Here is a 57,671-nt window from a genome sequence, read left to right on the forward strand (position 1 = left end):
GACAGGTCAAGCGACTCCGTCTAGGTTTTCGTTGAAACTTCAATAGACTGACGCCGTTGGACGTGGTCCGCAGGGGCGGGAAGGTCGCCAGCACCCTGGGCGCCGCCGCCGACGAACAGACCCTCGCCGCCGTCGGCCTGACCGGCACCAGCGTCATGGCCGCCCCCGTTCGTGAGCTTGTCGCTGAGCTCGCTTTGCCCTGCATGCGCCGGCCGCACTGCTGGTGGAACAGCAGGCTTCGAAGCGCGTAGGGATGCTGTGTTCGCGGCGTACCGATGCGTCCTGAGGCCGGGCCACGGGTGCTGAGGCGCTGCTGGGCGGCGAGGAAGGTGCTCTCGTCGATGATTGCCGGGTGCGCGGGGCGCTCCGACCAGACCCACTTGTCCTTCTCGTTCCACTTCAGCTTGGTTTCGTAGCCGAAGGCGACGTCCTCGACGTCGAGTAGCTCCTCATGCTTGCGCTGCTTGTTCCACACCTGGTGGCCGGTGTATCGACGGTTGGCCAAGATCGCCTGCACGGCACTCTTGCACCAGGCAACGCCCTCACGATGGGGGTTGCGGGTTCACCGACCMGTCCCGGGCGCTCTGTCTGAAGCTCGTCGGCACCCCGCACGCCGACCGGCCCCTGGCCGGCATGTGTGACTCCGCGCGCTGCCCGCAAGCCACCGGCTCCTGCGCGGCGAGATCCCGCTCGGCGGCCGCTGCGACATCACAACCCTGGCCGTCGAGTCCGGCGTCGACCGCACCGCCTTCCGCGGCACCCGGCCCTACGCCGATCTCCGCGCCGAGTTCGGACGGCGCCTACGGACCCTCCAGCAGGCTAGCGATCAGCCCGACCCGCGCGACGCGCAGATCACCCGCCTCAAGACCGAGATCACCGGGCTGAAGAACCGTGTGGTCGAGTCAACCAGCACGATCAACGAACTCACCGAGTTCCAGACCCAGGCCCTCGCGCGACTCGCCGCTCAACATGACGAGATCATCCGTCTGCGAGCCGCCGCCACCTCCGCCAGCCGAGTCAGCCGACTTCCGCAACGGGCAGCGACCATTGGCTCATGCAACTGACCGAGCGACCAGGCCGACAGTGAAGCGGCGTCGGTGTTCGGACAAGGGAGGGGGCCGGCCAAGATACGACGGAAACCGGCAACCAGTGATCTTGAGTTGAACTTGCCGCAGGTGAGGTGCTGGGGCGGATCGGCGTCGGCTGCCCGACCAGGGGACAGCGATGCGCAAACGCAGCCGGAGGYCCGATCTTGTGTCACCGTTCGCAGTGGACTTCTTCGCGTACCCGCTCAGATCGGTCAACGGCGTACCCGATAGCGCAGGTGAAGCACCCGGCTGCCCTGAATCACCACGTCAGGACCCTCCAACAGGTGCTGTGCGTGGACCGACCCGAAGTAGCGCTTGCCGGACCCGAACACGACGGGTACGACGTCCATGCGCACCTCGTCGATCAGGCCCGCGGCAAGCACCTGGCCACCGACGTCGCCAGCGGCGACCTCGACCATGCGGTCACCCGCAAGCTCCTGCGCCTTGGCCACGGCTGCCTCGACGCCGTCGACGAAGTGAAACGGCGCCTCGGGGTCCCAGCCCTTGGGCTCCGGCCGGTGCGTCACGACGACCACGTGGTCGACCCCGCTCGGCGGCTTCCCGTCCCAGCCGTCCGTCAGGTCGAAGACGTGGCGGCCGGCGATTGTCACCCCGATCTGGTCCCAGTACGGCCGGGTGTAGTCGTAGGACGTCTGCGACACCTTCACCTCGCCGCTCTCGTCCAACGGGACGTCACCGCTGACCAACCAGTCGAACAGCGGTCCGGGCTGGTCATTCTCGTCCGCGACGAAGCCGTCCACCGACACGGAGCTGTACATGACCACCTTGCCCACGGGGCTCTCCTCTGCTTCGGGGAGCCCCAAATTAGCGCGTCCTCAGCTGTCGCTCTTGTAAGAAATCAATCGGCCGGCAGCGGCCAGCCGTCCAGCGCGTGGCCGGGATGATCGCGCAGGAACCGCCGCCGGACTTCGACGTACCGGGTCGGCGTGAGCCCGGTGAACGCCCGGAACTCGTGGCCGAAGTGGGCCTGGTCGAAGTAGCCTGCGCCACCGGCGAGCTCGCCCCAGTCGATCGGTTCGGCGGGGTTGATCGCGAGCACGGTGGCGGCGAAGCGGCGGGTGCGGGCCAGCCGCTTCGGCGTGACGCCGATGAGCTCCTTGAACCGCTGTGCCAGGTGAGTGTTGCTGACACCGGCTGCCACGCTCAGGTCGCCGATCGCCACCGCCCCGCTGGTCGCCGCGATGACGCTGCTCGTATGGCGGACCAGCCTCAGGCCGGGGGTCTCGCACAGCCGTCGCATCAGCTCCTCTTCGAGCAGCGTCAGCATCTCGTGCGGTCCGTCCGCCGTGGCCAGCCGGTCTCGCAGCTCAGCGGTGGCGGGCCGGCCCCAAACCTGCTCTACCGTCACCGGCCGGTCACACAGCTCGGCCGCGGGCATCGGCAGGAACGGCGCCAGCCCCCACGGCTTGACGTGCACGCCGACGGACCGGGTCGGGAGTGGGTAGCCGAAGTCCCACGCGCGGGTGGGCATGGTGACCACGCAGCCGTCGGCGTACTCGGCCGTCTCGATGTCGGTCCCGGCGCGGATACGGAACGGCGCCCCGAGGTTGACGATGAGCAGCGCCGCCGGCGCCGGCGGCAGCGTCAGCCGGGCGTACGGCGGCGCACCCTCCAGGTAGTAAAGGTCGTCGATCAGCCCGTCCAGCGGCGGTCGCGGCACTCTGGACACGTACTCCACGCGCACAGCATCGCCGACGCCCCGCCGGCATCGCCCGCCGGGATGGTCCAGCCGCGCTGCCGCCAGCATCGAGCCAGCGCCGATCCMGGACGAGCGCCCGGCCGCGGACATTTGCGTGGATACGCGTGCTGCGTGAGAGATGGAGGATTCTCGGCCCCTCCGGTGTCGCCCTGCTTCCCCCTAGCGTGCGAGGCGATCTGGTTTGCCACACCGACCTGTGTCTGGAAAACGCCATGATCCGGTATGTTGCAGTTCCTCGCGGTCTGGGCGACATGTCCACGTACGGCACTGGTCGACGGCCGGGACCGAGGTGGACACCACGTTGGACCGTGTGGCCGTCCCGTCGGCGAGGGAGAGCCGCCATTCGCAACGAGCCCGACGGGCGCTTCACTCCACGCGGCCTAGCGATGTCTTCACTGGCAGATCACTCTTAACGGTTATTCCTAACGCCCGATGCGGGCTGGGTCGCAGGTATTCCGGAATGGTTCATCCGGCAGATACTGGTCCCATTCTTTTTCGGTTAGGCCGCCGCCCGCGCGTTGACAGGACACCTCTACCACATGCGTCCGAAGCTGCTGCAAACTGGCGGCGTCCCACAGTCGTACTGTGGTGTCCCAGCTGGCGGTGGCGAGGATGCCGTCGGGGCCAAATTCCAGTTTGGATATCGAGTCGGTGTGGGCGGTGAGGGGGTCGCCGACTTGGCGTGGATTGATTGGGTCGGATATGTCCCAGAGCTGTATCGTCTTCTCGTCGGCGGTGGCGAGGAGACTGCCGGGTCCGAGCGCCACGTCCGCCTCAGAGTTGGTGTGGCCGGTGAGGGGGTTGCCAAACTGGTGGGCGCTATCTGGACTGGCCACGTCCCACAGTCGTACTGTCCCGTCATCGCTGGCGGATACTAGTATCCCATTTCGTCCGAAGGCCACCGAGGTCACCGAACTGGCGTAGCTGGTGGTAAGAGGCTTACCGCGCTGGTAGGGGTGATCGAGATCAGTGACGTCCCACAGTCGTACTGTGGTGTCCCAGCTGGCGGTGGCGAGGATACCGTTTGGTCCGAATGCCAGCGTGAATATATCGTCGGTGTGGCCGGTCAGACTGCCGCCTCTGCGAGGGTTGGCCGGGTCGGTGACGTCCCAGAGCTGCACCGTCTTCCCRCTGACGGCGGCGAGAACTCCGCCAGGGCCGAAGGCCAGCGTGTCGACGGGGCCGATGAAGGAAGCGTCGAGTTGCTGAGGGTTGGTGGGGTCAGTGACGTCCCAGAGTTGTGCCGTCCCGCTGTCGCTGGTTGTGGCGATGAGCCCATTGACGCTGAATGTCATTGTGGACAAAAGGCCGGCGTCACCCGTGAAGAAGCGACCCGCCGGGTCGGGGTGCGCTGGGTCTGTGACGTTCCATAGCAGTACCGTTCCGTCGTTGCCGGCGGAGGCCAGTGTCTCATTGGGTCCAAAGGCCACTACCCACACCTGGCTGGAGTGGGCGGTGATGGTGGCGCGCAGAGCGGGGGTGTCGCCCAAGAGGCCGAGCAGATTGCCGCGAATGCGGTCTCGGTGATTGCGGGGGGAAAGGTCGTAGGCGGCCACGGCAAGACGAAGTGCTAGGACCGGGTCCTTGGCGCGGATACTGTCGGCGCGGACAAGGAGCTGGTCGGCGGTCCTGACACGGTCTCCTTCTTCCGCAGTACCCCTCATCTGAAGGCCATAGACCACAAGAACGACGAGGGCGACGAGGAGGCCGATAAAAACGGTCCAAATGCGGGCGAGCCTGCGTCGGCCTCGACGACGGCTATCGATCAGAAAATCGCGGGTGACGGACGTGAGGTTGTCTGAGTCGAAAGCAGCGAGTGYTTCAGCCGCTAGGGGAAGGCTCCACAACCGTTTGGGTGGGCGACCGTGATGATCCCAGTCGGCGGCAGCAGTATCGGCCTGACTGCGTAGCCGGAGCTGGTCGGACCTCTGATCGATCGCTTTGGCGAGAGGGCACCAGTCTGCGAAGAGCCGTTCGTGGGCGATGTCAATGGTCGCTGAGCCGCCGGGAGTAGCGTCAACAGTAAGCAGCCGGTGGGCAATGAACGGCGCGAGTGTACTGCGGATGCGATCATTTATGTCGTCGAGGGTAAGACGGTGGCGCGTTGGGCGGCCCTCGGTGTCAACGCTGATCAGTTGCAGCAGGCCAGTCAGCACCTCTTCACGGCTGAGGCCAGTAGCGGTGGCGGCCTTGTCGAGGGCGACGTCGGCATGTTCGATGAGAACGCTACGCACTTCGCCGATAGCTTCGTACAGAACATCGGAGATTATTGTCGTGCCTACCCGGTGCGCTTGGACGCAGAGCCGTTGTAGCGTAAAGGCAAGTAGCGGCAGGGCTTGCCCGTCTCCGGTGTCGGTAACCAGACGAGCAACCAGCTGGTCGTCGATGGTCAGCCCGGCCAGTCGCGCCGGCTCGCTGACCACCAGACGAAGCATTTCTTGGCGCAATGGGAGGATTGCCTCGGTACGTATTGGTAGCCCTACCTGTGTGGTCTCCTCGACGAGCCGTCCAAGATACTCCGAGCGCAGGGTAGCGACCACCCGCACAGGTCCGGCACTTGCCGCGGCGAGCACGGCGAGAAATTCCTTCCTGCTGTCTGGGCTGGCTCGAACCAGCAGCTCCTCCGCTTGGTCGATGATGACCAGCAGCCGCGGYGCGGTCCGAGCTGCCGCGAGAAGTGCTCGCGTAACCTCCACGATCGCATCCGGCTTGGCGAGCTGGCTGGTCAGCTGGCTGCTTTCCCAATTCAACCCGTGATCGCGGGCTAGATCGGCGAGCACCTCTGCCAACGCGACCAGTGGCCGGTCACCGGGGGCGAAGGGAGGTGCCACCAGCCAGTGGTAGGGATCGTCCGTCATCGCCGGGACAAGCCCGGCTGCGACAAGAGACGACTTGCCGCACCCGGACGGGCCAACCACTGCCAGCAGCCCAGCTCTGTCCCCAGCCGGGCTGGTCAAGGTGTCTACGAGCCATCTGATCTCCGCGTCTCGGCCTTTGAACACTGCCGCCAGGCTGGCGTCGAAGGCAGCGAGACCGGGAAATGGTGACCTGCCCGGCGGCCATGCCGCCCCCCGTCCCTGAAACTGACCGGGGAAGTACAGCGCCTTCTGGCCAGTACCAGTACCTGGCCTGCCTGGGAACGCCAGGACATGTTCAGGTCTCTTCGCGCCGCGCACGGCCGCCAGCAGCCGTTCATAGGCGGTTGCTTCATCAACGCCGAACAGGTCGGTAGTGACCCGTTCGGAAAGCAATCCCGGCAAGAGGAAGTCTTCTACCCGCATCGGCAGGAGTTTGCGGAGATCACCCAACGGGTCCTCCGCCAGTGCGGATAGCCATTCCACCGCCTTACGCTTTGACGCAAAATAGGCAGGCGAGGCAACCGCTATGATCCGCTTTGCTTCTATCAGGGCGCGATGCTGCTCCCCGGTCCGGTGCATCCCGACGGAGAGGTCCCATGCCTCAACCCGAACGCTGTACCCGGCTTCCTCCAGCCGACTGGATATCCAGGTCGCCCACTCCTCGTCGGTTTCTATGTAGGACACGAGAAAATCTACGCCGCCGCCAGTTTGCGGGCCAGCGGGCGAGTCCGCTTCGGTCACCACCCATCTAGGGTCCCATATCACCGTCCTGTCAAAGAAGGAGGCCCCCAGCGGTGTCTTCGGTCAGAGCTGCTCGCGCCGGTGAGAAGCGCGCCGAGGTAAGGGGCCAACCCTCGCCGGAGGACAGCCCCGAGGTCACCTGCCTTGTTAGAAAGGCCAAACGCGGCTCCGATCCGGGTCCAGCACTTTCGGCGCTCCGCCGGCGCACCACCTGGCATGCTGCAAGATGTTCGGTGGCCTGCCCAGGGCGGTTCGGATCCGACAGAGGGATGCCGGGCATGCCGCCCTCGGCCCACGAGACGCTGATCGAGCCGGCCCGGCCCGATCCGAAAGCCACCACCGTCACCGACGGCGTTGTTGCGCCCGGCCGAGACACGGCATGGCAGATGCGGTTCCGTGCCCTGGTCACGGCGCCAGAGCGAGCTCGGTGAACGCTGCCGCGAGGCGGCGGTGGGGTTCGGTGTCGGTGGCGAGTTCGTAGTGGCCGCGGCGAAGGTTCTGGACGAAGGCGTGGCCGGAGCTGATGATCTGGGCGGAGCGCAGCCGTTTGAGCCCTCGCATCGGCCGCAGCCGGGCTTTCGACCGGCCATGATCGGCCACTTGCCGGCGATCTTGACGTACGTTTCGTCCGCGAACCATCTGTCGCCGGGGCTGTGGCGACACGGCCGGGCGGCGTCGATCAGCAGCGGGGTGAAGCGGCAGACCCATCGGCAGATCGTGACGTGGTCGACGTCGATGCAGCGCTCGGCGAGCAGCTCCTCGACATCGCGGTAGGACAGAGAGAACCGCAGGTACCACCGCACCGCCAGAACGATCACCTCCTGCGGGAACCGGAACCCGGCGAACTCCGGCACTGGTACCGGCGGACCAGGGCAGCGAGACACCACTCGATCATGCCTCGACCACCGAAGTGGACCACTGCACCAGCCCGTGCAACAGCGCCCCGCCAGCTGATACCGGCCGGCCCGCTCGACGACGATCTCTGCCGCGCTGGCCTGGCCGTGCTCGAGGCCTGCACGCTGTCCGTGACCGCGCCGGTGGCCGCGGTCGGCTGTCATTTCTACGTTCAGTGGCAGTTGCACTCGCCGCCGGCGGCGCAGTGGGCGCAGCCGGTGTGGCAGGCGGCGGGCTCGGGCGGGACGTCGAGCATCGGGTTGCCGTCGAAGAAACCGAACGGCTTCAGGTGGAAGCCGATCTTCGTGACCGGCATGACCGGCCAGTCCTCCGGTCGGACGACGTGGTGGGCGCCGGCCGTGTACCAGAGGACGACGTCCGTGTCCGCCAGCGGACGGTCGGCCTGGACGTACCTGGCCACGCCGTCGCCGCTGATGTTCTGGGCGACGTAGTCGCCGCAGGCGTAGCGCTCAGCCGGGTCATACGCGGTCACCCACAACTGCTTCGTCGCGAAGCCGCCACGCTGGGCCTGCTGGGAACCGTCGACCCACAGCGGCGCGGTGTAGGCGCCGGGCTCGAGCTTGTACGCCGTCGGGGCGCCCAGCTTGGACGTCCGGTCCGCACTGGCGATCAGCCACGCGCGGCCGTTCAGCGGGTTGCCGTCCCTGCCGCTCATGGCCTCGGAGGTAATCGGAGTCTTCACCGTCCGCCAGGCGTTGCCGTGGGGGTTCGCGGGGCTCATCGGGCCGGCCGAGACCGAGTCGACCTCGTAGACGGTGTTCCGGTCGCCGTCGACCCGCATGTCCAACCGAATGCTGAAGTAGTGCTCGTGGTTCGGCGCGTGCAGCCCGGGCGCGATCAGGGTGCCGTACTCCGGCGTCGCACCGACCTCGCAGGCACCGGTCGAGAGGATTCCCGTCAGCTTGATTTCCAGCTCGATCGAGCCGTCGAGATAGAGATTCCAGTAGAAGCCGTACTCGTAGTTGCCGACGGTGGCGTAAAAGGAGACGACGAGGCGGCGGTTGCGGCGGACCTCGCCGCGCAGGGTGCGGAAGTCGGTGTGCTTCCAGCCGACCGACGCGTCCTCCTCGTGCATGCAGACCGCGTTGTCGATCGTGACCGGCTGGCCGTCCTGGTCATTGACGACGCCATCGAAGTAGAAGATCTCGCCGAGGCAGTCGCAGCCGAGGGTGAGCGAGTTCGCCAGCCAGCCCAGGCCGTACTCGCCCTCGTCGAACACGTTCTTGTTCCAATGCGTCGGCGCCGGGTCGCCATACGGGACGTACATCTCGGCCAGCGAGGCCCGGTACAGAACGGGACGTACCTCACCTCTGTCGACATAGCAGACGTCGTGCAGCACCAGACCCTCGCGGGGCGTGAAACCGATCCGCAGCCGCCAGTTCGCCCACTCGACGTAGTGACCCCCGACCGTGAAGCTCGGCCCGTCCGGCTGGATGATCTCGATCGGCTTCATCGGCGGACGTTGCTCGGTGAAACCCGTGACGTTGCCCGCCTGGACCATGAGGTCGGGCTCGTAGTTGCCGCCCAGCGGCGGCAGTGGGACGACGCCATGGTCAGCGACCTCGACGACCTCCATCGTGTCGAGGTCGACCGTGACGATCAGTCCCTCGACCGGGCGCGCGTAGCCGTTGTCGAACTGGGACGAGCGGACGAAGGTGAGCGGGCGGATGATGCGGCGCAGAGCCGGGTCGTCCTCGGGTCCGGTGTAGCCGCTGGCCCACGGGTCGATCATGCAGAGTTCGAAGTCGGTGACCCCACGCTTGCGAACTGCCTCCCGCCAGCGCGGGTCCGCGCGCACGACCGCCTCGCAGGCCATGAACTCCTCGGTCATCATCGGCGCCTGCATCCCGTCGACAGCGCGCCAGGAGACAACATGGCCGCGGGTGAGCGAGACGACGGCCTCGTAGGTGGTCCGCGTCTTCGGGTTGCGCAGCACCATCGCGGCCTGCCGGTCCCACGGCGTTCCGGCCGTCCAGGCGACGACCTGAGCCTTCGGCGGCTCGGCGAGCTCGACGTAGGCGAACCGGGAGCCCTCGACGAACAGGTCGGAGGTCGTCAGGATCGCGGTTGCCGCGCGCACCTCGTCACCGCTGAGCGGCTCGAGCGGGTGCGGCGCGGTGCCGATCGCATCGGCGGTGGTAGTCATCGTGCTCCTTGCCGAGGCGTGGTCCTCACAGTCAGGCGGACCACGCTAGCCGCGCTCCGTACCTGGCAGACGCCACCCACATTTCGCTCAGGAAAAACCGCCAAGCCCAGGGCAGAGCAACCGGCGCCGAGCCGACCACGGTTGGATCAGAACATTGCCGCCTACCGGTTTCACCGAAGGCGTTCCAGCCCGCACCGTGATGGAGCTGCTCGGCTACTCGACAATCCAGCTGATCATGAACACCTGCGCCCACGTCATGCCCGGGACCCAACGGAACGCGGTGGGCCTGTTGCATTCGGAGGGCCGGGGGCGCGCGAAGGCCCTGACAGGCGCGAGGATCAGACCATCGCGGCGAGTTCAGTGAACGCGAGCGATAGCCGCAGCTGTGGCTCGGCGTCGGTGGCGAGTTCGTAGTGGCCGCGGCGGATGTTCTGGATCAGGGCGTGTCCGGTGCTGACCGTCTGGCGGAGCGCAGGCGTTTGAGCCCGTGCATCGGCCGCAGCCGGGCTTTCAGCCGGCCGTGATCAGCTTCGACCTTGTTGTTCGCATACCGGACGTCGAGATGGGGCGCGGCGGGCAGCTGCTCGTCCAGGACCTGCGGGTAGGCCGGGGCCCGGTCGGTGGTCACCTCCACTGGGCGGCGACCGTGCGACAAAGCCCGGGCGAAGAACCGGCGCGCGGCGGCCAGGTCCCGTTTCTCGGATGCCGGCACGTCGATGACCTGCCCGAACTGGTCGATCGCCCGGTACAGGAAGCACGACCGACCCGTGATCTTGACATACGTTTCTTCGGCGAACCACCTGGCACCAGGGCTGTGGCGACACGGCCTGGCGGCGTCGACCAGCAGCGGCGTGAACCGGCGGACCCACCGGCAGATCGTGACGTGATCGACCTCGATGCCGCGCTCGGCCAGCAGCTCCTCGACGTCCCGATCTGACAGCGTGAACCGCAGATACCAGCGCACGCCGAGAACGATCACCTCGGCCGGGAACCGGTACCCGGCGAACTCCGACACCGGCACCGACGGACGAGCGCGGCCTCGAGACACCACTCGATCATGCCTCGAGCACCCAGATGGACCACGACATCGGCCTGTGCAACAGCGCCACCCAACCCCTCTCGAAGTGTCGCGTGGATGACTGGACCACATGCGCCATGCGGGCCCCGCGCCGCTCTTTTTCGGGGGACAATTGATGTGGTTGCGGCCGATTGCGAGCGGGTCGACGACGTCGTGGGGGTTGGATGACGGTTGGTCCTGAGGTTCCGACTCCCGAGCTAGCCCGCGCACTCTTCGTTTCCAGTCCCTCCTGGCGGCTGGGCTGGGCCTACCTGGATCCTGGCCGCAGGCCTAACCCGCACCGCGGCCGTGAACCCAGGCTCGTGGAGCCGTCGTTCAACGAGAAAGAGGTGCGCGCGCAGCTGAAGAAGCGTGATGTCGCCCTCGGGGTGTTCGGGCTGTTCGGCTTTCTGACCGGCATCCTCGCCGCGTTCGCCGCCCTGGCCCTCGTCGGTGTGACCATAACGTTTCTGGTGCCGAGCTGGCGCAAGTCCGAGATAGAAGACCAAGGCTACAGCTACCCTGTTCTCGCCGCCGAATTCCTACTCATGATCGCCCCTTTCGGTCTTCTTTGCCTCGTGCGGTTTTCCTGGATCGAGAGGCGCCTGAAATCCAAGCTCGAAGCGCGGCGGGAGAAATGGCGGGTCGAGGTCTTCAACGCGCAGGTGTCGTACCGGAACACGTGGGCGAAGTGGAAGAAGGCGTTCGACGGTCACGAGGAGGCCGAGCGCCGACGACGTGCGGCGGCGACGCTGTTCGATCCGATCCTGTTGCGTTCGCCCTGCGAGCGGCTCGACGTGGTGGGTGGCACGGAGGCCGGCTGGGCGAGCCTACTGGCCACGTTCGGGTCATCGGCGCTGGCGGGCGGCGCTGGCATCGTCGTGCTCGACCTGAGCGAGTGGGGTGTCGCGCACGGGCTGGCCGACCTGGCGGCGCAGGAGGACCATCAGGTTCGCCGCTGGGAGCTGCCCGCGGACCTGCCGCGGCTGATGTCGCTTGACGCGCTCGGCGCGGACGAGGTGGCGGACCTGCTGGCCGAGGCGGTGCACTCGGTCCGCGGCGAAGGCGCGGACCCGGCGATGCGCACCCTGGACGCAGACATCGTGCGGACGGTAGTCGACCGGCTGGGCGGATCATTCACCTTCCCGCGCATCGCCGCCGGGTTGCGCGTTCTCGAGAGCGCCGACGACGAGGGCATCGCGGCCCTGCTCACCACCGAGGAGATCACCGGCCTCGTCGCGGCGATGGACCGGTTCACCCGCAGCGACCGGGCGCGGGACGAGGTGCGACACGTCCGCGCCTCGGTGCAGCTACTTGCCGGCCCGCCGATCGGGCCGGTCACGGCCGAGAACGAGGCGGAGACGACGACGCCCGACGGTGACCACTGGTGGTCACCGGGGCCAGGCCTGCGGATCGTGGAGACCTCGGCGCGGATGACGTCGAGCGCCGGGAAGGACCTTACCGACCGGGTCACCTTTCAGGTCGTTCTGCACCATCTCCGGCAACGGCGGCCGACTCCGACGGGAATGGTCCTCGTCGTTGCCGGGGTGGACCATCTCGGCCGCGCGGCGCTGCGCGAGCTCGCCCGCTATGCGACCCGGGCGAAGGCACGGCTGGTCTACCTCCACCACGGCCTGGACGACGAGGTCGAGAAGCTGATCGGTTCGCCGGGCAGCGCCACCGTCGTCATGCAGCTCGGCAACGCGCGGGAKGCCGAGGCCGCCGCGCGGTTCATCGGACGTGGTTACAAGTTCGTGTTCTCACAGCTCACGGTGCAGGTCGGCCGCTCACTGACCAAGGGGTCCGCCGAGAGCGTCGGCGGACAGGAGGGCTGGTCGTACACCCACGCGGCGGGCACCGAGTCGTCGTCGCACAACTGGTCGCGCAGCTGGCAGACCACCCACAACCTCGCTGTGGCGGACAGCGTCAGCCACGGCGCGACCGTCCAGCGCGTCTACGAGTTCGCCGTCGAGCCAACCCGGATCCAGAGCCTGCCCGGGACCGCGTTCTTCCTGATCGACACGGTGGAAGGCAACCGCCTGACCCGATCCGGCGACTGCAACCCCGGTCTGGCGTCCCTGCGCAACACGTCCGCGGTCCCACGGTCGGCGCGTCCGGCGGCCGTCTCCGAACGGGCCCGCACCGGGGATCACGGATATCGGGTGTCCCGCGGTCGTCAGGTCACCGAGCCGGGGGGTTAGGTGTTCGACGGGTTCGAGCTCTTCCAGGTCGTGTCGGTGCCCAGGCCGCGCGCGGGCTCCGCGGACACCGAGCTGGCCGGCGCCCAGGTCTTCGCCGCGCTCATCGGCGCGCACGCCGAGCTGACCAGCCGTGCCGGCCCCGGCGAGACCGCGGGCGCGGCCAGCGGTGCCGCCTCGCCCGCGATCATGGTCGGCTGGATCCGACCGCGGGGTGAGCGCCGGATGCGGTTCCTGCTCGGCGGGCGGCCGTTCTTCCCGCCGGCCGACGTTCAGGAGGCGGTCGCGGGCCAGGACGGCGACGGCCCGCGCCGGGTCCTCTACCCGCCGGGCAGTCTCGCTCGGYCGGTCAGCACGCTGGACGTCGCCGCGGATCTGGACGCCTTCCCCTGCTGGCTGCGGTGCGCCGGGCGCCCCGAGGCACTCTGGGCGCCCGAGGCGCGGGGAACCAACCCCGTACGCCGGGGAGGCTTCGACGACTACGCGGCCCACCTCGACACGGCGTACGCGTGGCTGGTGGTGGCCCAGCCTCGGCCGGCGACGGACGTCGACCTCGAGCTGGCCCACCTGACCGCGCGGATCCCGCTGCTGCGGCAGCGGGAGAACCTGGCCTCGGCGAAGGTGGACCTCGAACGTGCCGAGTCGCGGTACCGGGAACTGAGCCGGGCCCACTCAGTCGGCATGTGGGACGTGGACATCCAGGTCGGCGCCACGTCCGCGGCCTCGGCCCGGATGGTCGCCGCGCTGATGTGCGGATCGAGTGACCTGGACGGCCTGCCCTACGCCCTCGCCCCGTGCGGACCGGTCGCCAGCGCCCCGTCCTGGTCGTTCGCCACCGGCCCCACCGCCGCGGAAGGCGTCCGGTCCGGTCCGGCCCACGGCCCGCGAGCTGACACCGGGGCGGTCGACGACGATGGCCCGCGTGCCCCCTTCGCCGCGAGCGCGGAACTCGTCATGGCGATCGCTCGGCTGCCCCGCCGGGAACTCCCGGGCATCAACCTGGTCCTGCCCCACACGTTCGACGTGACCCCCGAAGAGAACGGGGGACCCACCAGGAGCGCCGAACCCGGCGGCGGGACGCCGGTGCTGCTGGGTGACGTGCTGGACGCCGGCTGGGCGCCGAGCGGGCCGCTGATGGTGTCCCGGGCGACGCTGAACCGGCATGCCTTCGTCTGCGGCGCCACGGGCGCGGGCAAGTCGCAGACCGTGCGCTCGCTGCTGGAGTCGGTGAGTCTCGCGCCGGAGCCGATCCCCTGGCTGGTGCTCGAACCGGCGAAGGCCGAGTACGCCCGGATGGCCGGCCGGCTCGCCGGTCACGGCGAGGTCGTCGTCATCCGGCCAGGGCTGACCGGCGTCCGCCCGCCATCGTTGAACCCGCTCGAACCCGAGCCGGGTTTCCCGTTGCAGAGCCACCTCGACCTGGTCCGAGCGCTGTTCCTCGCCGCGTTCGAGGCCCACGAGCCGTTTCCACAGGTACTGGCCCGCGCACTGACCGCCTGCTACAGCGAGCACGGCTGGAACCTCGTCCTGGACCGGCCCGAACCACCGACGAGACCCAAGCTGTGGCGCCGCGGGCCGGACGCCGACCCGGACGTGCCGACCCGGCGGCGATACCCGACGCTGGGCGACCTTCAGCGCACCGCCAGCACGGTGATCCAGAACATCGGCTACGGGGCGGAGGTGACCGCCGACGTCCGCGGGTTCGTCGACGTGCGGATCGGCAGCCTGCGCGAGGGCACCCCGGGGCGGTTCTTCGAGGGCGGGCATCCGATCGACATCGGCGCGCTGCTGACCCGCAACGTGGTGTTCGAGCTGGAGGACATCACCAACGACCAGGACAAGGCGTTCCTGCTCGGCGCCGTGCTGATCCGGATCGTCGAGCACCTTCGGGTTCGCCATGGCCGCGGGGGCGCCGACGGGCTACGGCACCTGCTCGTCGTCGAGGAGGCGCACCGGCTGCTGCGCAACGTCGCCGACGGCCCGGCCGCGGCGGCGGTGGAGATGTTCGCCGCCCTGCTCGCCGAGATCCGCGCCTACGGCGAGGGCGTCATCGTCGTGGAGCAGATCCCGGCGAAGATCCTGCCCGACGTCGTCAAGAACACCGCGCTGAAGGTGATGCACCGCCTGCCGGCCGCCGACGACCGGCAGGTCGTGGGCGCGACGATGAACCTCACCGAGGAGCAGTCCGAACTCGTCGTCGCGCTGCCCCCGGGCGTCGCCGCGGTCACCGTCGACGGCATGGACCGGCCGCTGCTCGTCCGGATGACCCCAGGTGGGAATCGGGAGTCGCCGCGGCTGGCGTCCTACGACGGAGTTCCGCTGGCCGGGCCGCGATCGCGCCTGTGCCCGCCGACCTGCGCCGCCAGCCCCTGCCGGCTGGTTCACATGGTCGTCGCCGACCGGCTGGCCCGTGAACCCCTCCTGGTGGTCTGGGTCGAGGCCGTGACGATGCACCTCGTCACCGGCCTGGGAGACCTGCGCGGGGCACCGCCGCCACTTCTCCGGCCGGCCCTGGCCGGCCTGCTGAGCGAGGCCGATCCGGAGATCCGGCGCTGCGCGCTCGACTACTGCGTGGAGCGCGCGATCGCCGCCCGGAACACCCAGCTGGCCGGGGCGGTAGACCCCGACGACCTTGCCGATCGGCTGCTCGCGCTCCTGCTCGCCCAGCTCGACGGGACGCCGCTCGCACCGGCCGACGGCCGCCGGTTCACCGCCGGCATGTACCGCTGGCTCGACGTCCGGCGCGCCCTCGTCGAAGGCTGCCGAAAGCTGGGGAGAGACGCCCCGCCGCACGCGGACACCGACCTGTGGCGCCGCCGCGGGCTCGTCCTCGACGGGCTCACCCTGGGCGCCCAGCACGACGCCATGCTCGTCCACCGCTCGTTCGCCGACGGGCAGGACCAGGTCGTCACGGGGAACCTGGCGACCAGCCGACTGTGTCAGGCGGTCGTGGMCCTGACCGGCGGCCACACCGCCGCCTGCCTCGACCGAGCCATGCACCAGGCCTGCTCGGGCACCGTCCTGGACGACCTCGTCAAACAGGCAGCCAACCTCGTCGAAGCCGGATCTCTGGAGGGCACGCATGTCTGAGCTTCCCGTTCAAGGAATCTCCGAGACCATCAAGGCGGTCGCCGACGTGGTCAGTTCCGTTACCGAGGAGGTCGGCGGCGCGGCCGGGAAGGCCGCCGAAGCGGTCGGCACGGTCGCGGAGACCGCTGGGGAGGCCGCCACGGAGGCGTCGAGCGCCGCGGTCGAGACCGGCGCGCCCGCCCTGGAGGGCGCGCTTGCCAAGGCCAGCGCCCTCGACGGCTCCGCGGAGCCCCTGCCGGACCTTGTCGAGGCACCTGCCGGGGTTCCGGCGGAACCGAGCCCGGTGGAATCGGCACTCGTGAATCCGACGCAGGCCGATACACCGGGGCAGGCCATCGAACCGGGCTCAGGTGTCAATGCGGAGCATTCAACCCCGATCGATCACGAAGCCGGGGAGGCAGCATTGCCCGCAAGCACCCACGACAAGGCTGCCAGTCTCGACGGCACGTTCGGGCCCGAAACAACCGGGCTCCCGACCGAGACCGAAACTCCGGCCGGGAACTCGGACCGGGCCGACGGCTCGACGCCCGCATTGAAGAAAATCGGACTCGTTGCCGCGGCGGTCATCGCAGCGGCCGTCCCGAGCGGGGAAGGTTCGGCTGCGAAAGTAACCCCCGACATCTCACCCACGCAGGCCGTGGCAATGACGGGAGAGCGTCGACGCGAAGTGGACGAGCAACTGGCGGAGAACCCACCGACCGACAAGGGGAAGATAGCGACAGGACCACCCTTCCCGCCAGAATCCACGGAACCGGAACACCTCGCCCTCCCGCCGTCCGGCGACACATCGGAGAATCCACCGGAAGGCGCGGAGGCCGCAGCGACGGCGCCTCCGTTCACGCCGCAATCCACGGACGTCGTACAAGCCGACCTCCTGAAAGCCAGCGAGTCGCCAGGGTGGCGGTCTCTGACGTAGCGCCCCGACCCCGCCACAGTTCGCCTGTCTCGACGCCGCCCACAAGGGGCGACGGTCAGGCCGTCAGGCCCAGGCGGCGCAGGAGTTCCYCGTGCGCCCGCTGACCGTAGTATTCGAACATCTGGGCGAGCAGGCCATCGCGGAAGGTTACCCGGATGGCGAGCTTGTTCTCATACCGCCCACCGCCGACCAGTTCCGCGACCATACGCTCCTCGACGAAGGCCACCTCGGGGTCGTCGGTCTGGTAGAAGCGGACGTCATGCACGTCGATTCGCTCGGTGGCGGCGCCGAAACCCTTGAACAGCTGCGCCAGTGCCGCTCGGCCCTCGACGAGCGCCGGGAAGCTCCCAACGGGATAGGCCACCTCATAGCGGGCCTCGTCGTGCCAGCAGGCGATGAACTCGTCGATACGCCCGGCGTAGAGCAACGCGCTCGACGTCCTCCAGACCGCCTCGTTGCGCGCACGGGCAGCGGCCAGCTGGGTCGGAGAGGGGGTCATCGTGGTCGCGGTCATTGCATGTCCTCCGGTGGGGTCTTCGCTGCGGTGTCGTGTTCCGTGAAGGATCAGCGCGAAAGGATCAACGCGGGGTGAAGGTGGCCGCGGCGAGCCGGGCGTAGCGGCGACGAGTGAGGATCCACAGCAGGTGCATGGCCCGCGGGACCGACGCGAGCAGCTCGGCCTTTTCCGCCTCGTCGAGGTGTGACAACAGCCAGGGGGCGGTGAACGGAAGCTGCCTCATGGGCGTCATCCGTACGGCTTTCGCGTTCAGCTCGTCGAACTCGGCGCCAGTGAAATGGCGGGCGAACAGCGGGGCGATCTCGTCATCCTCGAACCCCAGGTGACGGTCGAGGTGGTCTGACAGGTCCTCGGCCAGGGCGGCGGAGCGTCCGTGGTCGCCGCTGACGAGGGCCGCGCGGAGCTGGTTCAGGATCGCATCGAGTTCCGCGTGGTCGTTTTCCAGCGCGGGCGCGTAGTCGCCGTAGGTTGCGACGCGGGCCGCCAGGGCCGGGAACAGCAGGGTGTCCTCGATGTGATGGTGGAGTCGGATCTCCTCGGCGAAGCCGTGGAACCAGCGGGCGAGCGCCCTGGCGGTGTCGGCGTCCGCCGTCGCTGAGGAGGCGGCCGCGGCCAGCCGGGCGGCGCTCGCCCTTAGCGCCTGGTGGACCCGGAGATAGCTGCTGAGGTTGGGAGTGGACGCGGCCGGACGGGTATTGGTTCGCATGGTGCAAGGATGTGAGCCCGGGCTGGGACGGAACCTTGACGGAAGCTTGACGTCCACCGCGACCGCCCGCGGCCTGACGACGGGCAGGGACTACCCGGCCTGACAACGGTGAGGACGGCGCGCGGCCCGAGGACAGGCGGGACTGCTCAGCTCCGCGCGGTGACGATCTGGCGGGCCACGATCGGCAGCGCGAACGCGTCGGCGAGCGCCGCGGCTCGGGTGAATGCGGCCAAGGCCGCGGCTTCGTCCCCGGCCGCGCGAAGGAACCGGCCCTGGTGCAGCAGCGAGCGGGCCAGCCAGGCGGGTGAGCCCACCCTCTCGTGTCCGGCGACAGCGGCCGCGAAGGCGKGGCGAGCCCGGGCCGTGTCGCCCACCGTCGCGTGCAGCCGGGCGATGGCCAGGTCGACGAGGCCGAGCGAGCCAGCGGCTGTGCCGGCCGACGCCCACCGGCCGGCCCACGGCGTGATCCGGTCGAGCAGGACGGCGGCAGCGACGGCGTCGCCGGTCTCGGCAGCCACGATGGCGGCGGCTACGTCGATGAACACGGTGACGTAGTCGAGAGGCCGATCCGGCACCGTCCCCTGTGGGTATGGCAGTTGCCGGACAGCATCGTCGGGCCGTCCGAGGTCGAACAGGATCACCGCGACGTAGAGCCGGATGGCGAGCGCGAAGCCGGTGACGTCGGCGCCAGCCAGTACCGCGTCGATGAGACCATCATCCAGTCCGCCGAGGTCATGGCCGATCGTCAGGCGTTGGGCGAGGCGATAGAACCCGGCCTCGTCGCCGCGGCCGCGGCGGAACACCTCGAACGCCTCCTCGGCGTGCCGCACTGCCTCGCTGTAACGTCCCCGTGCGAGCTCGAAGAGGGCTCGGAAGAAGGCGAGCTGGCCGCGCAGCGCCTGGCCGACGGGCCGGTCGCCCAATCCGAGACATCGCGGCAATCGCGCCTGGACGGCGTCGAAGTCGCCGAGCGCGAAGTCCGCCTGGGTCACCTGCAACTGGGCGACGAGGACGAGATCGTCACCCAGCGCGGCCTGCTCGGCGAGGGCGAGCAGTTCGAGCGCGACCCGCCGGCGGACCGGCACCGCGGCAGGCCGCTTCAGCGCGAAGGTACGGGCATGCAACGCGCCAGCCAGCACCGCGGGATCGCCGAGGCGCCGCGCGATGTCGATCGCCTCGTTCGTAGCGCGGTCTCTGCGTTCGGTGTCGCTGCTGTGGGACAGTTCGGTCGCCAAAGCCGCGAGAACGAGCACCCGCGCTGCGCTGTCGTCCGCCGGGAGCGCCGCAAGGACGCCGTCCAGCACCGCGACGAGCCGGAGGTCGACAACCCCGTAGGGCTGGTTGGGGTAGATGCTCGGATGGTTGAGCACAGCCACGGCGGTACCCGTGGCCGCGACGTCCCCGAGCGAGCGGGCCACCTCGACGGCGGCGACCACGGCCTGCTGGGCGGCACGGACCTCGCCGGCCTGCTGGTGGGCGCGGGCCAGTTCGACCATTGCCCGCAGCCGGGCCGTCCCATCCGCGGGCTGGCTGCGTTCGAGCATCTCCACCACGCTTGCCCAGTGCCGGGCCGCCTCGGCAGGTGCCGCCCGTGCCTGGGCCAGCCGGGCTGCCCGGCGCCCCGCCGTCGCGGCAAGCGGAGCTGTGCCCGCGGCGGCGCCGGCCACAGCATGCGCAGCGACCCGCGCGGCGTGCTCGTCGCCTGGGTGACGTCGGGCCACCGACCGGGCGGCCGCGGCGTGCAGCCCGGCCCGGCGGGCGACGTTCACCTCGTCCGCGAGTGCCTCCGCGACGAGGACGTGGGAGAACCTGAACATGCCGGCGGCGTCGTCGGGCACCACCAGCCCCGCGTCCAGGATGTCGGCGAGGTCGACCAACGCTTCCTCGAGTGGGCTCTCGGCCACGTCCGCCACGACGGCGAGGTCGAACGGCGACCCGAGCACCGACGCGATGGACAGCAGCCGCTGCGCCCGAGCTGTCGGCAATTTCGCGACGCGTCTACGGACGATCGACTTCACGCCGAACGGCACGGCAGCCCACCCCGCGGGCAACGCGGGGTCGGAGAGGCGGCCCTCGGCAGCGAGAAGCTCGACGAGCTCTCGGATGAACAGCGGAAGGCCCCCGGTCCGCGACTGCACATGGGCGGCTATCGCCGGTGGTACCGGGGATCCAGCCCGGACGGCGAGCCATTCGGTCACTGTGGTGAGGTCAAGCTCGCGTAGCGTTACCTCCGCAATCTGCTGCCGGGCGAGTTCTGCGAGGCAGCGGCCCAGTTCGTCGCCGGTAGCCGACTCCGGCAGGCGAGTGGTCGCCAGCAGGAGGGTTCGGGTGGTGCGCAGTTCTCTGATGAGATGCGCGAGCACGCGCAGGGTGTCCCGATCGGCCCACTGCAGGTCATCTATGACGAGCAGGACCGGCCGGTTCGCCCCGCGTAGGGCGCCAACGGTGGCCTGGGCCAGGACGAAGGGGTCGCCAGCACTGGCCGGGTCGGCCGCCAGCATGTCGACATGGAGCGCGCCGACGTCGCGGAGTTGTCGGCCGAGGTGCGCCAGCGCCCAGAACGGCGGCGAGCCGCCGTTCTCGGGGCACCGTGCCCAGGCGGTGGCAAAGCCGCTGGTGGCGACGAGGTCGGTCACCCGCTCGACGAGAGCGGTCTTGCCGATGCCAGGCGGCCCGCTCACGGTGACCGCGCCGCCGCGCCCCCGGGCGGCGCCGGCCGCCGCACGCCGTAGTAGTTCGAGTTCGCCGTCCCGGCCCAGGAGCGGCTCCAATCGCAGCGAGGACGGCGGGCCGGCTCCAATCGCGCCCGCTGTCAGTTCGGGTGGCGTCGCCATCGTCGGCTGCCAGTCCAGATCGGCTGCCTGGGCGAGGATGCGTCGCTGGAGCTCCCGCAGTTCCGCACTCGGTGCCAACCCGACGGCGTCGATCAGCGCACGGCGAGAGCGCTCGATCACGCTGAGTGCATCGGCCTGCCGGCCCATGCGGTACAACGCGCGCGCGAGCAGGCTATGCAGTCGCTCACGCAGCGGGAACTCTGCCACGGCAGGTTCCAGAAGCGACACCGCCGCGTCGGCGCGTCCGGTCCGCAGATGAATCTCCGCCGCGCCCTCAAGCGCGACCCCCAACAGGCCGCGCAGCCGGGTGGCGGCGTCAAGGACGACCGGTCGGTCGGCGAACTCCGGGAGCGGGGGTGCGGTCCACAGCGCGGCCACCGACTCAAACGCGTCCAGCGCCTCGGCGTCCCGGCCCGCCCCTGCGCACCGGCGGCCGGCACTCAGTAGATCCTCGAATCGCAGGACGTCCACCTGCGCCCGCTCGGCCACAAGCCGGTACCCGGGCGGCTGGCGAACGACTACCGACGGCCCCGCCCCAACGGCGCGCGGCGGCTCCAGCACGCGGCGGAGGTGGGAGACATATGCGTGCAGCGAGGCCCGCTCGCGGTCGCCGTCCCGTCCCCAGAGCAGTTCGGCGAGTCGTTGCGCCGGCACAGTCCGGCCCGCCTCGAGGACCAGCACACCGAGCAGAAACCGCTGCTTGGGTCGTCCAAGGTCGACGGCTTGTCCCGCCCTGAACACCCGCAGGCCGCCGAACAGGCAGATGTTCATGTCCATCCAGGCCGACGATACTCACCCACATCCCCGCCCCGATGCGATGAAGGAGTGGGTCGGCACTGACGCCCCTGGGTTGTCAACTGGTCCGGGTGGGCGGCAGGAGACACCGATCTTGAAAAATGTGTTCGCGCACAGGGGATTGGGTCAGTCCTGTGGGGCGGTTCATAGCGAGCATCCGAACTGACGTCGTGGAGATCCATCGCGAGGCCGCGGGCAACCTGTGTCACCCAGGCGGCGGTGGGGTGCGGGGTGGCGCTGGCGCGCCACGCTCGGTCTCGACGGCCGCGCCGGCCTGACCAGGGCGGATGGCATTTTCGGCAGGGACACCGCCCAGATGCGCCCTACAGGCTCCGGCACGGTGCCGCGACATTTTCGACAAACCCGGCGCTGCAGCGACGTACGCGGACGGCTCGATCGGCGATCTCGACATCAGGAAACGCGAGCGATAAACCGGGCGGGCACGCCGATGCTGTCGCGCGGATCGAACAGATCCACGGCGGAAAGGCACGTCCAGGCCAGCAGAACGGTGAATCATGGCAAACTCTGTTTCCCGGCGCAAACGCGACCCCCATACGCCGGAGGATGTACTGATCACGGAAGAGGCCCGGCAGCCGGAAGACGACCCCACGCTGGGGATTTCGGTGGCGCCGCCAGCGGCGGGCGAGCCGGAGCCGAAGCATCGGATAGTCGCCATCGGCGACTCGCTGACCCACGGTTTCCAGAGCGGAGCCGTGTTCAACACGGCCCTGTCCTACTCGGCGGTCATCGCCCATGAGCTTGGCTGGTCCGGGCATTTCCGATATCCCACGTATGACGGCTACGGCGGTATCCCGTTCAATATCGAGCTGTTCGCGCGCAAGGCGGCGGAGAAGTTCGGCCGGCAGGTCGACTGGTTCGAGGCACCGCTGGCCGCGTTCTGGGCGCGGCAGTTCGCCGACGAGGTCGAGGACTACTGGGAACGCGGCGCCGGCGCCAGGACGCCCGGCGCGACCGGCATCAACCATGCCCTCGGGGTGTACGGCTGGGACCTGCGGGACGCGCTCGAGCGAACCCCCAAGATCTGCGCCGCGGGCATCGGCGCCCCCAAGGACAACCTGCTCGACCAGCTGGTCGAGGACAACGGCAACCGGGCCGCGCTGCGCGTCCTGTCGCCCAGCCGCCCGGACAGCACGCTCTTCGACCTCGCCCAGGAGCTGGGCGACGACGGCGGCATCGAGACTTTGATCGTCTTTCTGGGCGCCAACAACGCCCTGCCCGCGGTGGTCCAGCTCTGCGTCGCCTGGAGCGATGACGGATTCGACGATCTCGAGCGCAACCGTGACTTCACGGTATGGCGACCCACCCACTTCGCCCGCGAGCTCGACCTGGTGGCGGAGGCGGTCTCCAAGATCAAGGCCCGCCATGTCATCTGGTGCACCGTCCCGCACGTCACGATCGCGCCCATCGCCCGCGGCGTCGACAAAAAGGCCGAACCGGGCTCGCGGTACTTCCCGTACTACACCCGCCCCTGGATCACTGACCAGGAGTTCGACCCGAGAAAAGACCCCAACATCACCGGGCAGCAGGCCCGCGCGATCGACAGCGCGATCGACCAGTACAACGACGCGATCGTGACCAAGGTCAGGGAGGCGCGGCGGAGAAAGCTGAACTGGTACGTCTTCGAGGCGGCCGGCGTCCTGGACCGCCTGGCGTCGCGCCGCTACATCGACGACCCGAGGTCCCGCCCCGCCTGGTGGACGCCGTACTCACTGCCACCGGAACTCGCGGCGCTCGACCCAACACCCGACTCGACGTTCCTCACCAGCGACGGCGAGAAACGCTCCGGCGGCGGCCTGTTCTCCCTCGACGGCGTGCACCCAACGACCGTCGGCTACGGAATCCTTGCCCAGGAGCTCATCAACCTGATGCGGCACCACGCAGGCGTCGTGTTCCGCTACCCCGACGGCCGGCCRCGCCCGGATCCCGTCACCGTCGACTTCGCCAGGCTGATCAGGCGGGACACCCTCATCAAAYGGCCCCCCGGAAACATCCAGGCCGGCCTCGACCTGCTCGGATGGGCCGATCAGACCACCTACCTGCTGCGGCGCGCCATCTTCTCGAGGAATGCGTGCCGCGACTTCCTGCGACTGTGAGCACCTTCTCCGATGCGCACCACGGTGACGGCCCGGCCGCTCGAAGCGGTGGCGGTCCGGGCACGAGGCGGTAGCAGCCAGTCGCCGGCGCCGTGGACCTCGACCCGGTCAAGCCATCACACGCCTTCGACCGAGTACCAGCCGAATAATCCGCCCGGAGCAGGGCCGGCCGCGTGAACTCCGCTCGTCGAGCACTCGACATACGGCCAGTCGCCCCTCGAAGCGKAGCGGCGACCACCGATAGCCGGCGACCGCCGTGTTCTTGCGGAGGATCGAGGTCATCGCGGCCCGGGTGCCCCGATCGGCCGAAACTAGCGCGTGATAGCGAAGTCAAATCGGCGTCGCGCTGGCGGCCGGGGCAAGGTCCGGGGCGGCCGTGCTGGTAGCTGGTCTCCGAGTCGCGAGGTTCGCGACGGTACGGCGGCAGGCATCAGGGTTCCGCCCGCCCGTTCGAGGCGCCGTCGTGATCGTCTCTCCGGAGCAGGTTCGCGACGGCCTCCAGCGCGTCCTTGACGCGCTGGACCTCGGAGTGGTCGCTGGTACCAATCGCCGTGACGATGGCCTGGTCGATCTCTGCGGCGGGACGATGCCGCGCTCGCTCCCTCGCGTCGGCCGTGGGCTGGACCAGAGTCCTGCGCCGGTCCTCGGGGTCGCTGATCGTCTCGACGACACCGGCCTCGCGTAGCCGCGCCACGCACGCCGAGACCTGGCTCTGCGGGAACTGGACGCGGGCGGTGATCTCCGAGATGGAGCTGCCGGGGTTCTCGAAGACGTCGAACACGACTGCCCGGGTGGGGCCGGACAGGCGCAGGACGCCGACCTCCGGGATCGACTGCTCGCCGAGCTTCATCAGCCTGCGACCCAACAGGAACAGCTCGAATCCATCCATGGCATCCTTACATCAAAGATGATACATCTATCTTGGTGGAACTCCGGTCCTGGGCCAGTGTGCCAGGTGTGCAGGCCGGGCCCCGCCTGTCAGTCGGACCGAACGTCGATGGGAGGCCGCGGGGGAGGCCGCGTGCTGATCCGTTTGCTTGCGCCGCCCCGCGCGCCCGCGCGGATGTGACGTCCCCTCGTGACCGCCCTCCAGAGCGTCCGGTGCTCCGGCGTGCCCCATCTTCCCGACCTGAGCTCGGATGCGATCTACAGGGGGCGTCCTGGCGGGCGACACCGGCCATGCCTGGCGGGGGACGCCGCGGATGGCGACGATTCGGCAATTCATGATCCGTGGGAACAGTGGGGAGTGGGAGACGTATGCAAATACCTCTGGACCGCCGTACCCGGTTCGACGCCGACGTGCGCAAGATGGAGATGGAGGACTTTCTCGCGAGCGAGTTCCCCGACCTCGTCGCGCGTAACGGTGCTCTGGTGGCGCAAGGGATCGAGAGGTTCGACGCGCCGCCGCTCGCTATCAAGGTCGGCGACCGGTCCTGGTCGTTTTCCGGTGCTGACGGCAGCCTGGCCGTGTCGCCGGGCATCGCCGACGGCGCGCTCGTCGTGACGCTCGACGAGGACGCGTTCTCCGACTGGGTGCAGAACCAGCGTTCGTTCAATGCCATGATCACCGCGCGCGAGCTGCATTATCGTGGCGGCAGCGAGCGGGACGTGTCGGTCTGGGACTCGCTGTGGCTGGCATTGCTCGAGGGCTGGCCGCTCGTCGACGACGGGATCGAGTTCCTTGACCGCCATGGCGCGTCCCTGGACCTCGGTCGCGTCTTCACCCCGGACGACGACCCGGCGGACGTCGCGCACTTCCTGCGCGAGGCAGGTTTTCTCCATCTGCGAGGCTGGGCGGACCCAGCTGACATGCGGGCGGTCTCAGACGACATGGACCGGGCACTGCCCGACTACCACGAGGGTGACGGCCGGTCCTGGTGGGCGACCCTGGCGGACGGAACCCGTCTGTGCGTCCGGCTCCAGGAGTTCGTCGGCAGGTCCCCGACGACCGCGTCGATTCTGCGCGGCGACCGCTGGGACCAGCTGCGTCGCACGCTGGCCGGGAGCGATGATCTCGTCCAGAAGCAGGGTGACGGCCGTGCACTGGAAGCGCTCATCAAGCCTCGAGATGTCGTGGCCGGCGCGTCGGACGTGAGCTTCCACCGCGACTGCCACTTCGGCCGGCACGCCTACCAGTGCTCCAGCACGGTCGTGGGCATCGCCGTCACGGCCAGCGGCGACGCGAACGGGCAGCTACGCGTCATCGCCGGTTCGCACCGGGTGCTGATGCCGGTGGAGATCGCCAAAACCCGGCCCTACCTGCCCGTCGTCGCCGTCCCGACCGATCCGGGCGATGTCACGGTGCACCTGAGCTGCACGCTGCACGAGTCGACACCGCCGCTCGTCCAGGAACGCCGCGTCATGTACACGGGGTTCTCGCTCGCTCGGCGCGAGACGGACACCACGGGCGCCGAGGCCCTCTCCGAGCTGCGTGAACGGGTATCGCGGATTCTCCTCGAACAAGGTGCCAGGCCGTGACAGTGCGCCCCGAACACCTCGATGGCACCTAGCCGCCGTGCGCGGGAACCGCACGCGCTGCGCACATTGTTCGAGCACGCCGGTGACGGAGGAGGGCTCCTCGTCGGCGGCTACCTGCTCATCCTCGTCGACGCCGTCTCGCAGAGTCTCACCCCTGCCGTGTTCCGGGTCGTGCTCAACCGCATCCAACGTGATCCGCACCAGTTCGTCCGCGCGGGCTGGCAGGGACCCGCGTTGGCCGCGATCGCCATCGCCGCGACCTTCCTTGTCGCCGCCTACCTCGCGCATACCTGGACCCGCCGCGGAGCAGCGCGGTGGGCCAACAACCTGCGGCGCGCCCTGTACGAGCATGTGCAGCGACTGTCGATGGACTTCTTCCACCGCTCGCGCGTCGGCGACGTCGCGGCCCTGATCAACCAGGACACCGAGCGCCTGGAGCTGGCGGTCTGGCAGGGCCTGGTGTTGTGGTGGGCGGTCGCACTGCTGATCATCTCGGTGGGGCTCATCGCGTGGGTCGACCTGTGGATGGCGCTGCTCGCGCTCGGGCTGCTCGCTGTGGCCGTCGTGTGGACGCTGCTGGTCCTTCCGCGGCTTCGCCGCCACAGCCGCGACATCAGAGACGAGCTGGGCAGGACGTCCGGAACACTCGCCGAAATGCTCGGCGTGAACGCACTGCTCAAGGCGTTCAACGCCGAGGACGACGCCCTGGACCAGGTCCGCAGGGGAACCGAACGGATTCGTATCGGCTCGGAGACCTTCGCGCGGCTCCAGCACCGTTACGCCGACCCGCTCGGCTTCCACCTCGCGTTCGTCGCGCCCTTCCTGCTCCTGTTCATCGGTGCCTGGCGCACGGCGACAGGCACGCTCGAGATCGGTGACGTGGTCGCGGTCTGGGGCTTCTGGCTGCGCGGGTCGAACGCGCTCACGCAGGTCATGACCACCCTGCCGGAGGTCATCGCCGGACTGACCGCGAGCGAACGCACAGCGGAGCTGCTTCACGAACGGCCCGCGGTGGCTGACCGCCCCCACGCACCTGCCCTGGCCGTCACCCGCGGCGGCGTCGCCTTCGAACAGGTCTCGTTCGCCTACCCGGGAAGGGAGTCACGCCTGGTCCTCAACCAGTTCGACCTGACCATCGAACCCGGTCAGACGACGGCGCTCGTCGGCCCGTCCGGGGCGGGGAAGTCCACCGTCGCCCAGCTGCTGCTTCGGTTCTTCGACCCGACCGACGGCCGCGTGACGATCGACGGCCACGATCTGCGCGAGGTCACCCAGGCCTCGGTGCGCGCCGCCGTGGGCGTCGTCTTCCAGGACTCCGTCCTGCTCAGCGGCTCGCTGGCACGCAACCTTCGCATGGCCAGGCCGACGGCCACCGACGAGGAGATCATCTCGGCGCTGGAGGCGGCGAACGCCTGGGAGTTCGTCCGAGGCTGGGACAGCGGAATCCACACGGAGCTCGGCGAACGCGGCGTCACGCTCTCCGGCGGCCAGCGACAACGCCTCGCCATCGCCCGGGTGATGCTGAAGGACCCGGCGATCGTCGTCCTGGACGAGGCGACGAGCGCACTCGACGCCACCGGCGAGCGTCTCGTGCTCGGCGCCCTCGACCGGCTCCTCGCCGACAGGACGTCACTCGTCATCGCCCATCGCATCGCCACCATCCGCAAGGCCGACCAGATCGTGGTCGTCGAACGGGGACGAGTCGGCGACATCGGCTCCCATACTTCGCTGCTTCGTTCGTCGTCGACGTACCGCTCCTACTGCCGCGAGCAGGCAGTCGCGTGACATAGAGCAGGAGATGAGGTCCCGCGGGCGGCCCGGCTGCGGTGAGGTGAGGCCGCACCTGGCCGCCTCCGCCCGGACCAACCTCGGACCAACTCAGGGCATGGCCGGCTCCAGGGCCCGGTACTCGAACCGTGACAGCACGGCGTCGGTGCCGATCGCCTCGACGCCGACGACGCGCCCGGTGAAGCCGCCGGCGACCTCGGTCGAGAGGTAGCGCCCGTCGACCGTGGCGAGCGGCCGGAACGCGCCGCCGGTGAGGTGGCCCAGCTCGAGCTGGTCGGGTCCGGCGCGGAAGGTGGCGGCGTCGGCGTGCGCCACGGCGCGGACGGCCAGGGCGTCGTCCGCGCTGATTCCGGCGGCGGTCGCGAGGGTCTGGTCGAGCGGGCCGAGGACCATCCTGGCGGCGAGGACGTCCCCGCGCCGCTCGACGGCGACCCAGTGCGCGTCGTCGATCCGGACGGTCAGGCACGCGTCCCCCTCGGGGAGCGTCGCGGTGGCCTGCCAGTGCTGGTCCTGGACGCGCACGGCCAGCAGGCGCCTGGCTTCGGTCGCGTCGGGGGCCCGGCCCGCCGCCAGGGTGACGCTCCGGGTGAGGATCGGGTTGGCGGGGTTGCCGGTGAAGGGACCGGTGATGGAGCGCGAGCGCGCGATCGACACGGCGTGGCCCCGGTCGGTGCCGCCTTCGGCGATGACGAGGTACCACCAGCCGTCCCGGCGGAAAAGGTGCGGGCCTTCGGGGTGTGCGAGCCCGGTGCCGCTCCACAGTTTCTGGGGCTCGGAGAGCAGCTTCCCGCTCTCGGGGTCGACGACGGCCTACATGATCTGGCCGGGGAAGCACCACGTCAGATAGCAGGTGCCGTCCTCGTCCCAGGCCAGGTCGGGGTCGATCCCGACCGTCGCGCCGCCGGTGTGCACCGGGTCGGTCCAGGCGCCGGCCGGGTCGGTCGTGTGGACGATGAGATGGCCCCTGCGGACGTCGGCGAAGTTCGTCGTCACGAGCCAGAACCTGCCGTCGTGGTGGCGCAGGGTCGGCGCGAAGATCCCGGTGCTGGCCGAGGCCAGGCCCGGGGCCACGTTCAGCTGGGTGGGGCGGTCGAGGACGTTGCCGAGCTGTTCCCAGCCGATGAGGTCCGTGCTGTGGAAGATCGGCACCCCCGGGAAGTACTCGAAGCTCGAGGTCACGAGGTAGTAGTCCGCGCCGACCCGGCAGATCGACGGGTCCGGGTGGAAGCCGGGCAGGATCGGATTGACGTTCACGCAGCCCAACGCTAGCACGCACTAGTCGACGCTTGGGTCTACCAACATGCCTGTTTCAGTACCCCCGGGCAAGCCCGCACATCGGTCGCGAAATCGGTCGCGCCTTGCGGTGGTTCAGGTGGTCTCGCGTCGCACGACGGTGGGTTTCGGCAAGGCGCGCGAGGCGGGCAGGGGACGGCGTTCGACCCTGTGGAGTACGAACTCGGCGAATCCGCGTCCGAGGGCGGCTGTATCGATCTGGATGGTGGACAGCGCGGGTACGAACATCGTCGCGATGGGGGAGTCGTCGTGGCCGATCACCGCGAGATCCTCGGGCATCCGCACGCCGGCGCGTATCGCCGCGCTGACGACGGCGGCGGCGACGTCGTCGTTGAACGCGACCACGCCGGTGATACCGGCGTGGAGCCATCGGCGGACCGCGTCGTCAGGGGTGGCATCCCGGTAGTTGATGCGCTCCAACCCGAGTGCCGCCAGGCCCTGAGAACGTGCTCGGTCGGATGCCGCCTGGTGTCGGGCGAGGACCAGTGAGGATGTGCGCGCCTCGCCGAAGGCGGCAAAGATCAGATTGCGGTGGCCGCGCTCGTGGAGGTGGTCGACCTGGAGTTCCGGTCCGGCGCTGATCGCGAGGGATACGTCGGGAAGGTCCGGGCGGTCGGGATCTGGATAGATCTGCCGGACTCCGCACGCGAGCATGGACGCGACGTCGGGTGCGCTGAACGGGAGAGTGCCGACCACCAGGTCAGGGTTGAGGGACTCCCAGAGTGGCCGGGCCGCCTGGTCGGGGTGGCGGGTGTAGGTGACCAGTGAGTACCCGGCCTGGTCCAGCACGAGGGAGACCTCGTCCAGGTAGTCGCGCATCCGGAACTCCACCGGCCAGTCGGGCAGCACGAGCAGGATGATGCGGCTGCGTCCGCTGGCGAGGGCGCGTGCGGCGCTGTTCGGCCGGTAGCTGAGGCGTTCGGCGGCCCGTAGCACCCGTTCGCGGGTGCTCTCCGGGATCGTCTGGCCTGGGGTGTTGTTCAGGACGAACCCGACGGTTGCCCGCGAGACGCCCGCTTCGCGGGCCACATCCAGGGCGGTTACCCGCCGACTGGTGGTCGGCTCAGGCACGGCCACCGCCCGCCCTCCCGTCACGTCGGTCCGAAACACGTTGGACTTGTGCGTGCTAGTCGCCGATGCTAGCTTACGTTCCGCGTCACTAGCACCCGCTAGTGGCGTCGGGCACGAGGCGTRTCATCCGACCAGGTTCACCGCCTCCTGCCTCATGCCCGCCGCAGGGACGCCTTGCCTGCGGCTGTCACCTGTCGTGGCAGCCGAGGCTGTCACACGACCGGGAGAGCTGGATTGATCCGCAGATCGTTCAATGACGGCTGGTCGTACCGCCGGAAGCGTGACTCGTTTCAGGCGCTGCTAGGCCGGGTGAACGACGGGTGGGAGCCGGTCCGGCTGCCGCACGACGCGATGGTGTGCCGCGAGCGGGACGGTTCGGATCCGGAGGCGGGTCACCGCGGCTACTTCCCGGCGGATGGCTACGAGTACACGAAGACGTTCTTCGTGCCGGAGGAGCACCGCGCGCGGCGGGTCACGCTCGAGTTCGAGGGCGTCTACCGCCACGCCCGGGTCTACCTCAACGGCGACCTGGCGGGACAGTGCGCCAGCGGCTACTCCACCTTCCACATCCGCGCCGACCACCTGCTGCGGTACGGAGCGGACAACGAGGTACGCGTGGAGGCGCGCAGCCAGGACGACAGCCGGTGGTACACCGGCGGAGGCATCTACCGCGGCACGAGCATCATCGTCGCCGACCTGCTGCACCTGGCGCTCGACGGCGTGCGCGTCACGACCCCGGTCATCGACGACGAGCTGGCCATCGTGGCGGTGGCAACCGAGATCCAGAACGAGTCGGCCGTGACGCGGACGGTCGAGGTGACCACCGAGATCGTGGACGCCGACGGCGAGGTCGTCGCCAGGGACGTCGCGCCGGTCACCATTTTTCCCGGCGACGAAGCCGTCCTGCGTCAGCGCCTGACCGTGGTCGGGCCTCGGCTGTGGGGCGTGGAGCATCCGCACCTCTACACGTGCCGGACGACCGTCACCGCCGACTCTGACCGTCTCGACGAACAGGCGACGCCTTTCGGGATCCGCTCGCTGACCGTCGATACCCGGCGGGGTCTTCGGATCAACGGCGAACCGGTAAAGCTGCGCGGTGCCTGCATCCACCACGACAACGGCTTGCTCGGCGCGGCCACCATCGACCGGGCCGAGTGGCGCCGGGTGGAGATCCTCAAGCAGGCCGGCTTCAACGCGATCCGTAGCGCTCACAACCCGATCAGCAGGGCGTTGCTCGACGCGTGCGACGAGCTCGGCATGCTCGTGATGGACGAGCTCAGTGACGTCTGGACGCGGTCGAAGTCCGCTCACGACTATGCCGGCGACTTCCTTGCCAGCTGGGAGTCGGACGTGCGCGCGATGGTGATGAAGGACGTCAACCACCCCTGCGTCGTCTTCTACTGCATCGGCAACGAGATCCCGGAGGTGGGCACCGCGCCCGGGGCGGTGCTCGGTCGCCGGCTCGCCGAGAAGGTCCGTGAGCTCGACGGCACCCGGTTCGTCACGAACGCCGTCAACGGCCTGTTGGCCGCCGGGCCGGACCTGTTCTCGGTCATGGCCGGTGGCGGAACGGGGCCCGCGGAGAAGCCCAGCGCGGACGTCGCTTCAACCACCGACACGACCGGCGACGTCAACGATCTGATGACTCGCTTTCGCGAGTTCATGCCGACGCTGATGACCTCCGAGATCGTCACCACGCGGACCGCGGAGTCCATGGCGTACCTGGATGTCGCCGGCTACAACTATCTCGACTCCCGATATCAGCTGGACCGGACGCTGTTTCCCAACCGGGTGATCGTCGGTACCGAGACGCATCCGTCGGACATCGATCGCAACTGGCGGCTCGTCCAGGACAACAGCCACGTCATCGGGGACTTCACCTGGACCGGCTGGGACTACCTGGGCGAGCCGGGGATCGGCCGGGTCGAGTACCAGGGCGACCCCGAGCCGTCGGCCGGCGCGATGCCAGACCATCAGGGCGCCTATCCGTGGCTGGCGGCGTGGTGCGGTGACATCGACATCACCGGCCATCGTCGTCCCGCCTCCTACTACCGGGAGATCGTCTTCGGTCTGCGGGCCGAGCCCTTCATCGCCGTCCATCGTCCCGAGCGGTACGGCCAGCGGGTCCGGCTGGCGACGTGGTGGTCGTGGAGTGACTCCGTGGCCAGCTGGAGCTGGGGCGGCCACGAGGACGGGCCGGTCCGGATCGACGTCTACTCGGCCGCGGACGAGGTCGAGCTGCTGGTCAACGGCCGTTCGGTCGCCACGGCGCCGGCGGGGGAGAAGAACCGGTTTATCGCCGCGTTCGACACCATCTACGAGCCTGGTGAACTCACCGCCGTCGCTTACATCGACGGGCACGAGACCGGCCGGATGTCCCTGAACTCGGCCGCAGGCGAGGTTCGACTAGAGGCCGCGGTCGATCGGGCCAGGATCACGGCCGACGACCGCGACCTCGCGTTCGTGGCCGTCAGCCTGGTCGACGGCGCCGGCAACCTTTTCAACACGGCCGACCGACGGGTGGCCGTGGAGGTCGCCGGGCCGGGTGTGCTGGCGGGTTTTGGCAGCGCGGACCCGCGGTCGGAGGAGAACTTCTTCGACACCGTCCGGACGACCTACGACGGGCGCGCGCTCGCCGTCATCCGCCCGACCGCGCCCGGCGCGATCACGGTGACCGTCACAGCCGATGGCTGTCCACCCGCCACCACCCGCATCGAGGCGCTGCCGGCGGGCCGGGCGGAGGAGCCGCGATGACGGGCACGGGGTCCTCCGGACGGCCAGCCGAACCTGGCAAGGAGTCATGGATGAGCCTGGGTGCCGCCGCGAGTCCTGAGAATCGGGCGACCGAGCTCCTGCGGGCGATGACCGTCGAGGAGAAGGCGCAGCAGGTCACCGCGACGATGCCGACCGGGCTTCTCGGCGTCGACGGCTTGCGCCAGGACGAGGCGGAGCGCGCCCTCGGGCTGGGGATCGGGCACGTCGCGGCACTCGGGATGCTGGGCCACAAGACGCCCGACCGGGTGGCGAAGGCCGTCAACGAGATCCAGCGGTTCCTGGTCGCCCGCACCCGGCTCGGCATCCCGGCGATCTTCCATGTGGAGGCGCTGAACGGGGTGGTGTCGCCCGGGTTCACGTCGTTCCCGACGGCGATCGGCCTGGCCGCGACCTGGGATCCGGCCGGGGTCGAGGAGATGGCGGGCGTCCTGCGCAGGCAGGTCCGGGCGATCGGCCACCCCTTCGTCCTGTCGCCCGTGATGGACGTGGCCCGCGACGGCCGCTGGGGGCGGGTGCACGAGACCTACGGCGAGGACCCGTACCTGGTCTCGGCGATGGGCGTCGCGTTCACTCGCGGCCTGCAGGGCACCGACCTGCGCGAGGGCGCCATCGCCACCGGCAAGCACTTCCTGGGCTACGGCCTCACCGAGGCCGGCCAGAACATGGCCCGGACCGCCGTCGGGCCGCGCGAGCTGTACGAGGTGTACGCCCGCCCGTTCGAGGCCGCCATCAAGCTGGCCGGGCTGGCGTCGGTGATGAACTCCTACAGCACCGTCGACGGCGTCCCGGCGGGCGCGAGCCGCGACATCCTCACCGACCTGCTGCGCGACCGCCTCGGGTTCACCGGGACCGTCGTGTCCGACTACGACACCATCGGCCACCTGCACCGTCGGCTGCGGGTCGCCCGCGACTCCGAGGAGGCCGGCCGGCTGGYGCTGGCCGCCGGCCTGGACGTCGAGCTGCCGATTCCCGACGGCTACGGCCCCGTCCTCGCCCAGGCGGTGCGTCGCGGCGCGGTCCCGGTGGAGCAGCTGGACCAGGCGTGCTGGCGGGTGCTGCGGGACAAGTTCGCCCTTGGCCTGTTCGACACGCCCTACGTCCCCGAGGACCCGGTCGTCATCAACGCGACGGCTCGCGACGGCGTCGAGCTCTCCCGCCGTCTCGCCCAGCGGTCCGTCACCCTCCTCAAGAACGACGGCCTGCTTCCGCTGTCCCGCGGCCTTCGGCGGGTCGCGGTCGTCGGCCCGCACGCGGACGGCGTCGCGGTCGCCTTCCCGGCGTACACCTATCCGGGCGCGCTGCAACTGCTCGCCTCCCGGTTCCGGGGAGAACGGGTCAACATTCCCGGCACCGAGCAGATGGCTGGAACGATCTCGGACGACACCGTCCGAATGATGATCGAGGAGCTTTCGGGCCCGCTGGGGACGTCGGTCGACGACTACCTGCGCGAGATGTACGGCGCACGGTCCCTGGCCGAGGCCGTCCGCGCCGCCGCCCCTGGCGCCGAGGTGACGGTGACCGCCGGGTGCGGCGTCCAGGACGGGGAACCGGCCGACATCCCGGCGGCGGTGGCGGCGGCCCGGGACGCCGACGTGGTGATCCTCGCCCTCGGCGGGCGGGGAGGCTGGTTCACGCCGGGCATCACCGAAGGCGAGGGCAGCGACACCGCGAACCTCGACCTGCCGGCGAACCAGGTCGCGCTCGTCCAGGCGGTCGCCGCCACCGGCACCCCGTGCGTCGGCGTCATCCTCACCGGCCGGCCGATGGCGCTGACCCACGTGGTCGACGACCTGCCTGCGCTGCTGTACGGCTACTACGGCGGCCAGCACGCCGCGACGGCCCTGGCCGGGGCCCTGTTCGGAGACATCAGCCCCGGCGGGAAGCTCCCCATCTCGATTCCCCGCCATTCCGGGCAGGCGCCGGTCTACTCCGGCCAGCCGACCGGCACCGGCTACCGGCGCACCGACCAGGACATGCACCAGGGCTACCTGGATCTGCCGTCGACCCCGCTGTTCGCGTTCGGCCACGGCCTGAGCTACACCACGTTCGACTACACCGACCTCGCGATCAGCCCCTCGGATGTCGAGGCCGCCGTCGATGTCGACGCGGCGGTGACCGTCCGCCTGACCGTGCGGAACTCCGGTGAACGCGCCGGTGACGAGGTCGTGCAGCTTTACTTCGCCGACCAGGCGACCGGTGTCACCCGGCCCGCCCAGGAGCTGGTCGGCTTCACCCGGATCAGCCTCGCCCCTGGCGCGGCGGCGACCGTGGAGTTCGCCGTGGCGATGAGCCAGCTCGGCTACGTCGGTCTCGACGGACGTTTCCTCCTGGAGCCCGGGCCGGTCCAGGTCCTCGTGGGCGGCTCGTCCGACGACATCCGGCTGCGCGGCGCCTTCGAGGTCGTGGGCGACGTGGCCGTCCTCGAAGGCCGGCGCTCCTACCTGTCCAGCACGACCGTCCGCGACGCGTCTCCCGCCTCGCTGACAACGCCCGGGAAGTAGGCCAGTGGTGTCCGACATCTTCGAGTTCCGGCCAGCGCCCCCCGATCGGGCGCGGTCGTGAGCGCCCCCACCGATGCCGCCCCCGGCGCCGCCTCCTCGGTCGCCGGGCTGGCCGCGGGCCTGATCGACGCGGAGGCGGACCGCCAGGAGCAGCAGGCACAGGCACGGCGTGAGGTCCTGTTCGCGGACGAGTTACTCCCAGGTGTTGGCGGTGAGGCGCTGTCGCTGCGTCAGGGGCTGGCCGCGGGCGGTTCGCTGACGTTCCTGGTCCTGGTGCTGCTGAACGCGCTGGACGAGCTGGAGTCGGCGGCGCTGTCGGTGCTGGCGCCGGACATCCGGGACGCGTTCGGGCTGTCCGACGGCGCGATCGTTTTCATCTCGGCCGCGGCTGGCGCGTTCCTGGTGCTGGGCGCGCTGCCGATGGGCTGGATGGCGGACCACTTCCGGCGTAGCCGGGTGATCGGCTGGGCCGGTGTTGTTTTCTCGGTGATGGTGCTCGCCTCCGGCCTGGCGGCGAACGCGTTCCTTTTCTTCCTGGCCCGGTTCGGGGTCGGGGTGGCGAAGTCGAGCAACAACACGGTGCACGGCTCGCTGATCGCGGATGCCTATCCGATCGGGGTGCGGGGCCGGCTGTCGGCGTCGGTGTACGGCGCGGCGCGGGCCGCCGGTGCGCTCAGCCCGCTGCTGGTCGCGGGGATCGCGACGTTGGCGGGCGGGGATGACGGCTGGCGCTGGCCGTTCTTCATCCTCGGGCTGCCGGCCCTGCTGGTCGCGGTCGTGGCGTTCCGGCTGCCGGAGCCGCCGCGCGGCCAGCACGAGATGAAATCGGTGCTCGGCGAGGTGGTCGAGGACGGCGAGGCGATGCCGATCTCGATCGAGGCCGCGTTCGCCCGGCTGATGCGGATCCGCACCGTGAAGACGTCGATCATTGCGTTCTCCGCGCTCGGCTTCAGCCTGTTCACCACGACCGTCCTGGCGAATCTCTGGGCGGATGACCACTACGGGATGTCGACGTTCCAGCGGGGCCTGATGGGCTCCCTCGGCGGCGCCGCCCTGGTCGTCGCCCTGCCGGTCGTCGCTCCGCGCTATGACCGGCTCTATCACCGCGACCCCGAGCGTGCGGTGAAGCTGCTCGGGCTGTGCGTGCTGCCGGGCGCGGTGCTGCTGCCGATCCAATGGTTCATGCCGGGCTGGGTCGGGTTCATGCTGCTGAGCATTCCCGGCGCGGTGTTCGCCTCGGTGGCGTTCGCGATGGTCGGCCCGGTGGTGCAGTCGGTGGTGCCCTACCGGCTGCGCGGTCTGGGGATCGCGCTGGCCGCCGTCTACATGTTCTTCGTCGGTGCCACCGGTGGTGCCCTGCTGTCGGGTCTGATCAGCAATGCCTATGACCCTCGGGTCGCGGTGCTGGTGGTCGGTATTCCGGCGACGCTGGTCGGCGGGCTGATGATGATCCGCGGGGCGTCGTTCGTGAAGAACGACCTGTCGCTGGTGGTCGCGGACCTGCGCGAGGAACTCGCCGAGCGCGACCGGCAGCGGGCCGACCCGGAGAACGTCCCGGTGCTGCAGGTCAACGGCGTCGACTTCTCCTACGGGCACGTGCAGGTGCTGTTCGACGTCGGGTTCGAGGTCCGCCGTGGCGAGACGCTGGCGCTGCTGGGCACGAACGGCGCCGGCAAGTCGACGATCCTGAAGGTCATCTGCGGGCTCGGCACGCCGTCGCGGGGCGTGGTGCGGCTGAACGGCCGGACGATCACCTATGTCGCGCCGGAGCAGCGGGGGAAGTACGGCGTGCACCTGTTGCCGGGTGGCAAGGGTGTGTTCCCGGACATGACGATCCGGGAGAACCTGGAGATGGCGGCCTTCCGGATCCGCCGTGACCGGACCGATCGCGACCGCCGGTTCGCCTACGTCCTGGACCTTTTCCCGGATCTTGCCGGCCGGCAGTCGCAGCTCGCCGGCTCGTTGTCCGGTGGGCAGCAGCAGATGCTCGCGCTCGCGATGGTGCTGCTGCACGACCCCGAGGTGCTGCTGATCGACGAGCTGTCGCTCGGGCTGGCGCCGGCGGTGGTGCAGGACCTGCTGGTGATCCTGGAGCGGCTCAAGGCGGACGGGCTGACGATCGTCGTCGTCGAGCAGTCGCTGAACATCGCCCTCGCCGTCGCCGATCGGGCGGTGTTCCTGGAGAAGGGGCAGGTCCGGTTCACCGGGCCGGCCCGTGAGCTCGCCGAACGCGACGACCTGGCCCGTGCGGTGTTCCTCGGCCGGGAAGGTGGCTGACCCGCCATGCAGATGCCCACTACCCAGCTGCTGTTCGACGGCGGTGTCGGCGGCCTGGTCATCGGCCTGCTCGCGATCGGCATCGTGCTGGTCCACCGCTCGACGCGGGTCATCAACTTCGCGGTCGCGAACATGGGTCTCGTCGGCTCCGTGCTGTTCGCGCTGCTCGTGGTGCGGTGGAACGTGCCGTACTGGATCGCCCTGGTCATCGCGCTCGTCGTCGGGACGCTGTTCGGCGCCCTGGTCGACCTCGCCGTGGTGCGTCGGCTGTTCCGGGCGCCGCGGGTGATCCTGCTGGTGGCGACGATTGGTGTCGCGCAGCTGGCGCTCACCATCGTCACGGGCCTTCCGGACCTGGAGGACTTCGCGAAGGAGTCGTATCCGGTGCCGTGGGGCGGGTCGTGGTCGCCGGTCGACGGCCTGCGGATCACGGGCGCGCAGCTGAGCGCGCTGGTCACGGTTCCGCTCGTCGCGCTCCTGCTCGGCCTGTTCCTGAGCCGTACGGTGCTCGGCCGCACGGTACGAGCGTCGGCGAGCAATCCCGAGCTGGCGAGGCTACAAGGCATCAGCCCGAAGATCGTCTCTACCGCGATGTGGGCGCTGGCCGGCCTGATCGGAACGCTCTGCCTGATCCTGATCTCGGCGCAGAACAAGTCCCTCACGCAGATCACCACCCTCGGCCCGACCACCCTGATGCGGGCGCTAGCCGCGGCGGTGATCGCCCGGATGACGTCGATGCGCGTCGCGCTGCTCGCTGGCGTCGTGCTGGGGCTGTTGCAGTCGTTCATCCAGTTCAACTGGCTGGCCCAGCCGGGCCTGACCGACCTCGTCATCTTCCTGCTGGTCCTGGCGGCGGTGTTCCTCGTCAGCCGCGGCCGTGACACCGAGACCTCGTCGTTCTCGTTCGCCCCGAAGGCCGCCCCGATCCCCGAACGGCTGCGCGACCTGTGGTGGGTCCGCCAACTCGAACGCGCCCCGCTCCTCCTTCTGGGCGTGCTGGCGGTCGTGCTGCCGTTGCTGGTGCCGCAGGCGTCGCGGCAGCTGCTCTACACGGTGATCCTCGGCTACGCGATCTGCGCCGCCTCGGTCACCATCCTCACCGGCTGGGCCGGTCAGCTCTCGCTCGGCCAGATGGCGTTCGCCGGGCTCGGGGCGCTGACCGCCGCGGCGCTGAACCGCGGGCTGGAGTTCTCGGCCGGGGGCAGCACCGTGGCGCTGAGCGCGCTGCCGTTCCCGGCCGCGGTGGCGCTGGCCAGTGTGTTCACAGGTGTGATCGCCGCCATTGTCGGGGCGGGGGCGCTACGCGTACGGGGGTTGCTGCTCGCGGTCAGCACCTTCGCGTTCGGGATCGCCGCCGAGCAGTACCTCTACCGTCGCGAGATCTTCCAGGACTCCGGCGCCCACACGGCCTCGTTCACCCGCGACACCGCCTTCGGCATCGACATCACCAGCCAGCGCGCCTACTACTACCTCGTCCTGGTCGTGCTCGCCGTCGTGCTGGCCGTCGTCGCGCGGCTGCGCCGCTCCGGGATCGGGCGCACCACCATCGGGGTCCGCGACAACGCGACGACCGCCGCGGCCTACACGGTGGGCGCGACCCGGGTGAAGCTGCAGGCGTTCGCGCTCGGCGGCGGGATCGCCGGCCTCGGGGGAAGCCTGCTCGCCGGCGCGGTCCAGAACGTGCCGTACTCCGACAGGTACTTCCTGTCCGCCGACTCGCTCGCCCTGGTCTCCATCGTCGTCATCGGCGGCCTCGGCTCGATCTACGGCCCGGTGCTCGGCGCGCTCTGGGTCATCGGCCTGCCGGCGATCTTCCCCGGCAACGACCTCGTCCCGTTGCTCACCTCCAGCCTCGGCCTGCTCATCCTGCTGCTCTACTTCCCCGGCGGCCTCGTCCAGATCGGCTACGCCGCCCGCGACGCCCTGCTACGCCTCGCCGACCGGCGGCTCGGCCCCGCGCCGGCGGCCAAGCCCGAGGTCGCCMCCGCCAGGGCGCTCACCCGCACCGTCCCCCGCGAGCCGCTCCCGGCGGACCAGCCAATGYTGCGGACCAACGACGTGCGGGTCCGTTTCGGCGGTCTRACCGCGGTCGACGGCGTCTCGATCCAGGTCGCGCCCGGCGAGATCGTGGGCCTGATCGGCACCAACGGCGCCGGCAAGTCCACCCTGATGAACGCCATCGGCGGCTTTGCCCCCGCCACCGGCACCGTCGAGCTCCTGGGCCGCGACGTCACTGCCGACGGCCCCACCACCCGGGCCCGGGCCGGGCTTGGACGCACCTTCCAGGCCGCGACCCTCTTCCCCGAGCTCACCGTCCGCCAGACCGTGCAGATCGCCCTGGAAGCGCGTGGCCGCACCGGGCTGCTGTCCACCGCCCTGCACCTGCCGCACACGTTCACCCGCGAACGCGCCCAGCGCTCGGCGGCTGACGATCTGATCGGTTTCCTCGGCCTCGGCCGCTACGCCGACGCGTTCATCGCCGACCTGTCCACCGGCACCCGCCGCATCGTCGAGCTCGCCGGGCTGCTCGCCCTCGACGCCCGCCTGCTCTGCCTCGACGAGCCGACCGCCGGCGTCGCCCAACGAGAAACGGAGGCCTTCGGCCCCCTCATCCAGGAGATCCGCCGCGAGCTCGACGCGGCCATGCTCGTCATCGAGCACGACATGCCACTGATCATGGGCATCAGCGACCGCGTCTACTGCCTCGAAACCGGGCGCGTCATCGCCGAGGGCACCCCTGGGACCGTTCGCGACGACCCGAAGGTCATCGCCAGCTACCTCGGCACCGACGAACGCGCGATCAGCCGCAGCGGCAGCACGCCGAGCTCCGCGGAAGACGCCGCCGTCGCCACCAGCACCACCGCACCCGCCTAGCGCGACGCACGTAACCCGGTGCCCCGCTCGGGCGCTGGCGTACCTACAGCTGTCCATTAACCGTGTCACGTTCTGGAGATCTGTCACATGAATTCACATCGACGCGCGGGTAGATACAGTGCATTACTGCTTGCGGGAACCCTGGCGCTTGCCGTGACGGCATGCAGTGTCAAGTCGAAGGACGATGGCAAGCCGGCCGGTAACGCGTCCAGCTCGGCTGCCGCGTTTCCCGTCCCGCCGGCGCCGGCGACCTCGCGAGGTGTCACGGCGGACAGCATCAAGATTGGTTTCGTCTATCCGGACCTGTCCAAGGTGAAGCAGTTCGTCGACGTCGACCACGGTGACTACGAGGCCGTGTTCCAGGCTCTGGTCGACAAGGTCAACAAGGACGGTGGCATCGACGGCCGGAAGATCGTTCCGGTGTATGGCGCGGTCGACGTGATCTCGCAGACGGGCGCGCAGGAGACCTGCGTGAAACTGACCGAGGACGAGAAGGTCTTCGCGGTGATCGGCAGCCTCAACGCGAACGACGTGAACTGCTACGTGCAGACCCACAAGACGCTGGTCCTCGGCGGGGACCTCACCGCCGAGCGCTACGCCAAGGCCCAGGCACCGTGGTTCTCCGACCAGCGCGGTGGTGACGAGCTCGGCCAGGGCCTGCAGCTGTACATCGACAAGGGTGAACTGACCGGCAAGAAGCTCGCGGTGGTCGCATACCGGGACGACCAGCCGACCCTGGACAAGGTCGTCCTGCCCGCACTCAAGGCCAAGAACATCCCCGTCACCGAGACCGGTGTCCTCGATGCCGACCTCACCGACGCGGCGGCGGTGTCGTCGCAGCTGAACGTGTTCATTCAGAAGTTCCAGTCGTCGGGTGTGGACACGGTGCTGCTGGTCGGTGGTTCGCAGTCCAACTTCCCGGCTGAGCTCCAGAAGACCAGTTACCGACCTCATCTGCTGTTCGCGAGCAACAACACCGCCGGCGCCTACGTCTTCGGCGCCAAGAGTGGCGATCTGAGCGTGCTCACCAATGCGCTGTCGCTCGGGCAGGCGGCGAACTTCACCGACCCGGCGGTCAACACCTGCCTGCCGACGATCGAGGCCGCGATGCCGGAGCTCAAGGGTAAGATCATCGACCCGGCGCTCGTGGCTCCCAAGCAGCCCGCCTGGGGCACGTCCGAAGGCGTCGCCTGCCGCTACCTGGCCCTGTTCCAGGCCATCGCCACGAAGGCGGGCAAGGACCTCACCTACAAGTCCTTCCAGGACGCGGGCTTCGCCCTGGGCTCCTTCCACGTCCCGACGCTGGTCGATGGCGCGACCTACGGCCGCGACACGCCGAGCGGGGACATCCCACCGCGGATCTTCGCGTGGGACCCGGCGAAGAAGGGCTTCTTCGTCACCACCGGCTGACGGCTGACCTGTCCGCGCACCCTGCTGCTGCCCGGCCGGACCGGCCGGGCAGCAGCGGGTCACCAGACCACGCCGGGGTCATCGGCCTCGGCATCGAGGGAGGTCTCATGTCGTTCCGGTGGGGAATCGCGGGTACCGGCGCCATCGCGCGCGGGTTCGCCGACGCGCTCGGCCGGCTGCCCGACGCCGAGCTCGTCGCCGTCGGCTCCCGTCGCCAGCAGACGGCCGACGACTTCGGCGAACGGTTCGGCGTGCCCCGCGCACGCCGCTACGGCTCGTATGAGGAGCTGGCCGCCGACGACGGCGTCGACATCGTCTACGTGGCGACCCCGGCCTCGCACCACCACCGCCACACGCTCCTGTTCCTGCGTGCGGGGCGGGCGGTGCTGTGCGAGAAGCCGTTCGCCCTCGACGCCGCGCAGGCGGCCGAGATGGTCGCGACGGCCCGCGCGGAGGGCCGGTTCCTGATGGAGGCGATGTGGAGCCGTTTCCTGCCCGCCTACGTCAAGATCCGGGAGCTGGTCGCGGCAGGCGCCCTCGGGACCGTRCTGGCGGTCGACGGAGACTTCGGCTTCCGGCCGCCGGCGACGCCGGGTGACCGGCTTTTCGACCCCGCGCAGGGCGGCGGCGCGCTGCTCGACCTCGGCGTCTACCCGGTCGCCCTGGCCAGCATGCTGCTCGGCGAGCCGGACCAGGTGAGCGCGTTCGGACAGCTCGGCGAGACCGGCGTCGACGAGCACGTCGCCATCCTGATGGGCTACCGGACCGGCGCGGTGGCGCTCGCGAAGGCGTCCCTGCGCGCGGGTCTGGGCTGTACCGGCCGGATCTCCGGCACCACCGGCAGCATCGAGCTGCCCGCCTTCATGCACTGCCCGGACGAGATCCTCGTCCGCGGCCCGGCCGGCGCCGAACGCCTGCACCTGCCCGCCGCCCTCGACGCCCCGGACACCAGCGACGCGGGCGCGGACGCGGCGCCGAACCGGGCCGGCGGCGGACTGCACCACCAGGCCAGGCACGTCCACGAGCGGCTTCAGGCGGGGCACCTGGACAGCGACGTCATGCCGCTGGCGGAGTCCGTGTCGGTGATGCGGACGCTCGACGCGGTACGTCACCAGATCGGCCTGCGCTACCCGGGCGCCGACCTCGCGGCCTCGCGAGCGGGCGGCGAGGCTCCACCCGCGGTGGGCGACCTTCGAGAGGAACAGGGAACGCGGCGATGACCACCAGCACGCTGACGCCAGACAAGGTCCCGGACCTCGTTTCCCAGCTCACGGTGGAGCAGAAGGTCGCCCAGCTCACGGGGTTCGCCGTCACCGACCTCATCGCGCGACGGCCTGAACCGGGCGCGCTGAGCCCCGAGCTCGACGTCAGCCGGTTGCCAGCGCTACGGCCGCACGGCGTCGGGCAGCTCTCCCTGGCCTGGTTCCTCGGCCACGACCTGGAAAGCCTGCGGTCCGACCTCGAACAGGTCCAGGYCGCCATCCGGGAGATCGCGCCGTTCGGCATCGGCGCGCTCGTGCACTTCGAGGGCATCAACGGCTTCCTGCACGCGTCCGGATCGCAGTTTCCGACCTCGTGGGCGCAGGCGGCCACCTGGGAGCCGTCGCTGGTGACCCGGGCGGCCACCGTGACCGCCGCGCACATGCGCGCGACCGGGGGCCACCTGCTGTTCTCCCCGGTCATGGATCTCGCCCGCGACCCTCGGTGGGGCCGGGTCCACGAGACCTACGGCGAGGACCCGGAACTCGTCGCGCGGTTCTCGGTCGCGTTCGTCCGCGGCGTCCAGGGCGCCGACGGCGAGTCGGGTGTGCTTGCCACCGGAAAGCACTTCGTGGGTTATGGCGCCTCCGAAGGAGGGCTCAACCAGGCCGTCACCCAGCTGGGGCGCCGCGCGATCGTGGACGAGTACGCGGAACCGTTCCGCCGCGCGATCGCCGAAGCCGGCCTCGCGGGCATCATGAACTCCTACAACGAGATCGACGGCGTTCCATGCGTCGCGGACCGGTGGCTGCTCACCGAGCTGCTGCGCGACCAGCTCGGCTTCACCGGCCTCGTCGTCAGCGACTACGACTCCGTGACCCTGCAGACCCGGTTCTTCCACACCGCGGACTCGCCGGCCCGGGCGGCTGTCCAGGCGGTCAGCGCCGGCCTCGACGTCGAACTTCCCGGCGACGCGAACTACTCCTTCCTGGTCGAGGAGGTCCGCGGCGGCCGGCTCGACGAACAGGTCATCGACACCGCCGTCACCCGCGTTCTCGCCGCCAAGGCCCGCGCCGGGCTCATCCCCGGCATGACGACGCCAGGTTCCGCCGCCGCCTACGTGCCCGCGGCGCCGGATCGCGGCGAGGCGGCGGCGGTACGCCGCGCCGTCGCCGAGCGCGGCATGGTGCTGCTCGACAACGACGGGACGCTGCCGCTCGCGCTCCGCGGCGGCCGGGTCGTCGTGGTCGGTCCCGCGGCCGACGAGCTGCGGATCCACTTCGGCGCCTACACGTCGGTCTCCCAGGCCGAGATGCCGCTGGGAATGCGTGCGGTGATGACCGGGCAGATCCCCGGGGTCGATCCGGCGACGTTCGTGTTCACCGACATCTTCCAGACCCGGATGCCGGGTATGGAGAAGGTTTTCGAAGGGGAGGCGCGGCGGATTCATCGGGACGCGCCCACAGTGCTCGCCGCGCTCAGGCGGATCGACCCTTCCGTCGAACACGTCCCGCTTGGCGGGTTCGAGGCGGACCCCGAGCGTCCGTTGGATGCCTCCACCGTCGAGCAAGCGGTGAGCGCCGCCGACGTCGTCGTCGCGGTGGTAGGCGAGCGGACCGGCTGGGTCGGCGACAACACCGCCGGTGAGGGCCAGTCGACCGCCGAACCCGCCCTGCCAGGCGACCAGGCCGAACTCGTCACCCTGCTGGCGGCGACGGGGAAGCCGCTGGTGACCGTCGTCGTCTCCGGGCGGCCGCTGCTGCTCGACGCGGTGGCGCGGGCGTCGAACGCGGTGCTGCTGGCGCCGCTGCTCGGGGAGGAGGCCGGCCACGCGATCGCGGACGCGGTCTTCGGCGTGCTCAACCCGAGCGGCAAGCTGCCCAGCACGTTCCCCCGCCACCTGGGCCAGCTGCCGATCTACCACGGCCACCACTACGGCAGCGGCTACGACCACCCCACCGGCACCCGCCACGGCTACAACGACCTGACCGACCCCAGCCCGCTCTACGCCTTCGGCCACGGCCTGTCCTACAGCACCTTCGACGTCACCCTCGACGACTCCGCCGGGCCGGCGGTCGAGGAGACCGGCGGGCTCGTTCACGCCCGGCTCGTCGTGACGAACACGGGCACCGTCGACGGCGAGACGGTCGTGCAGCTCTACGCCCGCGACGAGGCGGCCACCGTCGTCCGCCCGGTCCGCCAACTGATCGGTTTCGCGCGCCTCGCGCTGCCCGCGGGCGAAACGACGACGGTCACTCTCGAAGCCCCGGTCGAGCGGCTCTTCTACACCGGCCTCGACGGCACCCGCGGCATCGAGGCCGGCGACGTCACCGTGCTGGCCGGGTTCAGCAGCGACGACATCCGCTGCGCCAGCACGATCACCCTCCCCGCGTCCACCGCCTGACCTCGCCGGCGAACCGCCACGTACGCCTGCCCTGGTCCCCGACGGGCAGGCACCGCGCCCTGACGAGCAACCGGGTCGCCTACCGCCGCCGTCGCCCGCTGTCCCATCGCCCTCCTGTCCCAAGGATCGAGGTCCCGTGTCCCGCCCATGGAATGGCAGCTTCATCGCCGCACCGGCTCGTCCAACCGGGCAGGCGCCGGCCCCTGCCCCGGCGCCGTACCTGCGGCGGGAGTTCACGGTCGGCCCGGGCCTGCGGTCGGCCACCCTGCACGTCACGGCGTTGGGGCTGATCGAGGCTCACCTGAACGGAGCCCGCGTCGGCGACGAGGTGCTCGCGCCCGGGTGGACCTCATATCAGCACCGGCTGGTCGTGAGCAGCCATGACGTCACCAGCCTGCTGATGGAGGGCACGAACGCGCTCGGCGCCATCCTTGGCGAGGGCTGGGCGGTGGGCCGGCTGACATGGGAGGAAGGCCGACGGGGCGTGTGGGCCGATCGCCCGGCCGGGTTCCTGCGGCTCGACCTCGACTACGGCGACCGGGCCGAGACCGTCGGCGGTGACGACGGCTGGCGGGCCGGCACCGGCGCGATCCTCGCCGACAGCATCTACGACGGCGAGACCTACGACGCCCGGCGCCACCCGGACGGCTGGAGCGAACCCGGCTTCGACGACTCCGCGTGGTCGGCGGTCGACGTCGTCGAGCACGACCTCGACACCCTGATCGCCCCGGAGGCGCCACCGATCCGGCGGATCGAGGAACTGCCGCCGGACGCGATCCTGACCACCCCGGCGGGGCGGACCGTCGTCGACTTCGGCCAGAACCTCTCCGGCTGGGTCCGCCTCACCGTCCAGGGCGAGCCCGGCACCACGATCACCCTGCGGCACGCCGAGACGCTGATCGACGGCGAGATCGACTTCCGCACCAACCGCACCGCGCTCGCCACCGACCGGTACACGTCGCGCGGCGACGTCGGCGGGGAGACGTGGGAGCCGCGGTTCACGTTCCACGGTTTCCGCTACGTCGAGGTCGACGGCTGGCCTGGGGAGCTGGACGCCGACGCGCTGCGGGCGGTGGTCGTGCACAGCGACCTGCGCCGGACCGGCTGGTTCGAGACGTCGAACGAGCTGGTCAACCAGCTGCACCGCAACGTCGTCTGGTCCATGCGCGGCAACGTCGTCGGGGTGCCGACGGACTGCCCGCAGCGCGACGAGCGCCTCGGCTGGACCGGCGACCTCAACGCCTTCGGCTCCACCGCCGTCTTCCTCTACGACGTCAGCGGCCTGCTGGGCTCATGGCTGGCCGACCTCGCGGCCGAGCAGCGGGCGAAGGGCTACGTCCCGGTCGTCGTTCCGGACGCGCTGTCCATGCCGATCACCACGCCCACCGCGCTGTGGGGCGACGCCGCGGTGAGCGTGCCCTGGGCGCTCTACCAGGAGTACGGCGACCCGGAGATCCTCGCCCGCCAGTACGACTCCATGACCGCCTTCATCGACAGCGTCGAGAGCAAGCTCGACGAGCGCGGCCTGTGGAACTCGGGTTTCCAGTTCGGCGACTGGCTCGACCCGGACGCGCCGCCCACCAACCCGGCCGGCGGCAAGACGGACGCCTACCTCGTCGCCTGCGCCTACCTGTGCAGGACGACCAGCGAGCTCGCCCACGCGGCCGACGCTCTGGGCCGCGCGCAGGACGCGGCCCGCTACTCGAAGCTGCACCAGCGCGTCCGCGCGGCGTTCCGCGACGAATGGGTCACCCCCGCCGGCCTGGTCGCGAACGACACCGTCACCGCCTACGCCCTGGCCATCTGCTTCGACATCCTGCGCCCCGCCCAGGTCGAGCGGGCCGGACGCCGGCTCGCCGAGCTCGTCGCCAAGGCCGAGCATCGCATCAGTACGGGCTTCGCCGGCACGCCGCTCGTCGCGCACGCCCTGAGCCGCACCGGCCACCTCGACACGGCCTACAAGCTGCTGCTCCAGACCGAATGTCCCTCGTTCCTCTACCCGGTCACCCAGGGCGCGACGACGATCTGGGAACGGTGGGACGCGATCACCCCGGACGGCGCCCTGCACGACACCGGCATGACCTCGCTGAACCACTACGCCCTCGGCGCCATCGCCGACTGGCTGCACCGCGTCGTCGGTGGCCTGCAACCCGCCGAGCCCGGCTACCGCCGGATCCGGATCGCCCCACAGCCAGGCGGCGACCTCTCGTACGCGGCCGTCACTCACGACACCCCGCACGGACGGGTCCGCGCCGCCTGGCGGCACGATCCCACCGGCCGCATGACCGTGGACGTCACCGTCCCCACCGGCACCACCGCCGACGTGGTCCTCCCGCGCCATCCGGACGGGCTGGCCGTCCACGTCGACGCGGGCGAGCACCACTGGGAGTACGACCTCCCGACGCCCGTCCGGCCCGCCTACACCCTCGACACCCCGCTGAAGGTCCTCTTCCACGACCAGGCGACCTGGACCGCGCTGCACTCCGTGCTCCGCCAGCACCTGCCGCAGTTCGGCGACGCCGACACCGGCACTGAGCCATCACTGCCAGACCTGCGCACCCTGCTGGGCTATTTCCCCGAACAGGCGCCGGCCATGGAACGCGACCTGTCCGCCGTCCTCGCGGCCCTCACATCCACACCCGTCGGCTCGTGACACATCGCTGGAGGCACCGTGACCACTGAGGCAGGCGGTGAGCGACGCCGAGCGTCCTTCGCCGACTTCGTCCGAACCCGTCGGCTCGTGACACATCGCTGGAGGCACCGTGACCACTGAGGCAGGCGGTGAGCGACGCCGAGCGTCCTTCGCCGACTTCGTCCGATTCCTGGAGACGGCGGACCCCGAGCTGATCGCGACGCGGATGCCGCAGGGCCCGGACACCGCCGCCCTCACGGCCCACTACCCCGAACTGGCCCGGGTCGAAGTACGGGAGGTGAATGTCGACGGTGCCGGAKGGATGCCGGCGCGGCTCTACCGCGAGGCGGGCCGGGCGACCGGCTCCGCGCTGGTCTGGGCGCACGGCGGCGGCTTCGTCACCGGGGACCTGGCCATGCCGGAGGCGAACTGGGTCGGCCTGACCCTGGCGTCACGGGGCATCCCGGTGCTGTCGGTCGAGTACCGCAAGTGTCTCGGCGGCATTCACTTCCCGACGCCGTCCGATGACCTCCTCGACGCCTGGCTGTGGGCGGTCAAGAACGCCGGTGAACTTCAGGCGGAGCCGACGGGGATCCACCTGGGCGGGGCCAGCGCGGGCGGGAACCTGGCCGCGGGGGTGACCAAGCGGCTTCGCGACGGTGCCGGACCGTTGCCGGCCTCCCTGCTGCTCCTCTACAGCGTTCTGCACCCGCGGCTGCCGGAGCCGAGCGCCGATCTGCGCGCCAAGACCGAAGCGCTGACCGGTGAGTTCCTCACCGCCGACATGGCCCCCGAGATCAGCCTGAACTTCACCGGCACCGAGGCGGCCCTGACGGACCCCTATGCGTTTCCCGCGGGCGGCGACGTCGCCGGGCAACCGCCGGTCTATGTGCTCAACTCCGACGCGGACTCCCTGCGCTCCTCGGGTGAGGCCTACGCCGCGCAGCTCGCGACGGCCAGCGTCCCGGTCCGGGTCGAGTTCGAGCCTGGCTCCCGCCACGGGCATCTCAACGAGCCGTTCACGGCGGCCGGCGAACGCAGCCTGGACCGGATGACGGCCTGGCTCACCGCCGCGCGGGCCTGACACACAGATCAATACCGTTTTCCCCGCTACTCCGGGAGGTCCACCGATCATGAGCCAGTTCCCCGACGGCTTTCTCTGGGGTGCCGCGACCGCCGCCCATCAGGTCGAGGGCGGCAACGTCAACGCCGACCTGTGGGCCAGTGAATGGGCGCCCGGATCGCATTTCGCCGAGCCGTCCGGCGACGCCTGCGACCACTACCACCGCTATCCCGAGGACATTGGCCTGCTCGCCGGGCTCGGGCTGAACGCCTACCGGTTCGGGGTCGAATGGTCGCGGATCGAGCCCGAGGAGGGCTTCTTCTCCCGGGCCGCGCTCGACCACTACCGCCGCATGGTCGGCACCTGCCTCGAACACGGCGTCACCCCCGTCGTCACCTACAACCACTTCACGACGCCCCGCTGGTTCGCCGCGGCCGGCGGCTGGAACGGCACCGGCGCCGTCGACCGGTTCGCCCGGTACGCCGCCCGGGTCACCGAACACATCGGCGACCTGGTGCCCTGGATCTGCACCTTCAACGAGCCGAACGTGATCTCGTTGATGGTCCACCTCGGCCTGGCCCCGGCCGCCGCCCGCGAGGACGGCCTCGGCTTGGCGGCTGCCGCCGACGACCAGCCAGCCCCGTCGGGTCAGTCGGGATCGGGCGGGAGCTGGCCGGTCCCCTCCGTCGAGGTGATGGCCGCCGCGCACCGCAAGGCCGTCGAGGCGATCAGGTCCGGGCCCGGAAACCCCGCCGTCGGCTGGACCCTCGCCCTCATCGACCTGCAGCCCGCCGAAGGCGGCGAGCAGCGCTGGGCCGCCACCCGCCAGGCGGCCGAGCTCGACTGGCTCGACGTCTCCCGCGACGACGACTTCGTCGGCGTCCAGACCTACACCCGGGAACGCGTCGGACCGGACGGCGTCCTGCCGGTGCCCGACGGCGTCCCGACGACGCAGACCGGCTGGGAGGTCTACCCCCAGGCACTGGGGCACACGGTCCGGCTCGCGGCCGAGCACGCCCGGGTGCCGATCCTGGTCACCGAGAACGGCATGGCCACCGCCGACGACGACGCCCGCACCGCCTACACCGCGGCCGCCCTCGAGGGACTGGCCGGCTGCGTCGCCGACGGCGTCGAGGTGCGCGGCTACCTCCACTGGTCGCTACTCGACAACTTCGAATGGACGTCCGGCTTCGCGATGACGTTCGGACTGATCGCCGTCGACCGGACCACCTTCGCCCGCACCGTCAAACCGACCGCGCGATGGCTCGGCGAGGTCGCCCGTGCCAACAAGCTCCCCTGACGGAAGTGGGGAGCCGGGTGGCTACTTTCGGCCGGGAGAGCGTCGGGATTTGCATGCGCTTACGCAGGCCTCGGGCACCTTTAGGAATGGCGAGCGCGGTCCTCGTTGTCGTCGCCGTAACCGGCTGCTCCTCGTCGAGCGCGGGGAACGGAGCGGCCGCGGCCTGCGACTCGCCCGGAGTCACCAAAAGCCAGGTGACGCTTGGGTTCGTCTATCCAGGCTCGGGGGTGTCCAGTTCGGCGCTGTCCTCGGCTCGGGCCGGTCTTGACGCCAGGATCGGTCTCGCGAACGAGGAAGGCGGCGTGCACGGCCGGCGGATCGCCTATGAGTGGCGAGACGACGAGGGCTCGGGGCCGGTCGCCGAGACCGCGACCGAGGAACTCGTCGACCAGGAGAAGGTCTTCGGCCTCGTGACGGCCAGCGCCACCCTCGGCGACTCGATGGACCGCCTGACCCAGGAGGACGTGCCGGTCACCGGCGTCGCCGTCGAACCGTCCTGGGCTGGGCGCGAGAACATGTTCTCCTTTGTCTACTCGGCTTCCCCCGTCGTCGTCGGCCGTTACATCCGGGCCGCTCGCGGCACCCGGGTCGCCATCGTCACCGGGGACCAGTCGGAGGTGACCTCCGGCATCACGGGGGAGTACCTCCAGGGCCTGAAGACCGCGGGGATCAGCACAGTCAAGGCGTTCACCTACGTGGCCGGCAGCGGCAGCCCCGACCAGGTGGCCAGCAAGATCGAGGACTTCGGTGCCGACGCCCTGCTGGGCATCACCGCCCCGGACGACTTCGCCAAGATCATGCAGGCGACTCGCGCGGCGGGCGTGAACCCCGTGGTCAGCGTGGTGCTCACCGGCTACGACCGCGGGCTGCTGTCATCCATCGGTCCGGCGCTCGCCGGCGTGTCGATGCCGGTCTTCTTCCGGCCGTTCGAAGCCGGCGGACCGGCGATTCAACGCTACAAGGACGCGATGACCCGCTACGCCCCGGAGTCCACGAACACCGACCAGCAGTTCGCCATGTTCACCTACATCAACACCGATCTGTTCCTACGTGGCCTCGACCTGGCGGGACCCTGCCCCACCCGTGACGACTTCATCAAGGCACTGCGCGGCGTCTCCAGCTACGACGCGGACGGCCTCATCGCGCCAGCCGACCTGCACGACTATTCGGGTAAGCCGTTGTCCTGCTACGCCTTCGTCCAGGTGAATCCCAGCGGCACCGCGTTCGCGACGGCTCGAGAGCGTGTCTGCGCCGACGGCAGCACCTCCTGACCCTGTCCGTCCGGGCAAGGGCCGTGGGACATGCCAAGGCCGGCCGACGATCGGCTGACGTGGAAGAGCCGCCGTGCGTCGCCCGGGGCCGGTTCACTACTGCGCCCACGCACCGGGGGTCATGAGGCCGTGTTCGTAGGCGAACACCACGAGCTGGGCGCGGTCGCGGGCGTGCACCTTGGTCATGGCTCGGTTGACGTGGGTCTTGGCGGTGGCGGGGCTGATGTGTAGCTGGTCGGCGATCTCGTCGTTGGACAGGCCACGCGCCGCCAGGATGGTGATCTCGCGTTCGCGGGCCGTGAGCTCGTTCATGGCCGGGAGCGCGGCGTCGAGGTGGGCGGTGGGGCTGGCCAGGAACCGTTTGACCAGGGCCGTGGTGGCGGTGGGTGACAGCAGGGACTCGCCCGTGGCGACGGTCCGGATGGCGTCCAGGAGAGCGGCCGGTGCGACGCCCTTGCCGAGGTAGCCGCTGGCGCCCGCGCGCAGGGCGGCCAGCACGAGCTCGTCGGTCTCGAAGGTGGTCAGGACCAGGATGTGCACGCCGGCGAGGGACGCGTCGGACGTGATCTGGGCGGTGGCCGCGACGCCGTCGAGCTCGGGCATCCGGATGTCCATGAGGACGACGTCGGGCATCGTCTCTCGCACCACCGTGACGGCCTCGACGCCGGTGCCGGCCTCGCCGACCACTTCCATTCCGGGCGCGGCGTCGAGCAGCAGCCTGAAGGTGGCGCGCAGCAGCTCCTGGTCGTCGGCGAGCACGATCCTGACGGGGGCTGTCACGGCGCGGGCCTCTCTGTCTCGGTCGGGTCGGTGCCCACGCGGTCGGCGCCCACGGCGGGGACGATCTGGTGGTCGGTGGTGCGCTGTGCTCTGGTGCTCAGTGTGGCGGTGACGAGGTAGCCCCCGTCGCCGGTCGGGCCGGCGCCGAATGTTCCGCCCGCGGCGCGGGCGCGTTCACGCAGGCCGATCAGCCCGTGACCGGTGCCGACCGGGTGCTGCTGGCCTGGCCGGACCGAGCGGCTGTTGTGGATCTCGAGCCTCAGCTGGCCAGGCGCCCAGCGCATGGTGACGGAGACGGGCGCGCCGGGAGCGTGCTTGGTGGCGTTGGTCAGCGCCTCCTGGACGATCCGGTAGGCGGCCAGGTCGCTCTGGTGGCTGAGCGCGGCCGCCTGGCCGTGGACGTCGAGCGTGACGTGGGCGCCCGCGTCGCGGAACCGGCCCAGCAGGCCGCCGAGCTGCTTCAGGCCGGCCACGGGTGCCAGCGAGGGGGAGCCGAACGACTGGTCGTCGGTGGCCGGCAGAGGGTGGCCTGCCGGTTGCCGTTTCCCGGTGTGCTCGGCATCGTCGGGGTCGCGGCGCAACAGGACGAGGGCGGCCCGCAGGTCGTCGATGGCCGCCGAGGTGTGCTGGGTGATCCCGCGCAGAGCCTGGCGCGCGGTCAGGGGGTCGGTGTCGAGCAGGTAGTCGGCGACGGCGGCCTGCGCGTCGACGAGGGCCAGGTTGTGGGCGAGGGTGTCGTGCAGCTCGCGGGCGATGCGCAGCCGTTCGTCGAGCACCGCCTGCCGGGACTGTTCCCTGGCCTCGCGGGCCCGCCGGGTCCGCGCGTCGTGCCGGGCGCGTATCCCGACACCGACGCCGGCGGCGATGACGACGAGCTGGACCATGACGAGGTCCGTGCCCGCCAGGGAGAGCGGCTGGAAGAGCAGCGCGGCGGCCAGGAGTATGGACGCGGCGGCGGCGCCGGCGATCCACCCGTCCCGTTGGCGGCGGCGGGCCGCGACGGTGTAGACGGCGATCATCGTGGCGAGCGGGACAGGCTGGTAGGCGCCGACGGTGCTTCCGGGCAGGCCGGCGTCGAGGTCGTGCATGACCGCGAGGTGGCAGGCCTCGACGACCACGACGGCGGCGAGAACGAGCTCGGGCCAGTAGGTCCGCACCAGGAGCGGCAGCCACGAGGCGACGGTGAGGAGTAGAAGCTCCGTGCTGGGGAACGTCGCGGTACCGGAGCGGACGACGACCACGATCGTCATCGTCACCAGCATGGCGACGGTGACGACGATGTCCCACCGGGTGGGACGCCTGCTCTCGCTGAGCAGGCGTCGCCAGCCGGTGGCTCCGGTGGCGCCGGCGGTTCCTCCGGCGACGGATCGGTTGATCGTCACGGCTCCTCGGTCACCGCCGGTCCGCCGCGGCCGAGGCGTGGCCGGCGGCGCCGACCAGGTTGTCCGCGGGTGGCGCGTCCATCTGGTCGGACGGTATGTCGATCTTGTTCGCGGGGCCTTCGATCGCCAGGCGGGGCGTGAGGCGGTCGGCCCACCGAGGGTATGCCCACACCCGGTCGCCGATCATCCGCAGCAGCGCCGGGACGAGGATCATGCGCACGACGAAGGCGTCCACGACGACCGCGAGGGCAAGGCCGATGCCGATGCAGGAGACGATCCGCTGGCCGCTGAACCCGAACGAGGAGAACACGCACAGCATGATCACGGCGGCGGTGGCGATGACCTTGGCGGTTTCTGCGACACCCGTGCGGATCGAGCGCGTGTTGTCGTGTGTGTGTGCCCATTCCTCGCGGATGCGGCTGACCAGGAACACCTGGTAGTCCATCGACAGGCCGAACATCACCCCGACGACCATGATGGGGACGATGTAGGAGATCGGCGCGCCGTCCCCGACGCCGAGCAGGTTGCTGGCCCAGCCCCACTGGAAGATCGCGGTCAGCGCGCCCAGGCCGACGACGATCGTCGCCAGGTTGCTGACAGCCCCGACCAGCGGCACCAGGAGGCTGCGGAACGCGAGCACCAGCAGCAGGAACCCGAGTCCGGCCACCAGCGCCAGGTAGAGCGGCAGCTTGCTCATCAGCGCGTCCGCGATGTCGATGTTGGTCGCCGTCTGGCCGCCGACGTACACCTGCAGGTGGCTGCCAGCCTCGGCGGCCGGGATGACGTCCCGCCGCAGGTGATCCACCAGATCGACGGTCGCCTTGGCGCCCGAGYTGCTCGACGGCGTCACCTGGACGACCTGGACGCCGTCACGGGCGGTCGCGCCGAGGGCGACCGAGGCGACGTCGGGCACCGACGGCAGCCGCGTGACCAGAGTGTCCAGCGCCTGGGCGGAACTCCCGTCGGGAGTCTCGGCCACCAGCAGCAGGGTGGCGTCGATGCCGCCGCCGAACGCGGGACTCATCAGCTCGTAGTACTGACGCGACGTCGAGCCGGCCGGGTCGCTGCTGGCGTCGGCCTCGCCGACCCGCATCGACAGCACCGGGACCGCGAGCGCCGCCAGCACGACCAGCGCGAGCACCGCCATCGGCGCGGGAGCACGGGTGACGAGCGCCGCCCAGCGCCGGGCGGGCCCACGGCGAGACCGTGCGCGTCCCGGCGCGGACTTCCTCGCCGTGACGTCGCTGCTGTCGGACAGGAGGCGGCGCTGCCGGCGGGACAGCACGCGCGGGCCGAGGACCGACAGCAGCGCGGGCAGCAGGGTGATCGCCGCCAGCACGGTGAACAGCACGGTCACCGCGGCCGCCTGCCCCATGCCGGTGAGGACGCCCATGCCGACCACGAACATCGCCAGCAGCGCGGCGATCACCGTCRGACCGGCGAAGATCACCGCTCGGCCGGAGGTGTTCCCGGCCTGCCCGATGGCGTCGTGCACCGATGCTCCGGCCATCAGGGCCTTGCGGTGCCGGTCGACGATGAACAGCGCGTAGTCGATGCCGACGCCCAGGCCGATCAGCGACCCCATCGTGATCGACTCGCTCGACAGGTCGACGGCGTGGGAGCCGACCATGACGAACAGCAGTGAGGTGACGACGCCGACCACGCCGGTGATGATGGGAAGTGCCGCGGCCCAGGCGGAGCGGAACATCACCAGCAGCACCAGCAGTGCCGCCAGGATGCCGACGACCTCGGCGATGCCGCCCGACGTCGTCGTGGGTGCGAACGCCTGGCCGCCGGTCTCGACCTGGAGGCGGTCGTTCTCGATCGACTGGGCGGTCTGCCGGACCTGGGCGACATCGACGTCGTCGGTGACGGTCACGTCGGCGTAGGCCGTGTTCTGACTGGTGTTGAGCCGCGACGCGTCGCCTGCGGCGTACGGGCTCACGACAGCCTCGACTCCGGGCAGCGACGCGATCGTGGTCAGCATGCGGGCGACGTCGCCGCGCACCTCGGCCGAGTCGACGGCCTGCCCGGTGGTGTGCCAGACGATGCGACCGGTCTGGGGCGAGTCGGTGGAGGCGCCGAGCAGCGTGTAGGCGTGTGCCGACTCGCTGTTGGGCAGGTCGGCGACGGTCTTGAAGTTGGACCCCATTCCTACGACGAGGCCGATCAGGACGACGGCGGCGCCGGCCCAGACCCCGAGAACGACGAAGCGGTGCCGTGCGCACCACCGGGCAAGAACGGACACGGGACTGCCTTTCGCGAGCTCGAATGTGGCACCTCACGGTCCCGCCGAAGCCGCCCGGCGCCATCCGCCGTCCGTCGTCATCCGCGTGTACCACGACCGCGGTATGCCGCCCCGCACCCCGCACCCCGCACCCCGCACCCCGTGCCCGTGCCCGTGCCGCGGCAGGACACGCTGCGATCACGGAAATGGACGCCTCGCCCGCGGGCTGATCCTGCCGTGAACGTGGATGGCTGTTCAGAGTGGTATCGACACGCCCGTACCGGTCGAGCTGCCGTGCAGTCGTAGCAGTTTCAGTCTTGCTTCCGCAGGAATGTCGAAGACCATCCGGCCATGTACCGATGCGCCAGGGGCGACGGGCTGCCATACCGTTTCGCCAAGAAGGTAGAAACGAGACAGGTAGTCGGCCGAGTGCTGGCCGCCGAAAGAGTCGTATGCGTACTGGTTGGCGCTCTGCAGCTGGCGCGACGATCCACCGACGTTGCGGACCGTCATCGTCACCAGGCAGAACTGGCCGTTCGGACGGCGAGCCAGGAAATCGGGGCCGAGCTGCTCGACTCCGCATTCGACGCCCTCGACCGTGAACTGGAGTCCTCCGTCGCGGAAGCCGACCGGTCCCGGGGAGGGAGCCGACGGGGCCGGGGAGCGCGGACTGGTGGTGGTCGTGGCGGCGGTGACGGGCGGAGCTGGGGCCTGACCGCGGTTTTTCGTAGCTACCGTCCAGGCAGTCGCAAGGGCCAGCAGCAGCACGCCGCCGCCGAGCAGAACGGATGGACGAACCCGCGGACGCCACGGTCGCCGCGGACGAGGCGTTCGCCTCCGCGGAAGCCGTGGAATGGTGCCGGTGAGGCCGAGCAGCCGGATCGCGGGATCGGTGGCCCGGTCGTCCGGGGCTAGCTGGACCAGGTGCAGGAGCAGGTCGCGGGCGGTGGGCCGGGCCGCCGGGTCCTTCGAGAGAGCGTTCGAGACGAGATCCTCCAGCTGCCGGGGGAGACCCGTCAGATCAGGTTCGGCACTGGTGATGCTGTACGCGAGCTCGAGATCGGTGTCGCCGTCGAACGGGTGCCGGCCGGTGGCCGTGTAGGCGACGAGCATGCCCCAGGTGAACACGTCGGCAGCCGGTCCGATGGGTTGACCGTGGATCTGCTCGGGTGCCATCCAGCCCGCCGAGCCGAATCCCCAGTCGGTTGGTTTCGCGACGGCGCCGTCAAGCACCTGGGCAATGCCGAAAT

31 protein-coding genes and 3 pseudogenes (2 of these 34 cut by a window edge) are annotated in these 57,671 nt (G+C 70.1%); 17 read left to right on the plus strand and 17 right to left on the minus strand.

Going from position 1 to position 57,671, the window contains the following annotated elements:
• The 7 genes and pseudogenes from BCD49_RS45310 to BCD49_RS28045 all read right to left on the minus strand — a co-directional run.
• Positions 1–517 carry the 5' portion of a recombinase family protein gene (locus BCD49_RS45310; protein WP_007513299.1) on the minus strand. 41 nt of this gene lie to the left of the window's left edge, so 517 of the gene's 558 nt are visible here — the first part of the coding sequence; its start codon is at positions 515–517; its stop codon lies beyond the left edge, outside the window.
• A gap of 783 nt (positions 518–1,300) precedes the next feature.
• Positions 1,301–1,882, minus strand: coding sequence for a dihydrofolate reductase family protein (locus BCD49_RS28015; protein WP_007513297.1), 582 nt, complete (start codon positions 1,880–1,882; stop codon positions 1,301–1,303).
• 65 nt (positions 1,883–1,947) lie between these two features.
• Positions 1,948–2,793 carry a helix-turn-helix domain-containing protein gene (locus tag BCD49_RS28020; RefSeq protein WP_027140877.1) on the minus strand — a complete coding sequence of 282 codons (846 nt, stop codon included), beginning with the start codon at positions 2,791–2,793 and terminating at the stop codon, positions 1,948–1,950.
• 437 nt (positions 2,794–3,230) lie between these two features.
• Positions 3,231–6,407: an nSTAND1 domain-containing NTPase gene (locus BCD49_RS28025; protein WP_158072970.1), complete on the minus strand. Its 3,177-nt coding sequence runs from the start codon at positions 6,405–6,407 to the stop codon at positions 3,231–3,233.
• A 405-nt stretch (positions 6,408–6,812) separates the two neighbouring features.
• Positions 6,813–7,261: pseudogene (locus tag BCD49_RS46530) on the minus strand (IS6 family transposase).
• A 212-nt stretch (positions 7,262–7,473) separates the two neighbouring features.
• Positions 7,474–9,468 (minus strand): primary-amine oxidase, encoded by a 1,995-nt coding sequence (locus BCD49_RS28040; RefSeq protein WP_007513287.1) that lies wholly within the window; start codon positions 9,466–9,468, stop codon positions 7,474–7,476.
• Positions 9,469–9,806: 338 nt separating this feature from the next.
• Positions 9,807–10,483: pseudogene (locus BCD49_RS28045) on the minus strand (IS6 family transposase).
• A 392-nt stretch (positions 10,484–10,875) separates the two neighbouring features.
• Between BCD49_RS28045 and BCD49_RS28050 the strand changes: the two are divergent.
• The 3 genes from BCD49_RS28050 to BCD49_RS28060 are packed head-to-tail and all read left to right on the plus strand — an operon-like array spanning position 10,876 to position 16,729.
• A complete protein-coding gene (locus tag BCD49_RS28050; protein WP_131803581.1) occupies positions 10,876–12,726 on the plus strand; it encodes a hypothetical protein in 1,851 nt (616 codons plus the stop codon).
• Positions 12,727–15,813 carry an ATP-binding protein gene (locus tag BCD49_RS28055; RefSeq protein ID WP_071042084.1) on the plus strand — a complete coding sequence of 1,029 codons (3,087 nt, stop codon included), beginning with the start codon at positions 12,727–12,729 and terminating at the stop codon, positions 15,811–15,813. It abuts the gene before it with no gap.
• Positions 15,806–16,729, plus strand: coding sequence for a hypothetical protein (locus BCD49_RS28060; RefSeq protein ID WP_007513279.1), 924 nt, complete (start codon positions 15,806–15,808; stop codon positions 16,727–16,729). The genes BCD49_RS28055 and BCD49_RS28060 overlap by 8 nt, the downstream gene beginning before the upstream one ends.
• A 55-nt stretch (positions 16,730–16,784) precedes the next feature.
• Here the strand turns inward: BCD49_RS28060 and BCD49_RS28065 are convergent, their stop codons facing one another.
• The 3 genes from BCD49_RS28065 to BCD49_RS28075 all read right to left on the minus strand — a co-directional run bounded on the left by BCD49_RS28065 (position 16,785) and on the right by BCD49_RS28075 (position 21,557).
• Complete coding sequence (locus BCD49_RS28065) at positions 16,785–17,243, minus strand: nuclear transport factor 2 family protein (protein WP_071042085.1); 459 nt, start codon at positions 17,241–17,243, stop codon at positions 16,785–16,787.
• 64 nt (positions 17,244–17,307) lie between these two features.
• The gene (locus BCD49_RS28070; protein WP_007513277.1) at positions 17,308–17,952 is read right to left on the minus strand and encodes a hemerythrin domain-containing protein; all 645 of its coding nucleotides are present in this window, start codon (positions 17,950–17,952) and stop codon (positions 17,308–17,310) included.
• A gap of 146 nt (positions 17,953–18,098) precedes the next feature.
• A complete protein-coding gene (locus BCD49_RS28075) occupies positions 18,099–21,557 on the minus strand; it encodes a BTAD domain-containing putative transcriptional regulator (RefSeq protein WP_071042086.1) in 3,459 nt (1,152 codons plus the stop codon).
• Positions 21,558–22,096: 539 nt separating this feature from the next.
• On the opposite strand from BCD49_RS28075, the gene BCD49_RS28080 reads away from it, so the two are divergent.
• The gene (locus tag BCD49_RS28080; protein WP_071042087.1) at positions 22,097–23,695 is read left to right on the plus strand and encodes a hypothetical protein; all 1,599 of its coding nucleotides are present in this window, start codon (positions 22,097–22,099) and stop codon (positions 23,693–23,695) included.
• 430 nt (positions 23,696–24,125) lie between these two features.
• Here BCD49_RS28080 and BCD49_RS28085 read toward each other — a convergent pair whose 3' ends face one another.
• Positions 24,126–24,584 (minus strand): helix-turn-helix domain-containing protein, encoded by a 459-nt coding sequence (locus BCD49_RS28085; protein WP_007513274.1) that lies wholly within the window; start codon positions 24,582–24,584, stop codon positions 24,126–24,128.
• Positions 24,585–24,952: 368 nt separating this feature from the next.
• Between BCD49_RS28085 and BCD49_RS28090 the strand changes: the two genes are divergently transcribed.
• Both BCD49_RS28090 and BCD49_RS28095 read left to right on the plus strand, forming a co-directional pair.
• Positions 24,953–26,173, plus strand: coding sequence for a phytanoyl-CoA dioxygenase family protein (locus tag BCD49_RS28090; protein ID WP_007513273.1), 1,221 nt, complete (start codon positions 24,953–24,955; stop codon positions 26,171–26,173).
• A gap of 21 nt (positions 26,174–26,194) precedes the next feature.
• On the plus strand, positions 26,195–27,958 hold the full coding sequence (locus BCD49_RS28095) for an ABC transporter ATP-binding protein (protein ID WP_007513272.1): 1,764 nt from the start codon (positions 26,195–26,197) through the stop codon (positions 27,956–27,958).
• Positions 27,959–28,051: 93 nt separating this feature from the next.
• On the opposite strand, the pseudogene BCD49_RS46535 reads toward BCD49_RS28095, so the two are convergent.
• Both BCD49_RS46535 and BCD49_RS28105 read right to left on the minus strand, forming a co-directional pair.
• Positions 28,052–29,215, minus strand: a pseudogene (locus BCD49_RS46535) (family 43 glycosylhydrolase).
• 114 nt (positions 29,216–29,329) lie between these two features.
• Positions 29,330–30,331 carry a LacI family DNA-binding transcriptional regulator gene (locus tag BCD49_RS28105; RefSeq protein WP_007513269.1) on the minus strand — a complete coding sequence of 334 codons (1,002 nt, stop codon included), beginning with the start codon at positions 30,329–30,331 and terminating at the stop codon, positions 29,330–29,332.
• A gap of 228 nt (positions 30,332–30,559) precedes the next feature.
• Between BCD49_RS28105 and BCD49_RS28110 the strand changes: the two genes are divergently transcribed.
• The 11 genes from BCD49_RS28110 (at position 30,560) to BCD49_RS28160 (ending at position 52,032) form a co-directional block, all read left to right on the plus strand.
• Positions 30,560–33,079 (plus strand): glycoside hydrolase family 2 TIM barrel-domain containing protein, encoded by a 2,520-nt coding sequence (locus tag BCD49_RS28110; protein WP_007513268.1) that lies wholly within the window; start codon positions 30,560–30,562, stop codon positions 33,077–33,079.
• Between the two features lie 50 nt (positions 33,080–33,129).
• Positions 33,130–35,601: a beta-glucosidase family protein gene (locus BCD49_RS28115; RefSeq protein ID WP_071042088.1), complete on the plus strand. Its 2,472-nt coding sequence runs from the start codon at positions 33,130–33,132 to the stop codon at positions 35,599–35,601.
• Positions 35,602–35,658: 57 nt separating this feature from the next.
• A complete protein-coding gene (locus BCD49_RS28120) occupies positions 35,659–37,878 on the plus strand; it encodes an ATP-binding protein (RefSeq protein WP_007513266.1) in 2,220 nt (739 codons plus the stop codon).
• Between the two features lie 6 nt (positions 37,879–37,884).
• Entirely contained in the window at positions 37,885–40,752 is a 2,868-nt protein-coding gene (locus BCD49_RS28125; protein WP_071042089.1) for an ABC transporter permease subunit, read from the plus strand.
• Between the two features lie 87 nt (positions 40,753–40,839).
• On the plus strand, positions 40,840–42,162 hold the full coding sequence (locus BCD49_RS28130) for an ABC transporter substrate-binding protein (RefSeq protein WP_007513263.1): 1,323 nt from the start codon (positions 40,840–40,842) through the stop codon (positions 42,160–42,162).
• Positions 42,163–42,269: 107 nt separating this feature from the next.
• Positions 42,270–43,382: a Gfo/Idh/MocA family protein gene (locus tag BCD49_RS28135; protein WP_007513261.1), complete on the plus strand. Its 1,113-nt coding sequence runs from the start codon at positions 42,270–42,272 to the stop codon at positions 43,380–43,382.
• A complete protein-coding gene (locus BCD49_RS28140) occupies positions 43,379–45,766 on the plus strand; it encodes a glycoside hydrolase family 3 N-terminal domain-containing protein (protein WP_071042090.1) in 2,388 nt (795 codons plus the stop codon). Before BCD49_RS28135 ends, BCD49_RS28140 begins: the two co-directional genes overlap by 4 nt.
• Before the next feature lie 136 nt (positions 45,767–45,902).
• Entirely contained in the window at positions 45,903–48,419 is a 2,517-nt protein-coding gene (locus BCD49_RS28145) for a glycoside hydrolase family 78 protein (protein WP_007513257.1), read from the plus strand.
• A 109-nt stretch (positions 48,420–48,528) separates the two neighbouring features.
• A complete protein-coding gene (locus BCD49_RS28150; protein WP_071042091.1) occupies positions 48,529–49,482 on the plus strand; it encodes an alpha/beta hydrolase in 954 nt (317 codons plus the stop codon).
• Between the two features lie 49 nt (positions 49,483–49,531).
• Positions 49,532–50,761, plus strand: coding sequence for a glycoside hydrolase family 1 protein (locus BCD49_RS28155; protein ID WP_007513254.1), 1,230 nt, complete (start codon positions 49,532–49,534; stop codon positions 50,759–50,761).
• A 53-nt stretch (positions 50,762–50,814) separates the two neighbouring features.
• Positions 50,815–52,032 carry an ABC transporter substrate-binding protein gene (locus tag BCD49_RS28160; RefSeq protein ID WP_007513252.1) on the plus strand — a complete coding sequence of 406 codons (1,218 nt, stop codon included), beginning with the start codon at positions 50,815–50,817 and terminating at the stop codon, positions 52,030–52,032.
• A gap of 96 nt (positions 52,033–52,128) precedes the next feature.
• Here BCD49_RS28160 and BCD49_RS28165 read toward each other — a convergent pair whose 3' ends face one another.
• From BCD49_RS28165 to BCD49_RS28180, 4 genes are all read right to left on the minus strand, one after another.
• Entirely contained in the window at positions 52,129–52,812 is a 684-nt protein-coding gene (locus BCD49_RS28165; protein WP_007513249.1) for a response regulator transcription factor, read from the minus strand.
• Positions 52,809–54,194 carry a sensor histidine kinase gene (locus tag BCD49_RS28170; RefSeq protein WP_007513247.1) on the minus strand — a complete coding sequence of 462 codons (1,386 nt, stop codon included), beginning with the start codon at positions 54,192–54,194 and terminating at the stop codon, positions 52,809–52,811. Before BCD49_RS28170 ends, BCD49_RS28165 begins: the two co-directional genes overlap by 4 nt.
• Before the next feature lie 10 nt (positions 54,195–54,204).
• Complete coding sequence (locus BCD49_RS28175) at positions 54,205–56,442, minus strand: MMPL family transporter (protein ID WP_083401743.1); 2,238 nt, start codon at positions 56,440–56,442, stop codon at positions 54,205–54,207.
• A gap of 234 nt (positions 56,443–56,676) precedes the next feature.
• A protein-coding gene (locus BCD49_RS28180; RefSeq protein WP_083401744.1) for a serine/threonine-protein kinase crosses the window boundary here: on the minus strand, positions 56,677–57,671 show its 3' portion. Its footprint extends 559 nt past the window's final position; 995 of the gene's 1,554 nt are visible here — the last part of the coding sequence; the start codon falls outside the window, past its right edge — the gene reads right to left on this strand; it ends in the stop codon at positions 56,677–56,679.

The organism is Pseudofrankia sp. EUN1h (genome assembly GCF_001854645.1).
In the GTDB taxonomy this organism is placed as follows: domain Bacteria; phylum Actinomycetota; class Actinomycetes; order Frankiales; family Frankiaceae; genus Pseudofrankia; species Pseudofrankia saprophytica.

Bases quoted from the DNA above. Each gene is read 5' to 3' on its own strand.
- BCD49_RS28040 (WP_007513287.1), bottom strand. From the start codon at position 9,468: ATGACTACCACCGCCGATGCGATCGGCACCGCGCCGCACCCGCTCGAG.
- BCD49_RS28060 (WP_007513279.1), top strand. From the start codon at position 15,806: ATGTCTGAGCTTCCCGTTCAAGGAATCTCCGAGACCATCAAGGCGGTC.
- BCD49_RS28070 (WP_007513277.1), bottom strand. From the start codon at position 17,952: ATGCGAACCAATACCCGTCCGGCCGCGTCCACTCCCAACCTCAGCAGC.
- BCD49_RS28085 (WP_007513274.1), bottom strand. From the start codon at position 24,584: ATGGATGGATTCGAGCTGTTCCTGTTGGGTCGCAGGCTGATGAAGCTC.
- BCD49_RS28090 (WP_007513273.1), top strand. From the start codon at position 24,953: ATGCAAATACCTCTGGACCGCCGTACCCGGTTCGACGCCGACGTGCGC.
- BCD49_RS28095 (WP_007513272.1), top strand. From the start codon at position 26,195: ATGGCACCTAGCCGCCGTGCGCGGGAACCGCACGCGCTGCGCACATTG.
- BCD49_RS28130 (WP_007513263.1), top strand. From the start codon at position 40,840: ATGAATTCACATCGACGCGCGGGTAGATACAGTGCATTACTGCTTGCG.
- BCD49_RS28155 (WP_007513254.1), top strand. From the start codon at position 49,532: ATGAGCCAGTTCCCCGACGGCTTTCTCTGGGGTGCCGCGACCGCCGCC.
- BCD49_RS28160 (WP_007513252.1), top strand. From the start codon at position 50,815: ATGCGCTTACGCAGGCCTCGGGCACCTTTAGGAATGGCGAGCGCGGTC.